At 33.5% G+C, this 57,671-nt stretch carries 47 protein-coding genes and 3 pseudogenes (2 of these 50 cut by a window edge); 21 read left to right on the top strand and 29 right to left on the bottom strand.

The features are described 5' to 3' along the window. Nucleotides 1-483: the final stretch of a phospholipase D-like domain-containing protein gene (locus D1867_RS06680; protein WP_162309158.1), read on the top strand. The gene continues 537 nt to the left of window position 1, outside the view; 483 of the gene's 1,020 nt are visible here — the last part of the coding sequence; its start codon lies beyond the left edge, outside the window; its stop codon occupies nucleotides 481-483. Between the two features lie 421 nt (nucleotides 484-904). Here the strand turns inward: D1867_RS06680 and D1867_RS12410 are convergent. Then, a pseudogene (locus tag D1867_RS12410) lies at nucleotides 905-958 on the bottom strand (AbrB/MazE/SpoVT family DNA-binding domain-containing protein); the annotation flags it as partial. A 254-nt stretch (nucleotides 959-1,212) separates the two neighbouring features. Here D1867_RS12410 and D1867_RS06670 point away from each other — a divergent pair. The 3 genes from D1867_RS06670 to D1867_RS12625 all read left to right on the top strand — a co-directional run bounded on the left by D1867_RS06670 (nucleotide 1,213) and on the right by D1867_RS12625 (nucleotide 4,072). Further along, nucleotides 1,213-2,463: an MFS transporter gene (locus D1867_RS06670; RefSeq protein WP_155863308.1), complete on the top strand. Its 1,251-nt coding sequence runs from the start codon at nucleotides 1,213-1,215 to the stop codon at nucleotides 2,461-2,463. A 171-nt stretch (nucleotides 2,464-2,634) separates the two neighbouring features. Continuing rightward, nucleotides 2,635-3,876 carry an ATP-binding protein gene (locus D1867_RS06665; protein ID WP_155863307.1) on the top strand — a complete coding sequence of 414 codons (1,242 nt, stop codon included), beginning with the start codon at nucleotides 2,635-2,637 and terminating at the stop codon, nucleotides 3,874-3,876. Nucleotides 3,877-3,940: 64 nt separating this feature from the next. Next, the gene (locus D1867_RS12625) at nucleotides 3,941-4,072 is read left to right on the top strand and encodes a hypothetical protein (RefSeq protein ID WP_276608433.1); all 132 of its coding nucleotides are present in this window, start codon (nucleotides 3,941-3,943) and stop codon (nucleotides 4,070-4,072) included. 194 nt (nucleotides 4,073-4,266) lie between these two features. On the opposite strand, the gene D1867_RS06660 is transcribed toward D1867_RS12625, so the two are convergent. From D1867_RS06660 to D1867_RS06655, 3 genes are read right to left on the bottom strand one after another with little or no spacing between them, the layout of a single operon-like run. Then, on the bottom strand, nucleotides 4,267-5,274 hold the full coding sequence (locus D1867_RS06660) for a M20/M25/M40 family metallo-hydrolase (protein WP_338078108.1): 1,008 nt from the start codon (nucleotides 5,272-5,274) through the stop codon (nucleotides 4,267-4,269). A gap of 9 nt (nucleotides 5,275-5,283) precedes the next feature. Then, nucleotides 5,284-5,580, bottom strand: coding sequence for a hypothetical protein (locus tag D1867_RS12405; RefSeq protein WP_240872181.1), 297 nt, complete (start codon nucleotides 5,578-5,580; stop codon nucleotides 5,284-5,286). 52 nt (nucleotides 5,581-5,632) lie between these two features. Further along, on the bottom strand, nucleotides 5,633-8,146 hold the full coding sequence (locus D1867_RS06655) for an ABC transporter transmembrane domain-containing protein (RefSeq protein WP_155863306.1): 2,514 nt from the start codon (nucleotides 8,144-8,146) through the stop codon (nucleotides 5,633-5,635). 265 nt (nucleotides 8,147-8,411) lie between these two features. On the opposite strand from D1867_RS06655, the gene D1867_RS06650 reads away from it, so the two are divergent. Further along, nucleotides 8,412-8,672 carry a hypothetical protein gene (locus tag D1867_RS06650; protein WP_205737139.1) on the top strand — a complete coding sequence of 87 codons (261 nt, stop codon included), beginning with the start codon at nucleotides 8,412-8,414 and terminating at the stop codon, nucleotides 8,670-8,672. 315 nt (nucleotides 8,673-8,987) lie between these two features. Next, on the top strand, nucleotides 8,988-10,232 hold the full coding sequence (locus D1867_RS06640) for an amidohydrolase family protein (RefSeq protein ID WP_155863305.1): 1,245 nt from the start codon (nucleotides 8,988-8,990) through the stop codon (nucleotides 10,230-10,232). Between the two features lie 152 nt (nucleotides 10,233-10,384). Here D1867_RS06640 and D1867_RS06635 read toward each other — a convergent pair whose 3' ends face one another. The 3 genes from D1867_RS06635 to D1867_RS06625 form a co-directional block, all read right to left on the bottom strand. Beyond that, nucleotides 10,385-10,534 carry a hypothetical protein gene (locus tag D1867_RS06635; protein ID WP_155863304.1) on the bottom strand — a complete coding sequence of 50 codons (150 nt, stop codon included), beginning with the start codon at nucleotides 10,532-10,534 and terminating at the stop codon, nucleotides 10,385-10,387. Between the two features lie 175 nt (nucleotides 10,535-10,709). Continuing rightward, entirely contained in the window at nucleotides 10,710-12,296 is a 1,587-nt protein-coding gene (locus D1867_RS06630; RefSeq protein ID WP_155863303.1) for an APC family permease, read from the bottom strand. A 299-nt stretch (nucleotides 12,297-12,595) separates the two neighbouring features. After that, complete coding sequence (locus tag D1867_RS06625) at nucleotides 12,596-13,507, bottom strand: Ldh family oxidoreductase (RefSeq protein ID WP_155863302.1); 912 nt, start codon at nucleotides 13,505-13,507, stop codon at nucleotides 12,596-12,598. Between the two features lie 483 nt (nucleotides 13,508-13,990). Here D1867_RS06625 and D1867_RS06620 point away from each other — a divergent pair, with 483 nt between their 5' ends. From D1867_RS06620 to D1867_RS06605, 4 genes are all read left to right on the top strand, one after another. Continuing rightward, nucleotides 13,991-14,212 carry a hypothetical protein gene (locus tag D1867_RS06620; protein ID WP_155863301.1) on the top strand — a complete coding sequence of 74 codons (222 nt, stop codon included), beginning with the start codon at nucleotides 13,991-13,993 and terminating at the stop codon, nucleotides 14,210-14,212. Nucleotides 14,213-14,300: 88 nt separating this feature from the next. Continuing rightward, entirely contained in the window at nucleotides 14,301-14,579 is a 279-nt protein-coding gene (locus tag D1867_RS06615; RefSeq protein ID WP_155863300.1) for a hypothetical protein, read from the top strand. 18 nt (nucleotides 14,580-14,597) lie between these two features. After that, nucleotides 14,598-15,806 (top strand): metal-dependent hydrolase family protein, encoded by a 1,209-nt coding sequence (locus tag D1867_RS06610; protein ID WP_155863299.1) that lies wholly within the window; start codon nucleotides 14,598-14,600, stop codon nucleotides 15,804-15,806. An 89-nt stretch (nucleotides 15,807-15,895) separates the two neighbouring features. After that, entirely contained in the window at nucleotides 15,896-17,482 is a 1,587-nt protein-coding gene (locus D1867_RS06605) for an APC family permease (protein WP_155863298.1), read from the top strand. A 35-nt stretch (nucleotides 17,483-17,517) separates the two neighbouring features. Here D1867_RS06605 and D1867_RS06600 read toward each other — a convergent pair whose 3' ends face one another. The 5 genes from D1867_RS06600 to cynS all read right to left on the bottom strand — a co-directional run bounded on the left by D1867_RS06600 (nucleotide 17,518) and on the right by cynS (nucleotide 24,267). Continuing rightward, on the bottom strand, nucleotides 17,518-18,849 hold the full coding sequence (locus D1867_RS06600) for an MFS transporter (protein WP_155863297.1): 1,332 nt from the start codon (nucleotides 18,847-18,849) through the stop codon (nucleotides 17,518-17,520). A 9-nt stretch (nucleotides 18,850-18,858) separates the two neighbouring features. Next, the gene (locus D1867_RS06595; RefSeq protein ID WP_155863296.1) at nucleotides 18,859-20,295 is read right to left on the bottom strand and encodes a nitrite/sulfite reductase; all 1,437 of its coding nucleotides are present in this window, start codon (nucleotides 20,293-20,295) and stop codon (nucleotides 18,859-18,861) included. Between the two features lie 254 nt (nucleotides 20,296-20,549). Further along, on the bottom strand, nucleotides 20,550-22,469 hold the full coding sequence (locus D1867_RS06590; protein ID WP_155863295.1) for a molybdopterin oxidoreductase family protein: 1,920 nt from the start codon (nucleotides 22,467-22,469) through the stop codon (nucleotides 20,550-20,552). 282 nt (nucleotides 22,470-22,751) lie between these two features. Then, on the bottom strand, nucleotides 22,752-23,810 hold the full coding sequence (locus tag D1867_RS06585) for an aminotransferase-like domain-containing protein (protein ID WP_155863294.1): 1,059 nt from the start codon (nucleotides 23,808-23,810) through the stop codon (nucleotides 22,752-22,754). A gap of 7 nt (nucleotides 23,811-23,817) precedes the next feature. After that, nucleotides 23,818-24,267, bottom strand: a complete 450-nt coding sequence (cynS, locus tag D1867_RS06580) for a cyanase (RefSeq protein ID WP_155863293.1) — start codon at nucleotides 24,265-24,267, stop codon at nucleotides 23,818-23,820. Nucleotides 24,268-24,478: 211 nt separating this feature from the next. Here cynS and D1867_RS06575 point away from each other — a divergent pair. Continuing rightward, nucleotides 24,479-26,344 (top strand): annotated as a pseudogene (locus tag D1867_RS06575) (APC family permease). A gap of 97 nt (nucleotides 26,345-26,441) precedes the next feature. Here D1867_RS06575 and D1867_RS06570 read toward each other — a convergent pair. Next, nucleotides 26,442-27,791 carry an MFS transporter gene (locus D1867_RS06570; RefSeq protein ID WP_155863292.1) on the bottom strand — a complete coding sequence of 450 codons (1,350 nt, stop codon included), beginning with the start codon at nucleotides 27,789-27,791 and terminating at the stop codon, nucleotides 26,442-26,444. Nucleotides 27,792-27,838: 47 nt separating this feature from the next. Further along, on the bottom strand, nucleotides 27,839-29,044 hold the full coding sequence (locus D1867_RS06565; RefSeq protein ID WP_155863291.1) for a M24 family metallopeptidase: 1,206 nt from the start codon (nucleotides 29,042-29,044) through the stop codon (nucleotides 27,839-27,841). A gap of 89 nt (nucleotides 29,045-29,133) precedes the next feature. Between D1867_RS06565 and D1867_RS06560 the strand changes: the two genes are divergently transcribed. Further along, entirely contained in the window at nucleotides 29,134-29,304 is a 171-nt protein-coding gene (locus tag D1867_RS06560) for a hypothetical protein (RefSeq protein ID WP_155863290.1), read from the top strand. A 351-nt stretch (nucleotides 29,305-29,655) separates the two neighbouring features. On the opposite strand, the gene D1867_RS06555 is transcribed toward D1867_RS06560, so the two are convergent. Continuing rightward, nucleotides 29,656-31,650 (bottom strand): ABC transporter substrate-binding protein, encoded by a 1,995-nt coding sequence (locus D1867_RS06555; protein WP_155863289.1) that lies wholly within the window; start codon nucleotides 31,648-31,650, stop codon nucleotides 29,656-29,658. 352 nt (nucleotides 31,651-32,002) lie between these two features. On the opposite strand from D1867_RS06555, the gene D1867_RS06550 reads away from it, so the two are divergent. The 3 genes from D1867_RS06550 to D1867_RS06540 are packed head-to-tail and all read left to right on the top strand — an operon-like array spanning nucleotide 32,003 to nucleotide 34,221. After that, the gene (locus tag D1867_RS06550; protein WP_240872180.1) at nucleotides 32,003-32,836 is read left to right on the top strand and encodes a hypothetical protein; all 834 of its coding nucleotides are present in this window, start codon (nucleotides 32,003-32,005) and stop codon (nucleotides 32,834-32,836) included. Beyond that, the gene (locus D1867_RS06545) at nucleotides 32,830-33,141 is read left to right on the top strand and encodes a hypothetical protein (RefSeq protein ID WP_155863288.1); all 312 of its coding nucleotides are present in this window, start codon (nucleotides 32,830-32,832) and stop codon (nucleotides 33,139-33,141) included. The genes D1867_RS06550 and D1867_RS06545 overlap by 7 nt, the downstream gene beginning before the upstream one ends. Nucleotides 33,142-33,180: 39 nt before the next feature. Next, on the top strand, nucleotides 33,181-34,221 hold the full coding sequence (locus D1867_RS06540) for a hypothetical protein (protein ID WP_155863287.1): 1,041 nt from the start codon (nucleotides 33,181-33,183) through the stop codon (nucleotides 34,219-34,221). A 171-nt stretch (nucleotides 34,222-34,392) separates the two neighbouring features. On the opposite strand, the gene D1867_RS06535 is transcribed toward D1867_RS06540, so the two are convergent. Beyond that, on the bottom strand, nucleotides 34,393-35,169 hold the full coding sequence (locus D1867_RS06535) for an ATP-binding cassette domain-containing protein (protein ID WP_162309157.1): 777 nt from the start codon (nucleotides 35,167-35,169) through the stop codon (nucleotides 34,393-34,395). Continuing rightward, nucleotides 35,156-36,139 (bottom strand): oligopeptide/dipeptide ABC transporter ATP-binding protein, encoded by a 984-nt coding sequence (locus D1867_RS06530; RefSeq protein WP_155863285.1) that lies wholly within the window; start codon nucleotides 36,137-36,139, stop codon nucleotides 35,156-35,158. Before D1867_RS06530 ends, D1867_RS06535 begins: the two co-directional genes overlap by 14 nt. A 158-nt stretch (nucleotides 36,140-36,297) precedes the next feature. Here D1867_RS06530 and D1867_RS06525 point away from each other — a divergent pair, with 158 nt between their 5' ends. Together D1867_RS06525 and D1867_RS12395 are read left to right on the top strand one after the other, a co-directional pair. Then, nucleotides 36,298-37,299, top strand: a complete 1,002-nt coding sequence (locus D1867_RS06525; protein ID WP_162309156.1) for an ABC transporter permease — start codon at nucleotides 36,298-36,300, stop codon at nucleotides 37,297-37,299. Continuing rightward, nucleotides 37,289-38,173, top strand: a complete 885-nt coding sequence (locus tag D1867_RS12395; protein ID WP_155863283.1) for an ABC transporter permease subunit — start codon at nucleotides 37,289-37,291, stop codon at nucleotides 38,171-38,173. The genes D1867_RS06525 and D1867_RS12395 overlap by 11 nt, the downstream gene beginning before the upstream one ends. Here the strand turns inward: D1867_RS12395 and D1867_RS06515 are convergent. From D1867_RS06515 to D1867_RS06505, 3 genes are read right to left on the bottom strand one after another with little or no spacing between them, the layout of a single operon-like run. Next, entirely contained in the window at nucleotides 38,170-38,715 is a 546-nt protein-coding gene (locus tag D1867_RS06515) for a hypothetical protein (RefSeq protein ID WP_155863282.1), read from the bottom strand. The genes D1867_RS12395 and D1867_RS06515 overlap by 4 nt on opposite strands. After that, nucleotides 38,699-39,340: a hypothetical protein gene (locus D1867_RS06510; protein ID WP_155863281.1), complete on the bottom strand. Its 642-nt coding sequence runs from the start codon at nucleotides 39,338-39,340 to the stop codon at nucleotides 38,699-38,701. Before D1867_RS06510 ends, D1867_RS06515 begins: the two co-directional genes overlap by 17 nt. A gap of 36 nt (nucleotides 39,341-39,376) precedes the next feature. Further along, on the bottom strand, nucleotides 39,377-42,175 hold the full coding sequence (locus tag D1867_RS06505; RefSeq protein ID WP_155863280.1) for an alpha-mannosidase: 2,799 nt from the start codon (nucleotides 42,173-42,175) through the stop codon (nucleotides 39,377-39,379). 125 nt (nucleotides 42,176-42,300) lie between these two features. Here D1867_RS06505 and D1867_RS06500 point away from each other — a divergent pair, with 125 nt between their 5' ends. Next, nucleotides 42,301-42,477: a hypothetical protein gene (locus D1867_RS06500; RefSeq protein ID WP_155863279.1), complete on the top strand. Its 177-nt coding sequence runs from the start codon at nucleotides 42,301-42,303 to the stop codon at nucleotides 42,475-42,477. Nucleotides 42,478-42,484: 7 nt separating this feature from the next. Here D1867_RS06500 and D1867_RS06495 read toward each other — a convergent pair whose 3' ends face one another. Together D1867_RS06495 and D1867_RS06490 are read right to left on the bottom strand one after the other, a co-directional pair. Beyond that, nucleotides 42,485-43,684: an amidohydrolase family protein gene (locus tag D1867_RS06495; RefSeq protein ID WP_155863278.1), complete on the bottom strand. Its 1,200-nt coding sequence runs from the start codon at nucleotides 43,682-43,684 to the stop codon at nucleotides 42,485-42,487. Between the two features lie 141 nt (nucleotides 43,685-43,825). Next, the gene (locus D1867_RS06490) at nucleotides 43,826-45,064 is read right to left on the bottom strand and encodes a metal-dependent hydrolase family protein (RefSeq protein ID WP_155863277.1); all 1,239 of its coding nucleotides are present in this window, start codon (nucleotides 45,062-45,064) and stop codon (nucleotides 43,826-43,828) included. 171 nt (nucleotides 45,065-45,235) lie between these two features. On the opposite strand from D1867_RS06490, the gene D1867_RS06485 reads away from it, so the two are divergent. Further along, a complete protein-coding gene (locus tag D1867_RS06485; protein WP_162309155.1) occupies nucleotides 45,236-46,369 on the top strand; it encodes an MFS transporter in 1,134 nt (377 codons plus the stop codon). Between the two features lie 66 nt (nucleotides 46,370-46,435). On the opposite strand, the pseudogene D1867_RS06475 reads toward D1867_RS06485, so the two are convergent. From D1867_RS06475 to D1867_RS06465, 3 genes and pseudogenes are all read right to left on the bottom strand, one after another. Then, nucleotides 46,436-47,266 (bottom strand): annotated as a pseudogene (locus D1867_RS06475) (cytosine permease). Between the two features lie 282 nt (nucleotides 47,267-47,548). Then, nucleotides 47,549-47,842, bottom strand: coding sequence for a cytosine permease (locus D1867_RS06470; protein WP_155863274.1), 294 nt, complete (start codon nucleotides 47,840-47,842; stop codon nucleotides 47,549-47,551). A 33-nt stretch (nucleotides 47,843-47,875) separates the two neighbouring features. Next, nucleotides 47,876-49,261, bottom strand: a complete 1,386-nt coding sequence (locus D1867_RS06465) for an MFS transporter (RefSeq protein ID WP_155863273.1) — start codon at nucleotides 49,259-49,261, stop codon at nucleotides 47,876-47,878. Nucleotides 49,262-49,419: 158 nt separating this feature from the next. Here D1867_RS06465 and D1867_RS06460 point away from each other — a divergent pair, with 158 nt between their 5' ends. Further along, nucleotides 49,420-50,688: a M20 family metallopeptidase gene (locus tag D1867_RS06460; RefSeq protein WP_155863272.1), complete on the top strand. Its 1,269-nt coding sequence runs from the start codon at nucleotides 49,420-49,422 to the stop codon at nucleotides 50,686-50,688. A gap of 189 nt (nucleotides 50,689-50,877) precedes the next feature. Beyond that, entirely contained in the window at nucleotides 50,878-51,960 is a 1,083-nt protein-coding gene (locus tag D1867_RS06455) for a DUF917 domain-containing protein (RefSeq protein ID WP_155863271.1), read from the top strand. Here D1867_RS06455 and speB read toward each other — a convergent pair. The 4 genes from speB to D1867_RS06435 all read right to left on the bottom strand — a co-directional run. Beyond that, entirely contained in the window at nucleotides 51,949-52,902 is a 954-nt protein-coding gene (speB, locus tag D1867_RS06450; RefSeq protein ID WP_155863270.1) for an agmatinase, read from the bottom strand. The two genes, D1867_RS06455 and speB, sit on opposite strands and share 12 nt — an antisense overlap. A gap of 9 nt (nucleotides 52,903-52,911) precedes the next feature. After that, nucleotides 52,912-54,543, bottom strand: coding sequence for an APC family permease (locus D1867_RS06445; protein WP_155863269.1), 1,632 nt, complete (start codon nucleotides 54,541-54,543; stop codon nucleotides 52,912-52,914). A 144-nt stretch (nucleotides 54,544-54,687) separates the two neighbouring features. After that, nucleotides 54,688-56,373, bottom strand: coding sequence for a hydantoinase B/oxoprolinase family protein (locus D1867_RS06440; RefSeq protein WP_155863268.1), 1,686 nt, complete (start codon nucleotides 56,371-56,373; stop codon nucleotides 54,688-54,690). Nucleotides 56,374-56,378: 5 nt separating this feature from the next. After that, on the bottom strand, nucleotides 56,379-57,671 hold the 3' portion of the coding sequence (locus tag D1867_RS06435) for a hydantoinase/oxoprolinase family protein (RefSeq protein WP_338077991.1). Its footprint extends 744 nt past the window's final position; 1,293 of the gene's 2,037 nt are visible here — the last part of the coding sequence; its start codon lies beyond the right edge, outside the window; the stop codon is at nucleotides 56,379-56,381.

The following is a 57,671-nucleotide window of genomic DNA, read 5'->3' as shown; positions in this document are numbered from 1 at the left end:
GATTATCCCGGAATTGTAGTTTCACCAATAAATAGTGAATGTGAACTATCTAACATACTTTCTCAGCCAGGGCATTTATATATAGCAATGGAGGAGCTTTATCCTTCAAGCGGATTTTATCCAGAAATAGAACAGCATGAGAGAACAGTTGTTACTTCTACCTATAGTGAAGATAACTGTGCAGTAAGTCAGCTAGGTGCTGTAGAAATTAATGATATGACCGCAAAGATAATAGTAGTTGGGAACTACGTCTATGTAGGGAGTGTAAATTTAGATTATACCTCTATTCACTGTAATAGAGAACTGGGAATAATAATTTGCAATCCCGCAATTGCTCACTCGCTAGAGTCATTAATTTGTAACTGGGCACAAGGAAAGTCTGTCGAAGGAAATTATGCATATCAATTAAGTAATCCATTATTTCTATTATTTATAATTATAATCTCAATTATAGTAGTAATACTATTAAAGAAGAAGATATGAAAGTAAATCATCATTTTATTATATTAAATTTTCTTCTTACCTTATATTATTCTACCAAATTAGCACTTTATTTAAGTAAGTTCTTCTTCATAAAGAAAATGGGTATTATAAAGGCTGTTCTCTTCCTTCAATATCTATTACGAAATTTCCTTACCTTCCTCTTATAAAGAAAATTTGATAAAATGAACCACAAACCTCGCCCCTTCTAGGGACGGGGTAAAGCTTTTTAAAACTCCAACGGTTGGTATTGAGTAGCACCCACAAAGGTGTGTAACCCCTAAGACCCCAGCGAACCCTCGCTAGCGGGGAGGAGGTCAGATCTGTTTTGCATGCTAAGAAACTGCTGGTGCTGAGGAAATATATAGATTCCCTCATCATTGACGACAACGTTAACCTCGTCACCTTCTTTCAAGTTGAATTTTTATCTTATCTCCTTTGGTATTACAATAATACCTTTCTTATGAACCTTCAGTGTAAAAGGATATTCTCACGAACTGCTTTAATTTTACTTATCATTAAGTTAAACTAATGCTGAATTTTAACTGCATAAAAGTTTAAATGAATAATTCGTTCTTCTCTCTATGATAATTTATAAGCAACAGAGAAAATTCTAATCATTGTAAAAATTCTCCTCATTTTATTTATACTTTGTAAAAGGGAATATAAGGTCGAAATTGTTTATAAGATTACAATAAGTCTTTTAAACGAGATTGTAAGTTTAAAGCAAGGATGATAAAGTATAGCACCAAGTGGATGTATCTAGTAATACCGTTTAACATGGCAATAGGACCAATTTCCACTTTAGTCACTTTACAAATTTTAACCCTTGGTGGTAATGCCATAGATGTAGCTTACGTAATTTCTCTAGGTAATGCAGTATTAATTCCTGCATCAATAATGTGGGGCTTCTTAGCTGATAGAATGGACAGGAAAAAGCAGATATTATTAAGCTTTGCAGGAACTGCACTACCCTTACTATTAATGCCTTTCTTTAATTCAATTTCTTTCGTTGCTATTAATTATTCCTTGTTAGTTTTCATGAGCACAGCATCAACTACACCTTTCAACCTTCTAGTTATGGAATCTGCAGAGAAAAAACATTGGGGGTCTCTGTTTTCCAAGTTCTCTTTCTTCTCCTCTATTGGTATGTTATTAGGTTTGCTTGCCTCAACTTTTCTAGTTATTTTTCTAAAACTTTACGAAGTAGAGGAAATTCTAGGCATATTAACTCTGGGAACTTTAATTGCTGGATTCAAGCTGGTTCCTAGGCCAGTAATAACCTTTGAGCGGACTGCAATGGTACAACATAAAGAGTCTTTCATGATTAGGATAAGACATTTGCCACTCTTCTTCCTTCATTTACCTAATATTCACAGCTTTAAAGTATTTTCTATCAGTAGGCTTACTAAAAAGCCAATAAATTATATTCCTCTCCTTTATCTGGGACTGATCATTTTTTATATAAGTAGCGGGATATTTAATACAGTTTACCCTGCAGGGCTTTACGTTAAAGGATTAGAGAAATCTGAAGTATTACTAGTTATAACTGTCGGGATGATATTCCAAATATTAGGCTTTAGAATTTCCTCAAGTTTACTTGAAGCAGAGGAAGAGAGTAAGATAGCTCACCTTTCATTAATTTTAAGGGGTTCTTCATACGTCGTACTTGGTGCGTTTTCCATTTTCTTTTTAGGTTATCCAATACTAATCTCTGGGCTAATTTTCTATCCTCTAGCTGCAGGAATAGCTTACTCCCTCTTTTACTCTTCCTCTACTGCAATGATTTTTAAAATCGTAGGAGAAAGGCAACAAGGTAGAGGGTTAGGAGTTTACAGTACGGTAGTAGGTATTTCGCTCTTTTTAGGCTCTTTAGTTTCAGGCTATATTACGCATTACCTAGGCTATGGAATAGATTTCATAATTGCTGGTTTACTCTTGCTTGCAGACTCTTACTTATTCCGCTACCTAGAAGAGGGATAAAAAGGAGACTTTTTTGTTTTAAATTAAAACAAAAAGCCAAAATTAATATTTAATGCAAATATCTTGGAATATATAAAATCTAGTTAATGAAATTAAACTGGTCTCTAAGAGACCAGTTATTACGCAAAACTGGTCGGAAAAAGACTTAAACATATAATCGCCATTATTCTTATGGAAGAAGGAATAAAGAGCTTCATAGCAGAATGGCTTACTTCACCATTGCCTAATATAATAGAAAGAGACTTATCCCTACCTCTGGATAAGGATTACATAATTACAGTAACGGGTGGAAGAAGGAGCGGTAAAACTTTCCTCCTCTATCAGACAATAAAGAAAATAATTGAAGGAGGCTTAGCTTCTCGTGAAGAAATCCTGTACGTCGACTTCGATGATTATAGGTTAAAAAACGTGACTGTAAACGATCTGGATAAGATAATTTTATCCTTTGAAGAACTTACCGGAAAAACTCCTAAGTATATTTTCTTTGATGAGATTCAAGATGTAAAGAATTACGGTAGTTGGTTTAGGAAGAGGTTAAACGCTAGGATATTTCTCTCAGGCTCGTCATCACAGTTAACACCTTTAAATATAGCTAATGAACTTAGGGGAAGAAGCGTCAATTACGAAGTTTATCCTTTATCTTTTAAGGAGTTCCTTAGGTTTAAAGGGTTCATTTATAATCCCTTAATGGACTATACTCTGCAAAGAGGAAAAATACTTTCCCTCCTAAGGGAATATTTACAGTTCGGTTCTTATCCAGCAGTTGTACTTGAGGAAGATAAAGTTAGACTCTTGAGGTCATATTTCGATTCAGTGATTGTTAGAGACCTTTCAATAGTAAAGCCTAGTGTTGCTGAAACTTTCGCAAGTTTCCTTATAGCAAATTATTCTAATCCTATTACCGTGAATAGGGTTTATAATTACATAAAAGGGTTAGGAATTAAGATAGGTAAAGATACTATCCTTGAACTGTTCTCGAAGGCTAAAGAAACTTACTTTTCATTCTTAGTTGAGGAATTTGAAAAGAGCGAAAGCAAAAGGAGAGCTAATCCTAAAAAGCTCTATATAATTGATACTGGTTATCCGACCGCCTTAGGTTACGAATTCTCAATTTCTAGGGCAATGGAGAACGTAGTGTACATTGAGCTATTGCGAAGGGGATGCAAGGAAGTATTTTACTGGAAAGGCAAAAAGAGGGAAGTTGACTTCGTTGTATCTAAAAATTTTGAGCCTAAGATTTTAATTCAGGTAACCTACGCTACAGATAAAATAGAGGAAAGGGAGATAGAAGGTCTTAAAGAGGCAAGCTCGTCTTTGAAAGCCGAGGAGGGAATAATAATAACTTGGGATTATGAAGGAAAGGTGAACGGATTTAAAGCGATTCCTTTATGGAAGTGGTTATTGCATAGGTAGGTGATAGTAGCTGTACACTATAAATTCCATCTAGATTAAGTGCTCTTGAAGAAAGTTATTTTAATTGGCTATCTCCCCAGTAACTGGACCCTTGTTATTTGATCCAAAACCTAAGGAAGACCATAAAGATCTCTTTGATAGAGAGAAAGAAATAGAAAAACTTAAGTTTGAAAAATTACAAAAAAGGGAAGGATAGCCCAAGAAAGTTTTTAGTTACATTAATGACTCTCCTCTCCAACTCAAGCGAGGCGTAACAGCATTTATAGATGAAAGTCCATCACTCTTCCAATGCTCTGAGCTACCCGAATTGATGAGCCCCTTGGGAGGGAACCCTTCCAGGAGGAAGTCAGATAGCACTGCTTTTCTATCAGTTCTAAGTTACCTCTCTTTTTATCCTAAACTCTCATAATCCTGGTAAAAATATAAAGAATGTTCTATAGCCTTATAGAAGTTCTCCAATCTTACGTTCTCATTTGGAGCATGCGCATTAGATGAAGGTGTGCCAACTCCTATTGCGCTAACTATCTCCTTAATCCCTAGATCGTAAAATAAACCCATCGGCTGAGTGCCTGCAGCATTAGGTAAAATTGCTGGGTCTTTTGAATAAGCTTTTATCGCAGAGGATATCATAGCCTTAACTACTGTAGTATTTGGACTAGTTCTAACCGGTTTCTCAAGGCCCATTTCTACAATTTCTCCGCCCATAGCCTTGACTATTTTCTCTAGTTCTTTGTAAATCTTTTCTGGATCCTGTTTAGGTACTAGCCTGAAGTCCATTTTTGCCATTGCGTAAGAAGGAACAATAGTTTTACTGCCTTGTCCTATATAGCCTGCAAATATTCCATCTATGTTACACGACGGGCAAGTATATAAAGCCTTAACTACTTCTTTCCTATCTTTGTAATTTAAGTAATAAACGCCTAGAGATTTTCTATACTCTTCAACGTCAAGTTCTATTTTATCTAAGAGCTCCTCAACTTCTTTACTTAAAGGTTCAATATCTTCGTAGAATCCCTTAATTTTTACTTTTTCACCGTCGTAAATTGTGTTAAGTATCTTTATTAGTTCCCATACCGGATTTTTAATCAGCGGTGCAACTGAGGAGTGAACGTCCCTTTCTCCAATCCTCACCGTTATTTGAACGTAGACTAAACCTTTAACTCCTAGAACTATCATTGGTCTTCCTTTTGTATCTAACCCTGCACCCTCCATTATTACTGCAGAAGATTTACTCAGTTCCTCCTTTCTAGATTGAATGAATTCGTTAAGGTGTATACTACCTATTTCTTCCTCCCCTTCAAAAACAAAATTAAAGTTAAGTTTTCCCTTGTACTTAGAGAAAGCTAAAAGCCTTGCTATAAGGGTTCCTTTATTATCTGATGCACCTCTAGCAAAAATATAGCCATCCTAAATAGTTGCGGAAAATGGTGGATATTTCCATTCGTTTATAGGATCCACCGGTTGAACGTCGTAATGATTATAAACTAATAGAGTCTTACTTCCTCCGTTATTAACTTTTCCGTAAACAACTGGATGGCCTTTAGTTTCAACTATTTCAGTTTTTATACCTAATTCTTCCATAAATTCCTTAAGCCAGCTAGACGCATCTCTTATACCTTCTCCGGTAGCTGAAATTGAGGGTATCTTTAGGAATTCCTGATATTTACTTAAGAAGAATTCTAACTCTTCCTTTGAGAATTCCATAAAAATGATAGGCTGAAGAAGTATTTAAATGATCAAGGACAATGTTCGTGTTTTATAATATTGCATCTATCATTTTAGCACTCCTTTTATCAATTGCATTTAATTCTATTTCAAAAACGTCGTCCTCGGTATCTATTATGAAGACTTTACCGTCTACTTTAAATAAGCTATTCCTTCCCCTAGTTTTAAAACTAGTATTTCCTTTATTAGTAATTACCTTCCATATGAACTCGTCTCCAGTAGTATCTATCTTTATTATCCTCTCTATCTTAGGTATGAAGTACTTCCTCTCAAGTTCTTTCTCTATAATTTCACTCCCTTTTAATTTCCTAAAATCGTCCACGGCGAAATACCTACCCTCATTAGTCTCTATTAAGAGGAAATAAGGTCTCGTTATGGGAAATGGTTTATAATAAGACTTAACCTCGTAAACTGTCCCTTCGTAGACTACCTTATCTTTAGATAAAATTTCCAAATTCACTGGTTTTAACATTTCTAAATAGTAAGAAAACCCTTTTCCTTCAATTCTAGGTTTAGTTTCCTCCATGTATGGGATTTGTGTTTGAAAAATTTGGTAAAATTTACTATCCTTCCTTTTGAGCAATTCCTCTAAAGTTCCTTCCTCAACTATTCTTCCTTCTTCCATTACGATTATTCTATCTGCGTAGTAAAGCGTAGAAATCCTGTGAGCTATCATGATAATTGTAGAATCCTTAAATTGTGAGATGACAGTGTCCATTATTTTCCTCTCACTATAACTATCAACGGAAGATGTAGCCTCATCAAGTACTAACATTTTAGGATTTTTAAGAAAAAGTCTAGCAATTTCTATCATTTGCTTTTGCCCGCTGGAAATCTTATTCCCTCTCTCTCCTAAGTGAGTATCGTAAGCAAAGGGCATTTCCATGATAAAGTCGTGTGATCCGCTTGCCATTGCCGCAGCAACTATTTCCTCCGGCTTAGCATCTATTTTTCCATACCTTATGTTGTACTCAACCGTACCGTAGAAGATTGTAGGTTCAGCTTTTATTAACCCTAATTGCTCTCTATAATTCTTAAGGTCTAATTCCTTTAAAGGAATGCCGTCTATCAATATTTCACCGCTCTGAGGGTCGTAAAGCCTCAGAAGTAGCTTTACAACGGTTGACTTACCGGAGCCCGATTTGCCTACTATTGCAATTTTTTCCCCTTTCTTAACCTTCAAGCTAAAGTCCTTAATTACAGGCTTTACTTGATCGTAACTAAAAGTGACGTTCTTGAACTCAACGTCACCTTTTACTTCTATCTTCTTAGGATTATCAGCAATTTTTACATCATTTTCTGCGTTAAATACTTCAATTAATCTGTCCATTGAAGTTAAGGATTGCTGAGTAAAAGGAATAACGTTGTTGATTAAGTTTTGTACTGGTTGATAAAACATTGTAGTATAAGTTACGAAAGCTACTAAGCTTCCTAGCTCTATTTTTCCAACAAGTACTTCCTCACCGCCAACGTACCATATTAGGACAGAAATTATGGAAATTGAAGCACTTACTAAAGGAAACCAGGTCAAGTTCGTTTTTATTACGTTCATTTGTGCACTTATTACTTCACTGTTTAGCCTCGATAACCTCTCACTTTCAAAGTCCTCTTTAACGTATGACTTTATTGAATCTATGTTGGGGACCGTGTCAGTTAGTAGGGAAGATATATCTGCGGTTCTCCTCCACAGCTTATGGTAAGCTATTTTACTCCTTCTCCTATACATTATTGTTCCTAATACTATAATTGGGAATGGAATCAACGCGTAAAGGCCCAGCGAAGGAGTTATTAAAAAGATAGCTATTCCTACACCTACTATCGTTCCCACGTTTGTTATAATTGAAGGAATTCCCCATGTTACGAACCATAAAGTGTTACTAATGTCAGTAGTAAGTCTGGATAAAATTCTCCCAGTATTATATCTATCAATGAAACTAGATGACATTTCCATTACATGTTTATATAATTTTAATCTAAGTTCGTTAACTATCCTTTGACCGTTCAAATTTAGGATAAAGTTTTGCAACGCCGAGAGAATAACGTTGAGGACGTTAACTGAAATCAGTGAAGCAATGAGGATAGGGAATAAGTAGATCTCCCTCTCTTGAAATACGTTATTTATTAAAATTTTCAGTAAATAAGGTGGAATTAAGCTAAGTATTACAAGAATAGATGAAAGTATTGTCCCTAATATTACCTTATATTTATAAGGAGAAATCAAAGAGACGATAAAATGCCCAGTATCCTTTTTTCTTCTTCTCCTCTCTTCTTCTTCCTTTTCTTTCTGTTTTTCTTCATATCTATTTTTGAGCGCATAATATAGTGTTAGGAGTTCCTCCTTTTTCCTGTTAGTAAACTCTGCAATTAACACTTTCTTTCCTTTATAAGTGATAAAAATTCTGTTAATTCCCAAACCTTCCTCTAGGCTTACGTCCTCAATATCCGATAAATTGTAAGAATTTCCGTCAACTTCCAATTTACCATCATGAAGAGAAATCTTAACGTTGGAAAACTTTCCGTCATTAACGTCGGCCTCAAAATCCATAGTAGGAGTATATAAATATTGATTAAAAATTTGATTGCAAGCTAATTGAGTGTGTCTAACTATTTTGTTAAATGACTATTTACAAAATAAATGAGTAAAACTTCCATAACGTGGAATTTTTGTTAGCTTGATAACACTCTTAAGAGTTATTAAATACGTCGAATTTAATGTTTATCTATGAATAGGTTTCAAATGATTTAAATTGTTGGACACACTCAGCAACTTAGTGCGTAATATTTAAAAATCAAATAATATAATTTACTCCATGGTTCTTGGAGCATTAGTTAAATTTGCTATAAAGAGATTGATAGATGGCATAATAACGCTTTTCTTGCTAGTATTATTTGTTTTTATTTTAATTCACGCTGCTGCTCCAAATCCTGCAGCCCTTGCAAGAATATATGCTGGTAATCCTCATGCTCCTCCTTCTGAAATCCAGCAAATAATAAACGAATACGTATTAAATAAACCTACATTACTAATACGACACTACAAGAGGAAATGGTGGCGAAGGCATATAGTATAATTTACAACTGTGCAGCATATGTGTGGCTATCAGTGCCAGACACGTACTTCTTCGTGCAACCATATGTGCAAGGATTTGTATACAATCCCTTTGTAGGATACTTCTATAACATGATGTACTATAATGGAACGTACACGTATACAACGTAATAAGAAATTTTATTTTTCTTCCTTCTTCTCTTCTATTATATATTTATTTGAACATTTGAAACGAAATAATGCCATATATGCAAATGATTTCCTTTAATTTGAATAACCTTTATGCTCAGTTCATAACAACGTAAATGCCTTTAATTTCCTTTTACATAAAGATTGTATGCTTATAAAAAACGTAAAATTCCAAGAAGATGATAATAAGAGTCATTCCATATATATTAACGATGAGGGAATAATAGAGTGCATAGACTGCGATAAGAAAGATGGAGAAGTAATAGACGCTAAAGGTAGACTAATTTCTAAACCTTTTGTAAATCCACATGCTCATTTAGGTTATGCATTAACTTTAAACTATGCAAGACATAACTTAAGCGGTACACTAATAGAAGGAGTAGAAATAATAAGGGAAGAAGTGTCTCAAAAAATAACTCAGGATGATTTGGAGAAAAGATTAGGAAAAATAATAAAAATGCATTTCATCAACGGTGTATTTTATGTTAGGTCGCATGACCCGGTTTGGAACGACGTTGTATTTAAAATGCTTAAGGCTAGGGCTAATCCTTTAGTAGATATTCAAGTTGTTGCATTCCCTTCCCCTGGATTCTTTTTTGATGAAAACCTTGAAAAGATTAGGAAAGCTTTAGAGGAAGGTGCAGAAGTTGTTGGTTTAATTCCTCACAGTGAACGTTCTTATGATGATGGTGTTAAATCTGTTAAGATTGCTTTTGATCTCGCTGTTGAGTATAATAAATTGATTGATGGTCACGTTGATGAGACTGACGATCCTAATTCTAGGTTTTCTGAGGTCGTTGCTAGGGAGGCTTTATCTAGGGGTATTGGTTATAGAACTTCAATTAGTCATATGACTGCTTCTCATTCTTATGATAATTGGTATTTTCATAAATTAACACTCTTGTTGAGGGAGTCAGGAGTTTCAATAATTTCTAACCCAATTGTTAGTATGCATTTGCAGGGTCGTTATGATAATTATCCTAAGAGGAGGGGCGTTGCCAGAATTAGGGAATTAATTAATTCAGGAATTAACGTAGCTTTAGGGAGTGATAATGTTGCAGACCCAATTTACCCCCTAGGAGATTATAACATGCTAAGAGTAGCACAAGAAGCATTCTTAGTAGACCACTTCACATCAAACGAAGTTGAAAAACTACTAAACTTAATAACTACTAACGCTTATAAAGCAATGCAATTGAAAGAACCGGAAGTAAAGCCAGGAAATAAGGCAGAATTCCTAATCCTACAAACTAAGACAATTTACGACGCAATAAGGACTGCGTTACCACCATTCTTAGTAGTAAGAGGAAAACACTACGCAATGAATGAAATAAAAATAAGGATAGACGAAATTGAAGAAACGGATAAAATAATAAACATAATAGATAAATAAGCCAAAATATGAGCTATTGAAGTAGTCGAATGAATCCCGGACAAACTATAACGTAAGGACCTTTACTCGTCCAAGTTAATGTCCGTTTAAATTAAGAAAATAAGCCTTAGTAAGTTCTGATAATACAGATTATCTAGGCATCGGAGTTAACACTATATGTCTGCACAAGAGGGTTGTGTGATAATAGTGTCATTTATGCATGCCTCGTATTTTACTACTTTATATCTCCTAATACTAAATATTACTGACCTAGGTATGCATATTAGCACTTGATGCCCATTCTCTTCATAAGTATTTTCCATACTAGGTTATTCCCTTTATAAAGACAGGCTACTAATTTTCCGAACATTACGTTTAAAGTAACCGGATTTTCAACAGGAGTACAACAATAGGTAGCACAATGAAAGCTCACATCAACGCTAAATATAATACTAAGACAACAATATCGTGAATTAGAATTTCTGATACCTATAACCGCTATTCTGGAGGAATTTCCTTGAAAGTTAAGGATAAATCTATTCCCTGCTTCTCCCTAATTTTTCTCACTACTTCATAAAGTGCAATAGAAACTATGGGAACCCCAACTATTATCCCTATATTTAAAGGTAAGTTAACGAAAACCACGGAGCTGAAAGCTTTACATATTACGGCATATGTAATCATTAATATCGCAGGGAACACTACTGCAAAGGCTGAAATACCGCCTAGAATCGCAAGTTTATTATCTTTTACTCCGTACAATTTCTTCTTGCTGATTACTATAGCAGAAATTGCGGCAGTAAAGTATTGATATAGCATGAAAACTATTATAGTAGTCATTGCACTCTCACTAAAGCCTAAGTATATTTCTAAGACGTCAAATACTACTGCTAAAGCAACAATGAATAGGGTAGAATATATTGGAGTTCTAAACTTCTCACTTACCTTTGTAAAGAAAGATGGAGCTAGCCAATCAAAGGCTATTGCAAATAAAGTCCTACTAGGTATTGCTAAGTCTATTATTGAATAAGGCAAATACCAAGTTATTGCACCGGCTACAATTAGTACAATAAGTGGAACATTATTTAAGAAAGGTACCGCAACGTATGCTAGCAAGGAAGTAGTTGCTATGGGAATACCTCCACTTGAAGAAGACCATCCCATTGAGGAAGTGTAATCGTAAAACCCTTCTCCTACAAAGTATTGTAATTCATATATAAGTATTACTGATAATATTGCAGTTATAATGTAAGAAATTATTATCCCAGAGAATAGGCTTTTTTCAGCCTTCTTAATTTCGCCTCCAAAGTAAGTTGGAGCGTTATTATATAGGAATAAAAAGGCAGCTATCGCTGACATCAAAACTAACGTCTGAACAGGATTAATGGTATACGTAGCTGACGGAGATAATGAAGAGTAACCTGGTCCTCCAAAGCTTTCCGAGACCTTTGTGAAAATTGCAGGATAAGAAGATCCTACAAGTGCTAAGCCTACTATCATTCCTAACGTACCAATAATTTGTACTGCAGTTAAAGTGGTAATTATCCTAGCAAAAATCTTAGTCCTTACTATTGTAACTAATGTTACTAATCCTATTATTAATAATGTAGTCCCAAAAAATATTGGAGAACTCTCAGAGCAAAAAGCAAAGTTACTTGCAAAGGAAATAAGCGAAGGGTCGTGGAAAGTTATTCCCAAAATTTGTAATGAAGGCTCTAAAACTAATGGAAGTTCTAGTTGTGCCAATATAGGAACACCGCTTGCGAAAATGAAAATGTTTGATATCGCTTGTATAAATCCAATCCTAGGTCCCAAAGTTCTTGATATATAAATATAATCTCCGGCAGATCTAGGTATTATCTTCGAAAGATAATAATACATTATAGCCACAGGTAGCATTAATAAAGCTGCTATGACGCCAGAAATTATCCAACTAGCCCCGGCTAACGCTACCGCAAAGGTTAATGGATAAGCCACTCCCGCTGCAGGGCCTAAATATGAGAAGTTCATGGAGAATGCATCCTTAGCATCAATTTCCCTAATTAGTCCAGATGATTCTCTAACAAAAGTTTTCTTACCTTGCATAGAGGACGTTAATAAAAATTATAAATAAATTTTCTTATACATTACTTTAAACAGAGTTTACTTTATAGCTCAGTTTACTTTCCATTTATTAAAAATGTCTTGCATTGCATCTCTACCATCTTAAATAGATTTCATGAATAATGTATAAGAAAAAATAATATTATCTCATAAAACCTTGGCTAGATAAAAAGTTTTTATAAATTAAGGGTTATATATTATTAATTTTTTAACAAAAGTGATGCATCGAAAGCAATTAACTGAAAAGTTTTAAGAAAGCTAAGCCCTTTACTACAAAATTATCATTGTGCTAGATTGACTAAGGTTTTCCATAAATTATCCGGAATTTCTAAATCTTTTATATTTTTTAGTTTACTCTCTTTATTTAGTAAATAATAATTATTTGGCAATCTTAATAATACATTCTTGAAATTATCGTTAGCTCTTAAAACCAACGCTATGAAAGGATTAACGTCCTCTTCATCCGAGAACATTGTAGTAAAAAGTTCTATTCCTAAGGATATATTAAATCCCTTGTAATCACCTATTGGTAATAAAGCGCCACCTTCTAAAAGGTCCTTCGGATTGTCACTCAGTTCGCCTTCCTTATTAACAATTACTTTTGATTCTAACTTTTCTCCTTTAATATACTTTTCTAAGACTTTGCCGAAGGATGTGACGCTTAACGCGGTATCTATTATTATTCCTGGAAAACCAAAGCTTATAGGATTATTGCCCAAAATCCTTCCTTTCATACCTTTTAACGAAATTAATGGCGGAGATCTTGCCATGATTAGGCTTGCATAATTGCCTTTAGATAGTCCCTTAGTAAAAGTGGAAAGCCTACCTAAATGCGAGATATTTTTCCCTATAACTACGTAATAATCCAGTTTCTTTTCTAAGAGATAATTAACGAGCCTTCTTAAAACTACTTGGCCGAAAGTCATATTTCCATTAACGATAACAAAGTTTTCTCCACTTATCTCTACTTTTCCCTTAGGGTTAATTGGAGGAATTTTCTGTCCTCCTATATCTACTTCTTCTCCATTTGCTAATTTTATATAATAAGGAATTAGTTGTAGACCGTGGTCTGAATGTCCTTCAATTTCAGCCTCTACAAGTTCTTCGGATAAATATTTAGCGTATTCATCATAAGTTACCTTAGAGAAGATCTTGTAAACCAATTCCTTTGCTTCCTCGACACTTATCTTCATAATTAAAATGAGGCTCCTATATTTTTAAAATTTCATAAACAAGTGGAGAGATATAATTAACCACGGTGTATTTATTCAATCCTGGGAAAGTAAGCATAAATTAATACCTTAATTTACCTCTATTCAATATATCTTTAGGATCGACTTCTCTTTTAACTCAATTATCTCCTTTCTGACCCCCTTCCCGCCCTGAAAGAGCAAGATTTGTCGTTTTTCTATCAAGTTAGTAAGGATCAAATAATGTTGTTATTGCATTAAACAAAATTAACTATAAAATCGTTATTAATGACTAATTTTTAGTAATCTACGCTAATATTAGTTAGTTTTTTTATAAACCATGATAGATTACTGAGTTTATATGAAAAAATTAAGAAGGCATAACCCTTCAATTATCTTAGTAAAACACTCATGAATGATAATTTTAAGAAATGGACCATATTTTAATATTAATTTATAATAAAAAATTAATTTTCGTTTCAACATATGATAATTTTTGTTATATTAAACTTAGGAGTATTTACGAGTATAGTATCTTATTATATTCAATATAAGAGGGCGATAAAATATGCAGACTTTTACATTTTTAAGAAAAAGTATAAGATAGACGCATTTGTAACGTCGTTTAATGAGGATCCAGAAATAGTTAAAACTACGCTAATTTCAGTCCTAATTGCTGCAAAAAGTAATTGTGATGTTTTCTTTTAGATGATTCTACAAAAAATGAAATTTCAGAAGAATTAAAGTCGTTTTGTGAAATAAGGGGAATAACTTACCTCCGTAGGGTAAGATAAGTATGCAAATATATTTAATTCTACCCTATTTAATCATCCTATCAATTTTAGTATTCACATTCATCAATGGAATAGTAAAAATTATTTTAAATATTGCAAATACATTATTGGTCTATGGAATAATAATTAATATGATCTGGAGCTTATCCTATGTACCTTACTTAATTTACGGTATAAAGATATCCTTAGAAAAGCCCAAAGACGTCAATAGGAATCTAATAGTGCAAATACCTCTAATAATACCAGCCAGAATACTACTTGTGAGTAAATTTTATAAATAGAGAAAAACTGCATATCACATGCTAGCAATAAAGGGCAAGTTGTTTAACGGAGAAAAAATAATCGATGAAGGGGTAGTACTAATCGAAGAAGGGAAAATAGTCAAAGTTGGGAAAGATGTAGATACTTCGGGCGTAAAGGTTATAGAAGGTGAGTTCATAACCCCGGGGTTAATTGATGCACACGTTCACTTCTTCGGTGTAAGCAACGATAATGTACTGGAGTGGAATATAACCTCAGAAGGGTTGTCAACTGCGAGAAGCGTAAGCGATATGATAAGGCTTTTATCAGCAGGATTTACTACCGTAAGGGATTTAGGAAGTAAATCTGCAGTTTATTTAAGTAAGGCAGAGAAGGAAGGGACAATTATAGGGCCTAGAGTTATAGCCTCAGGTTACTCAATAGCTGAAACCGGTGGTAATGACGACCCAAAGGACTTGCCTCTGGAAATGGCACAACGCCTTTCTTACTCTTTTTACTGCGATTCACCTTGGGAATGTAGAAAAGCTGTAAGGCTAGCAATAAGGCAGGGAGCAGGAGTAATAAAAGTTTATGCCTCTGGAGCATTTTCGCAAGGAGGAAAGGTCAAAGTAGCGTTAACTGTTGACGATTTAAAGGCAGTAGTTGATGAAGCTCATAAAGCAGGCTTAAAAGTTGCATCCCACGCCTACGGAGAAGAGGCAATAGCTAACAGCATTGAGGCAGGAGTTGACACAATAGAGCACGGATTAGGTCTGACAGAAAGCTTGGCAAAGGAGATAAAAAGGAAGGGAATTTGTTATATTCCAACGTTAGCAGCTTACGACGTTAATCCTAAGATATCTAAGCTTGATGAGGAAATAAGGGAAAAGAGGGAAGAACTAATAAGGAGGCATTTTACAGACGATATGAAGATTGCGGTAGAATATGAACTTAAGATAGCCGCAGGCACGGATTACGTGGGCTCGGCAGAGAGACCTCACGGTATGAATTATAAGGAGATTGTTTTGTTAAGTAAGTATATGCCATTGGAGAAGGCGTTATCTTCAGCTACTTCTATAGCAGGAGAATGCTTAGGTATAAATGCAGGGAAATTAAAAGAGGCTTACATAGCCGACATTGCCATATTCGGTAAAGTTAATTCTGCGGAGGATTTGAATCCTTTCAACGTTAAATATACTATCAGAAAGGGGAGGCTGTACGACTCTAAGGTACTTAGAGATTTATTCTGGGATACTATAAAGAGATAAAAAGTTGTCATAATCTCTGTTTATAAATTAAAAATATTTTTCTATTAATATGAGAAAGAATTAAATACTATTTAAAGGTAGATCTTAATATGTCAAAGGGGCTCTTCATTAGGGAGTCTTCTGGCTTAGTAAGGCAAATGGACGCTAGACACTCATTTTCTAAAGTATTTGTTTTTATAAACCCCTTATCGGTTTATTACACACTACTTTACGCTCCAGCTCTCCCTTCAGCAAGTTGGAGTATAGGCATAATTCTCCCTGTAATACTTGCATTACCCGTTTTTCTGGTTTATTTATTCCTATCAGAATACGTACCAAGGTCTTCTGGAGAATATATTTACATTTCGAGAATATTAGGTCCGATTCCTGCATCAATACAAGCTTATGCTACAATAATCTTTAACGTCCTAATAGCAGCAATTGCCTCACAGTTAGAAGTAACTGCAGGCATTTCTCCGGCTTTACAGATAATAGGACTTTCCCTTCACGATAGCTCATTATTTAATCTAGGTACAAGTTTGTCTACTACTTATTTCTTTCCCTTAACTACAGCGTTAATCGTAATCTTTTGGCTCATAAGCCTTCTTTCACCTAAATATTTTTCAACATATATATACGTTGTAGCTATTATGGATACTTTAGGTTCAATACTAATATCTTACCTCTTGTTGTCCTCTGGGATTGAAGTATATAGTAATGTTTTTAATCACTTTTCTTCATTATTCTCTGGTCCTACATATCAAAGTCTTTATTCGCAAGGGCTTAATTATTATTCCACAAACATAAGTCCTTTACAAACGTTAGTTTTCTCAGTTTTAATGCTAATGTGGGTTTATGTTTGGTTCTTTGGGCCATCCTATTTCGCAGGAGAATATAAGCAGGCAACTAGGACTTTAAAACTAGGTATGATATCTGGGTATCTAATAGCGTCAGTTATAACTATTTTACTGGTCTTAGGAGTAAGTTATACAATTAGTATACCGTTCTTTAACTTTGTAGCATTGCAGGGTTGGGGAAATATTCCAATTTCTCCATCAGAAGGATTTTTAGCTTGGACTGGAATTTTAACTCTTCCTCATCCTTTCTTTGCCATTATTACTATGGCATTGAGCGCTTCAATCTTTATGGCAATTCCGTTAAATTTTGCGTTACCTTCTAGGGTTATCCTCGCAATGGCTTTTGATAGATTATTACCAGAAAAATTAGCTTACGTAAGTCCAAGACTTAAAACGCCCATTATAGCTAGTGCAGTTTTACTTCCAATTTCAATATTCTTTAATTATGCTACAATTTACCTTAACTTATCAGTATCTTTAATTGGATTGGTTATTCTAATCTTCATTTATCAATTTTTGTTAGCTACAATATCTGCTGCTATTGCAGGATTTAAAGGAATAAAAGGAGTGAGCTTAACTAGTAATGAGAAACTGAAATTAATGATAAGCGGGTTTTTAGCCTCAATTATTTTGGGGCTTTCGATAGTAGTAACGCTTTGGTACGGATACATTAATAGCTTATTTGGAAGTATGGTTTTTGCTGGAAACGAGCTAGGCACTTTAATCTTAATAGCTATTGATCCATTGTTAGGAATTCTAACTTATATTCTGGCAAAATGGTATAGGAATAGACAAGGTATTGATGTTAACTTAGTATTTAATGAGATACCACCAGATTAGTAATAATTTAGAAATTAATACAATATTTTTAGATTTTATGTTAACTTTTTATCACTAGATTGCGTAGTTGCCTCAATTACTCTTATCTTATCTTTGAATTTATGATATTTGTTCCATAAAACTACTGAGAATGCTAGCGAAATTAATCCAAGAGTCATATAAACACTGAACCCCAAGGAATATCCTATCTTTCCTAATGTTAGTACAAAGTACGCTAGCACCGGAGGCAATATTAAGCCACCTGCAGAACCTAATCCGCCCACTAGGCCCGAAGCTCCACCTATAGCGTCTGGCTCGTATTTTGGTACTAACTTATACACTGCAGCATTGGCAATACCCATTCCTATTGCCATTACTATTTCGCCTATAATAGCGAAGGGGAGGGAATGAGCTGATATCATTATTGAACTGCCAACTATAAGTATGGTATAAGACATTATAGATATTCTCTCACCTCCGAATTTATCAGATAAAAAGCCTCCTAAGACTCTAATTAATGCTGCCAGTAATGAATATACAATACCAGTTAATATTCCAGCCTCAAGTAGCGATATGCCTATGTATTTAGTCCAGTAAGTAGGAAACCATTCTGTTAAAGCTTCAAAACCACCAAAACTTGTAAAATACATCGTTACTAACAGCCATGTTTGCCATTTCCTTATAGCATATTTTAGAGTAGCTTTTGCATTAGTAGGAAATACCTCTTGACCTAATGCTGAAGCCTTACTTTTAGCCTCGTCTGGTTTATAGCCTTTCTTTAATAATTGTTGGTAATAATTATCATAACCAATAAGGACAAATAGTATAGTCATAGCGACTAAAAACGCTAACCATCCTTCGTATGCTCCTATTAAACCTAAAGACAATAATGCATAGGGAATGATAGCTGTAAATATTCCAGGCGCAGTATTTCCTAAGCCTGCATATATTCCTAATGCAGTACCTTGCTTCTTCTCAGGATACCAATAGGAGACATAAGTAATTCCAGAGGAGAAAATTGAGATTCCTGTCCCTGCTAATGCTCCAAATAATAGTAGTAACCAGTATGCCTCTAAATCTGATAGATATCTAAGCTTGTAAAGTGTAGAAATTATTCCTAATACCCCTATAATAGAGATTATTAACTGTAAAAATATTACTCTCCTACCTCCCCAAGTGTCAACTAAGGCTGAGAAAGGTATTCTAAGAAAAGCGCCAGTTACCAGTGGAATTGCTACTAACCAAGCTACTTCAACAATGTTTAAGTGGAGTATCGGTTCTATCTTATGAACGGTAGTTCCATATAAGGCTACGGCAGCGAAGCCTGCAAAAAACGCTATTGTTCCCGCTACAAGACCTACTTGCCTATTACCTTTAACTTCAGTCATATGCGCACCTTAAGGGGTCTTAACTTGAATTTTTTGCTTTTCTTCAAATTCTTCAAATCCTTGAACTTTCTCCATTAATCTCTCTTTTATCAATTCAGCGTCTAATTCATTTTCATTAATCTCATCTTTTTTAATCATATCTACTATAACTTCTGTAACTTCCATATATTTATTAGCCGGAACAGAGCCAATTAGTTTACCTAGATTTTTATTTCCTCCACCTATTACTATGTTAAGTCTTACATTTCCCATATTAGCTACAGCTCCGAATCCTATGTCCATAATCCAATGCCTACCACATGAATGAGTACATCCGCTGAATGATATGCGTAGTTTTATATTTTCCTGCTTTAATCTTTCATAAACCTTTGTGGCCATTTCTGTAGTTTGAACTAGAGCAGGAGGACAATAATCATTGCCTATACAAGAATTAACATTAAACGTTTTTTCCCATATTTTATTTGATAATTGATATGGAGATAATATGTCTACCTTTTCTTTTATATCATTTTTTGTAATTGGAATATATAACTCTTGGGTGTTGAATAAATATCCGTAACCCTCATTTTCCTCCATAATTCTCACTAATTCTGGAACATCTGTTGTTGGTAACCATCCGCCAATAGGTTTAATTGTAAGAATTTTATCAAACTCAACTTTTTCTGGCGTTAAATCCTCATTAAATATTGGTAAAGAGCTTGCTATAGAATTTGCCTCTTGAATAATCATTTCTTTAATCTTCTCTTCTCCGTATTTTTCTACCACGTGCTTAAAACCTCTTTTTTCTTTCTCTCTTTTTAAGATATTTGCTACAGCAACACAAATTGGTAATAATTTACTGGCAGGCACGTCGGTAAAGAGTGTTTTTCCTTCAAAAGCTTGATCACCAATTCCTCCACCTATCATTACATCAAACTTATCTTTATCCTTAGCTATAATACCTACATCCATAATAACTGGAGTTGCACAGCCGGTCTCGCATGCAGAAACGGATATTTTAACTCTCTTAGGTAACGCAGGATATTCATAATCTTTATTATGTCTGAAAAAGTTTGCAATAAATAGTGCTAATTTTTCTGCATTGACTTTAGCCTTTTGGCATAGCTGGGAAGGACAAGGTATTACGTTCCTAACAGATGCCCCACAAGAGTCCCTAGGATCTAAACCTACCGACTCTAGATCTTGTAATACTATTTCTAAGTTTTTCATATCTATCCCATAAAGTTCTACATCACCCCTTGTAGTCAATTGTATCTTTTTATTCCCGTAGTTGTTAGCGATTTCAGCCAGTTTCTCCCATTGATTGGCATACCATTTTGCAGGATCTCTTCCAATGCCTTGCCTTATTCTTATTGATACTAATGGATTATCTCCTCTACTTGTATAGATTCCTTCATATCTTTTTGGGTAAAACTGTTTAAACTTGTCCCTAAAGGTTATGCTCATAAGTGTACAAGCAGTTGAAAAAGTATAAAGGTATTATGGTCATAAAAGTAAATTATTTTTAAATATAATGATAGATTCGTTTAAAGTAGATAAATGAATTTCATACTTTATCCAGCTTTAAGGAAAGTTCATCTCCTCTGAACTTATTACCGTTTTCTAGCTGTCCCTTATTATTAAATAGGCAGGAAGAACAAGAAATAATAAAATCTATAAAGATTAATATAAAAATTATTTTGAAATAAAGAAATAAATGTTTAGCTCCTAACTACTTTAATCGAGCTTACTATAATTTCCTTAAATGCAGGTTCCTTACTAATTTTATCGATTTTCCAATCCATTAAAGAGTTCGCTTTTCCCCAATGAAAAGGTACAAAGATAATACCCTTAGATAATCTATTAGAGGTCTTAGCTCTAAATATTAACGAATTCTCCCTTGTACTTATTTCTACAATATCCCCAGTCTTTATTCCTAATTCTTTCGCATCTTCTTCAGAAATTAACATTTCATCTTCTTCTATATCATTTATAATAATTAATTTGAGATTATTCCTATATTTAGTGTTCCACAATGCCAATAATCTCCCAGTTATTAATATAAATCCTTCCTGTAAACTATAATTAGGTTCAACAGCTTTAGTCCTTAATACTATTGGCTTATATTTGCTTTGCTTGTAACCGCTAAATTCACCATATTTTATCCCCTTATAGTCTACTGGTGTATTTTCAGTAATTTTAACCAATTCATTAAATATATCCTTAAGATCTCTATTCATATTAAAGTTTAATTTTTCTCCAACTATCCTAGCAATTTCATAGTCAGCCTTAAGATTTGACTCACGTATCTTAGGCATATAAGATACAGTTCTATCTCCCGTAGTATGAATTCCAGCTCTCTCGCTCCAAGTGGCAACTGGAATAACCATATCCGAAGAACTTGCGGTTTCAGTTTCATAAGCGTCTTGAGTTACTACTAAATCAACATAAGATAATAATTCCTTGAACTTATTTGACCTGGGCAAAGATATTACTGGATTTGTACCTATGATCCAGAGGACTTTTATTTTTCTCTCCTCCATTAATTCGTAAAACTCTGTTATTGTATAATAATTTCTAGATATAGTGTAACGTGGAATCTGCCAGAAATCTTCAACTTCCCTAACTTGATCCTCGTTATTTACATATCTTAACCCCGGCAACATTCCAGCTAATGCTCCTATTTCCCTTGCGCCCATAGAATTATGCTGTCCAGTCAACGGCAATACTCCTTTACCTTCCCCGTAAACGTTATCCGTTAGCATAGCCATCGTAGCTATAAGTATTCCTAAATCTGTACCGTAACTTCTCTGGTTTATTCCCATGCCCCACATAAATACTGTATTTGTATTAATTATTCTCTCAGCAACGTCTCTAATAGCTTTCTCGTCTATGGACAAAAGTTGTGAAACCTTTGACGGATACCATGTCATAGCAATATTCTTTAGGTCTTCAATATTCTCTATTTGATCTATGTTTCTAGATTTAAATATTAAATAATAAATTAATCCATATAATAAAATTATATCTCCCCCGGGAGGTATTTTAATGAAATAATCAGCGTGTTCGGCAGTTTCTGTTAATATTGGATCAATTACGATAATTTTCTTATCCTTATCAGAATTTTTTGCATGTAACATCCTATTCCACAGTACTGGGTATGAAGAAGCAGGATTCGCACCTATTATAAATAGGGTTTTAGCTTTATCTATATCGTCATAATTAGCTGTAGGCAACGGATATCCGAAAGAATACTTTAATGCATAAGCAGCACTTGCCATGCAAAGCCTTACATTGGAGTCAAATACTCCAGTACCTATAAATCCTTTTCCAAGCTTCACAAAAAGATATTGATCCTCAGTAGGTATTTGAGCACCCATGTAAAAAGCGATAGAATTTTTACTAAATTTCTTTATATTTCTCCTAATATATGTGGAGAGTATACTTAACGCTTTGTCCAAATCAATTTCCTTACCGTCCAATGTAGGGTTAATAAGTCTTTTAGATTTCAGAGTATCAGGAAGCAAAGCAGCCTTAATACACATCATTCCTTTATTAGTTGTATATTTAGTAGGAGTTATCCTATCTTTTTCAAACTCTACTCCGCAACCAATTCCACAATAAGGGCAAATTGTTTTCATTTAGCTTTAGTGTTTCATTAGTTAGATTTAAGAATTTTGCTCATAAAAATAAAAAATGATTAATCTTCATTATAATTATAATTAAGAAGATCTTTCTTTTCTCTTCGTAAGTTCCTCTGCTAAATAATTTAGACTCACGTTAAAAACAATTCATGAGTATCTTATAATTATAAAGAAAGACTGAAAATCATGATTAAAAGATAGTGCAGAAAGCCTTACCTTTTAGTGTACGTGGAGAAATTCCATATATAATAACCAATGAGTTTCACATCAATTAATCTATTAATTCTTCCTAATTTCCTTTAGAATAGTTGCAAATTCCAGTAAATCCTTCTCTAATTCCTCTTTATTTAGACTACTGAAGCTTATTCTGAAAGAGTCTTCTCCTAACCCTTTTTCGAAGTAGAACTTATCACCGCCCACTACTTGCACTCCCTGCAAACGTTTATAATTAAGTCCACTACAGAAAGTAAAGAAACCCCCTCTTGGGAATGTGCATTGTACGGACTCTGGGAATTCTTCGCTAATTATCTTCATTGCTAAATCCCTTTTCTCCTTGTACGCTTTCTTAGCCTTATCCAAATTATCTAGGAATCTTGGATCCCTTATTACATTTTTAACTATTAATTGATCTAATGAAGATATTTGGTGGTTTACCTCCATCTTAATTTTTATTAGTTTATTAAGCAAGTCCTCATCATTAACTAAAATAAAGCCTACACGTAAACCTGGAGAAAGTATCTTACTAAAACTAGATACGTAGATTACTGGGTCACTAAAGGATCTAAACGTCTTTACGTCTTCTTCATACGAAAAGAATCCGTAAATATCATCTTCAATTATCCTAAATCCGTATTTTTCAGGCAATTCTATTATCTCCTTCTTAGTATAATCCGTTGTAACGTATCCTGTTGGATTATTTATAGTTACTGTATAGAAGAACTGAAATTTATGATTTCTAACAATTTTTTCTAAGCTTTCGACGTTTATCCCATCTTCGCTTATGGGTACAGAATAAACGTTAGTAAGCCCTTTAAATTTCAATATGCTTATAAAACCTTGATACGTAGGGGATTCTATTGAAACATCATTAAACAAATAAGAAAGCAAGAAAAGTGCCTCTTTAGCACCAGCTGTTAATATTATATTTTCCGGTTTAGCCCTCACTCCCCTTAACTTTAGGAAATCTGCTATAGCCTCTCTAACTTCATATATTCCCTGAGCATCGACGTATTGCAATGCTTTATCGTATTCTTCATTAAGTACTCTAGCGGAGGCTTCCTTGATAATCTCTATAGGCAATAATTTAAGCTCAGGTATTCCGTAAGCTAGATTTATCATTTTTTAATTACCATTTTGCATATTTTAACCATTTTCCGTTGAATTTTAGTATCATTCTTTCGTTTCCTTTTTCGTCTTTTGTTTTATCCACGTCTATCATTACGTCTATCATGCTCATTATTCCGTCTCCGAACATTTCGTGTGCTACGTCCTTTATTACAGGGCCGTATAATAGTACTGCCTCATAAAGTCTGTAAATAAATGGATCTGTTGGTGGCCAAGGTTGGGCAGGAGTTCTCATTGGTACTTCCATTAATATATCCTTATATTCAAGGGGTAGCTCCAAGAGTTTCACAAGTTTTTCAGCCTCTTCTTCAGTTGCTTGACCGTAACCGTATAATAACATTGCCGCATAAACCGGACTACGACCAATAGCCTTACCAATCTCCTCCCAAGATAACTTCTTCTCCCTCTTCCTCTCCAACATAAACTCCCTAGCCTTAGACTTATCCAACATGTAAATTACCTATTATTAAAACTTTTATATAGTCTATATTCTTTTACCTTAATTTTTTAAAAACTATTTTATATCAGTTGAGAACGTATTAACACTTTCTAAAAGCAATCGTTCTATAACAATCTCAAAAATAAAATTCTTTTAATTTATCTCTATTTATAGAATTATATTAATATTTAAATTTTACCATTCAAAGTTATTAAAGATCTTAATGAGTCTTAAGAGAGATAAAAAAGCAGTTTCCGTTCCAGATTTAGGGGCAGTAACAGATCTTCAAATGAGAAAATCACTAAATAAACTTGAGTTACTGTTCCTTTCACTTCAAGGAGTGATTGGCTCAGGTTGGCTATTCGCATCTCTCTATACTGCAGCATATACTGGGGGATCGGCAATAATAGCTTGGATAATAGGTGGTTTAATGCTACTTCCAATAGCGTTAACTTATTCCGAAATAGCTTCGATAATACCAAAATCAGGAGGCGTAATAAGATAACCTCATTATACTCACGGCGGTTTTTTAGGTTATATAATCTCCTGGAGTTACTTCGCGGCAGGAGCAACTGTACCTGCAATAGAAGCTACTGCTGTAGTTACTTATCTTTCAAGTCTATTTCCTCAGCTTACAGTTAATGGCTATTTAACTACTTATGGAATTTTATTGGCTTACGGCTTAATATTTCTATTCTTTATAATAAATTACCTAGGAGTCAGTATATTGGGTAAAGTAGCCCACGGAGTAGGTTGGTGGAAGTTAATAATCCCCTCAATAGCTGTAATTCTGCTACTGTCTTTTTATTATAACCCTTCTAACTTTACTGCAGGTGGTGGGCTATTTCCATCTCCTTCAAATTTAGCTACTTCTTACTATGGAATGGCTGCAGTATTATATTCAATCCCAGCCACTGGAATTTTATTTGCATATACCGGATTTAGGCAGGCAATAGAGTACGGTAGCGAAGCTAAAAATCCTAAAAAAGATATTCCGTTTGCGGTAGTCGGCGCAGTATTAATTTCAATCGTCTTATATACCTTACTTCAAGTGGCATTTATAGGGGCAATAAACTGGAGTGCAATAAACGTGAAAGTAGGAGACTGGGGAGGAATTCAAAATAGTATATTATCCTATGGGCCTTTCTACGAAATTTTTAGCACCGCAGACGTGAGCGGACTAGTAAGGCTAATATTCATTTCATTTGCGTTCCTGTTGTTAATAGATGCTGTAGTATCTCCATCCGGGACAACGTTAGTAGGTATGGGTAGCGGTACGAGAGTGCTGTATGGCTTAGCGTCCAATGGCTACTTTCCAGAAATATTCTTAAAATTGGGAAAAACCAGAGTACCCGTAGTGTCTTTAATAACTGTTACAGTTTTAGGGTCTATATTCCTACTACCTTTCCCGGCGTGGATAGCGTTGGTAGGAATAGTATCCTCGGCCGCAGTGTTTACATATATAATGGGAGGCGTAAGCTTAGAGGTATTAAGGAAGAAGGCCCCAGATGTAAATAGGCAATTTAAAGTGCCTTTTAGTAAGGTTATAGCACCTCTATCCACAATCTCAGCCTTGCTGATAGTATACTGGTCCGGATTTATTACATTGTTTGAAGTAGTAACGATAATATTTTCTGGAATACCAATATTTATAGGTTATTATGCTAGAAAGTTCTGGAACATTAAGAAGAGCATTTTAATACCTTCCCTTGCGGTTAATATTTCCGGAATAGTGATAGGTACTGCATTATTTTATATCCTTACTTCGGGTTTAAGTACAACAAACAATCTAGGATTCGCAATTTACATCGCTACACTCTCTGCCGTAGCATTATTTGATTTTGTGGTGGCATATAAATATGGGAACAGTGGTGAGGCTAAGGCCGGAGGATTAATGCTTTTCTTAATCTTAGCCAGTCTAGTTTTATCCTATTTCAGTTTCGGTAGGTATCCTATAATACCGTTCCCAGAAGATCTAATACCCGTCACAGCTCTAGGGCTTGCATTTCATTACTCAGCTATTAAAAATAGTCTTGGAGAAGAGGAAATAAGAGAAATAATAAAAAGGACAACTGAAGGATTAATATAAAAATATTTCAAGGTTTAGATTATGTTCTTCTTAAAGTTTATACCAAATATGAAAGGGAAGCCTTTACTAGAAGGGCTAGAAACACCAGAGTAACATTTTATTTACTAGTCTCATCTAGCGATTTGCCTGTAGTGGCTTTAGTAAATAGTAATAATATTCCGCCAACTATCATCATCACAGCTAATATAAGCATGGTATTGAAGAATCCATACTTAGCTGAAACCGTTAGGATTATTATTGGCATAAATGCTAATAACAAGTGTGCTATTCCGTCAGTAAAAGCAAACGCAGTTGCCCTGACTTCCGTAGGGAAGTGCTCTACTGTAAGCAGGTACGTATAAGGAAATATGAATGCACCCAGTGAAGATAATGATGCTAAAGAGACATAAATTAAAATAGCATTATATAACGTGCCTAAAAGAGCCATGAAAATACCAGTTAATAACGCTGCAAGAGTCGCTAGGTACTTTCTTTGAGTTTTTTCCGCAGTAAGTGCTGAAATGACATAGAATACAAATGCTACACTACCAGAAACTACAAAGAACCTTAATGTTGAAGCCAATGTGTAGCCGTGTTCTGTCAATATTGTAGGTACCGTTATTCCTTCACCATCAAAGGCAGAATAGAACATGATCCATGATATTAAAAATATAAGAAAATATTTTAGATGACTCTTATCTACTAAAATCTTTAAATTAGCTAAAGGTGATGATTTGTGAGAATTATTATAATTAGAAGGTATTAAAGGTATTAATGGTTCTTGAATATTTATATGAAGTTTTTCTAGAGTTAACTTAGCTTTGTCTAATTTTCCTTTTTTCTCTAGCCATCTAGGAGACTCTGGTAAATCTTTTCTTAAAACCGCAAAAGTTATGCCAACGATGCCTCCTAGTATAAATACTAAACGCCAGCCTATATTTGGGATTGGAGCAAGCAAGTAAGATACGACAGTAACTACTAATGCTCCTAGTGCTATACCTATCGATGACGAGTAAGAAATTATTTTGCCTCTAGAATGTTTAGGTGACATTTCTGCCAAATAAGTTATAACTGAATTAAAATCTACGTAAGTCCCCCAACCTACAAAGAACCTTGTTATAATTAGCATAAGGATATTTACTGACAATGCTGATAAAATCGTTGATATTGAATATGTAACTAATCCTATGATTAACATAAACTTTCTGCCAAAATTATCCGATAGATATCCACCGCTTAGCTCACCTATAACACCACCTATAAATGTACTAGTTAAAGCTAGTGATGCCAATGTTGAGGATATCTTAAAAGTACTAATTATTGCTGGAAGTACGTAACTTAAATCAAATAGATCGTACTCAACAAAAAAGTAACTTGCACTAATTACCATAAATAACCATGTCGAAATAGGCATTTTTTGTAAATTATCCATGATTTCAGAGACGGACCTATTAGCATTATTATTCATAAATAATAATATTTCTTCACATTTTTAAACTTTTCTATTTATCACATTTATTTTATCGTTAATTCTTCTAAATTATCTGGAAATTTAGTAAGCAATTCTATTCCATTTTCTCTTACTAAGACTGTATCAGAATGTCTGTACCCTCCTAAGCCTGGAACGTATATTCCTGGCTCTACAGAGAATACCATGCCCGGTAGGAATTTACCATCATATCCTATGTCAATAAATGGTCTTTCGTGAACTTCTATACCTAATCCATGGCCTACGTGATGGCGTAAGTACTCTTGAACCCCTAGTTCTTTTGCTTTTTCTCTAACAGCTTTATCTACATCTTTTATATTACCATAAGGTTCAATAGCATTTAGAGCAGTTTCTCTTAATTTCATCATTTTCTCGTACATACTTTTATGAGCATCATTAGCATATTTTACAAATAGAGTCCTTTCTAATTCTGCAGAATATCCTCCTATATCTGGTCCAGATCCTATGCCTAAAATGTCACCTTCCTTTATTCTCCTATAAGTTGATAATACGTGAGGAAATGCGGAGTACTCACCTACTTGGCCTCTGAAACCTACTACTAATGGATAAATAGACTTAATTGGTTTATAATCTTCTCCAAAGTATTCTTTAATTTTCTTACTAGCTTCTAAGCTGGCCTCAAAAGAGATCTCCCAATCATATTTCCCAGGTTTAATGTAATTCATTGCAATTTCAATTGCCTTAGAAGCCCAATAACCACTCATTTTAATTAAATTAATTTCCTCTTCTCCTTTTATAATTCTCATTTCTTCAATAAGGTCTTTAATTGAAGTAATTTCTATTCCATTTTTACTCAGTATTTCTGACAATAATGGACCATAGTATCCCCAATAAGACGGAGCCCCAGCTAAATTATCCATTCCGAGCCTCTTTATATTGTATTCTTTAGCTAAGTCTAAAATTGTATCTCTAATAAATAATATAACGTGAGGCTCTCCTGGAAAATCGAAATAGAAGTATTTTCTTCCTATAATTTTATTCATTGTCTCAATATGATCTTTTTCAAGTAATGGTGATATAAGAGTGATTTCACCATCTTTTGGTATAACTAATACAAATGGCCTTTCTGTAGATAAAATGTATAGATTCGTTAAATAAAATATATTTGATAAATTAGTTAGATAAATAGCATCTAAATTTAGTTCTGTCATTTTCTTTCTGAGATTATTGAGCCTATTCCATAATTCGTTTTCACTAATTCTAGGTATCATGAAAATTGATCTAATTGGAAGTATATAAATTTTTATACCTTACCTATTAATTTTGGTATAACATGTATTTAGGCTAGCGTATAATAATATTGTCAATAAATATCATTTTATGTATTATAATAAAGATTTTTATTATAGAAAATAGGAAAAATATTAACGCGATAAGGAAGGCAGTGAAGGAATTAAACTATACATACATGGAAATACCTAGTAAGGCAGTATATGACTCTCAAATAATGCCTAAAATAACTAAAAAATAGGGATATTTGTACCCAGCAAAGTAGGAATTAGTCATCCGCCAGAAGCGTGGACTGACTTTAAAGACGCTTATAGAGGTATGCAAGTACTAAAGCAGAGCGTTGTTAATTTAGATCAATATATATCCTCTTCAACTCATTAATTTCAAGCTCAAAAGTTCAAACTCTTAGTTAAGTAAATTAATAACCCTATGATAACTCTGCCATCTTTAACTTTCGGGAAATTGAATTACTCTATTATTTTATGTTATTACTATCATTTCTAAGTGTCAATAGTTAGAATCCGTATTAAAATTTATATAATATATAGATTTATATATAAAAAATATTATACTTTAGTTTATGTTATTTTTATTACTCTGGTTTGCCTCTTCTTCTAATTATGGTGAATACAACTGCTACTGCTATTATTACTACCAAAATTCCTCCAACTATTGGTATTATACTAGATTTAGTTGCAACTGGCGGAGGAACGGTAGTCGTAGAAGGAGTTGGCTTTACATATGTAGGCAAGTGTGGAGTAACGCCTGGCGGTACTATATATCCCATTAGCAAACCTATTACTGGCCCCATATATTCAAAGTCATATGCTATAAATGGGAATAAGATCGTAGATATAAAGGTTTGATTATGAGTAGATAATATAGCATTCCAGTTTGCTTCATAAGGATTAAGCTCTACTGGTTCTACTTTTTGTACATCAGCAATAGCTGGTAACCAGTAGTTGTACCATGCCATAAGCTTTTCTGTATCATTTATATACTGAGGAGAACCATATTGTAGAGTATGCATTTGAATGACTATTTGTGATACATTTATTGTATAATTTTCACCATTATAGATATACCATGTTGGTTTTGATAAATTAAACGGAGGTTGTGGTATTATGCTGGCTATTCTCCACGCATCTATAGTATCTGTAAATGGTGTAAAGAACGGTGCTGCTTCAAAATCTCCACTGAAGAACTCTGAATAAAAGTCGGACGTAGATAATTCATAAACCTGCGCTTTTATACCGAAAGCGTTTAACTGCGTAGCAAATTCTTGTGATAGTGCTACAAAATCTGTAAATCCTGATGGTGCTATAATACTTATTGTTAACTGAGATCCGTTTGGTAGGACCCAATAACCATTTACTTTTTTAAATCCCGCTTCTTCTAGCAACTGGGTAGCCTTTTGTAAATTATATGAATAATTATTAAGACCTTGGAAAAACGATGAGGGAAGCATTTTCTGGAACTCTGGTAAGAAACCTGATGGAATTCCAGCAAAATTAGTTGGACCAGATATGTAATCTGGTGCATATGCCTCAGCAAGCTCAGTAGTGTTTATGGCATAATATAAAGCTTGTCTTACTATTGGATTATTAAATGGATATATTTGAGGATTAAGATAAAATCCTACGCCACCATAGGTACATGCCATGTATATTATATATCCCTCAGATTTTATTGTTTCATATATGCTATATGGTATTGCAGTAACACAGTAGCCTAATATACCGTCTTCTAAAAAGTTATAAGTTTGAGTATTACCGCTTGACCAGTAAGTTATCATTTTAGGATAGTATTTTATAGATGAGTTAGGAAATGCCTGCTCAAAATATGGATTTGCTACCCAGCACATTAGTTCGTCGTTAATACTAGACACGTTAGGGAAGTAAAATCCATTACTTGTAGGAGTTACATTTAGAGATTGTATATAGCTGGTTAGGTTGCTTAGATAACTGCTTAATGCTAAATTTGACGTATTTAGAGTTGCCAGTATTTTAGCATATTTACCAAATTGAAAATATGGAGCTCCTATATAAGATGCTAAGACTACAGCTGCCGTTCTATCCAAGTTTTTCCAATAAATTCCTTTAAACCAAAACGCTACAGTATAGTTATTTATTACAGTCACATTATATAATCCATAGTTTGAGTACCATCCGAATAATCTTATTCCTATCATATAAGTAGTCCATACGTCCCAAGCAGTAAATGGTTTTGGTCCGTTTACTGTATCCCAGTAATATGGATGTCTAAGTGTTACTATTAGTTCATTTCCATTCCACGTCCAGTTAGTTGCTAAGATGGGTATGAACTGATGATCATTATGCACATAAACAGCCAATGGTAAGTATTGGAAGAATCCTAAAACTAAATTAGTAGGTGACCAGAAATTCCAATATACTCCCCCAGGAGTCGGAGGAGCTTCGGGTGCCCAAACCCACGTGCCATTAGATATCTTATCCGTAAGTGCGGAATGCGTTACTATATTAAACCCATTAGTAGTAGGTAGATAAAATCCCAGTAGCATTATAATTACTAAAATCGAGGCATATAATCTACTTTTTTTATATAACATTTTCACTTCTCACGAGTTAATGCTCTATAAATTTATTTTTAAAAGTTATTTTAAAAGGTCATTATATAGTACTTATATTTTTGTATTTTATTCTTTAGTGATATATTTGTATTAATACTATCTATACTATAGTTTTGAGATATAATTGATGTCTATACCGTCTTTTCCATAAAATACTCATAAATTTTAAGAGGAAGTCACTTTAATCTCTAAGCTTATTTATTAGATAAGTTTATATAGTATCAATTATTAAACTTTATTTTATATAATTAAAATATAATATATTTCTATAGCATTTCAGACATATTTCTTTACGAAAAGGTTTTATATTAAATTTATTTTACCATTATCTATGAAAGTTAAGAGAAGGGATTTTATAAAATTGCTAGGATCTAGTATTGTATCTGTTGCATTATTAGATAAATTGCCCTCCTCTATTATTTCTAGGTCACAAGTAATATGTACACCTTGCTCATGGCAGTACGGAATTGAGAGCCCGCAACCCAATAAGACTATTTATGGCGGATTTATAATAATCAAAACTCCGAAAAAATTAGAGGACTTAGATTGCTTAATTGTTATATGGCCTTCATTAACTACTTCTACTGGATATTTTTATCAAGTATCTTTAGGATATCATCCAGAATGGGGCTGGCATGTTTCCGCTGGTTCAACTAATCCACAGTTATTCTGTGGATTAAGTTGCGGGCCTTTTGCTGTAAATAACGAGCTTTTCAGACCAAAACCAGATAGCTTATATGAACTAGGAATAAGATTAATTCCTAAAGAAGATACAAATGAAGTTTGGCTATATGTAGTTGATTGGCAAACCAAAATATTATATACAATATTTAAATTAACTGATCCAGGTACAGTTGCTACACCGATTGGAGGCATTTTAGAAGGTTTTACAAAAAGTGAAGAAGCTTTATCCAATATAAGTGGAGATAACGCATTTGAAATCATTACAGCAAATTGGTTAATAACTCCTTGGAGTTCCGAACTATGGCCTCATGGATACGTTTACGGTCCTACTCCTCAAACATGCACTCCTACTAATAACGGGTTTAGCGGGTACGAGAGTGTACCATCATCGATTCAAATAAAGCCTCTGAAACCTGGTAAAATAGTAATAGGAGCCAATGTTGGAGGCCAGCAATATGGAAGTGGTTATCAGCTATGGTAAAATATAAGCTCGTTTTGATCTCTTTAATTTTAATGATATTAGCCATATTCCCTTACTTGCCTACATCCATTATTAAAGCTCAGCAACCATATAATATAACAACAATAACAGTCACTGTAACTATAATATCTACTACTACCATAACAGAGTACGTGACTTCGTATATAACTTCGATTCATACTGTGTTATCTACATCTATTATAACTAAGACTATAGTTCATACAGTGCCATACAATTTGCCCGAGACTGTTATAATAATAATTCTCGTAACAATAATAATATATCTGCTAATACGTAGGAAATAGTAGTTAGGTTAAAATAATATGATATCAAGATAGGAATACGTGGCAAGAATATCCAATATCATAAAACTGATTATATTTCTTACTTTAGCAAAGCTTCTGGTATTTCTTCCAATATATTTTATTTCTGGTTCAAATTTCTTTTACTTGATAACTACTAAATGGGATTCTATACTTTTTGAAACAATAGCAGAATATGGTTATATAAAACCTTGCTTATTTGCGTTTCCACCTATATACCCTTTGCTTATCAAGCTGATGTATAATATTTTCAATAGCTACTGCATTAGTGCTTTTTTAGTTACAAATATATTCGGATATTTGTTTCCAATAATAGTATATAAAACATTCAATTATAAAACTTCATTACTTTTAGAGCTATTTCCGGTTTATATAATCTATTCTACACTTCCTTATTCGGATGTTATCTATTTAACTGCGGTTTCATTGACTTTTTACTTTTTAAAGAAGGAGAAGATCTTGCCGGCATCAATTGCAATGGGCTTTGCCATAGCAACATTTTATAGTATAGCTTGGACTCTACCCTCATTTATTATTAAACTTAAAAAATCATTCTTAAAATTTATTATTATTCCGTTATTATCTGGATTTTCTATATTTGTGTGGTATTATTTATCTACTGGTGATCCATTCTATTATTTTAAACTAGAAAAAATAATTTGGGGAGTGAAATTAGTTACACCACTATGTCAAATTAATTGGCTACTTAATGGCTGGTTTACTACTCAAAACTGGACTATACTCTCCTTAAGCTTAAGCCCAATTGACTGGCTAGTTAGAAATTTAGGTTTTGAAATTTTCTTTATTATATTAACTATAAATATAATAAGGCTTCGCGATGATAATAAGTGGTTATACTTCACTTATTCCATTTTAGCAATATCTCCATTACTTTTTATAATCGGTACACCTGCCATTTCGATACCAAGAATATTACTTTCAGCTTTTCCATCATTTTATTCATTAAAAATTGAAGGTATTTGGCTAATATTATATATAATAATTTCAATAATACTGACACCACTATTTGTATTATGGCAAATTTATGCCTTTTTCTCTTAATCTCTTCTTCTATCTTTATATTCTAAATAAATAAAAAAAACTAATGCAGGAATTATGATTAATAGATCTAATATATCTATACCATAAAAACCAGCAAATACGATTGAAAATAAGGTCATCAGAAGGAGAATAATTAATAAAGTTATTACTAAAGAGATAATGCCCATGTAATCACCTAAATGGGTCAAGGTACGACTCTAGTAATAATTTAGTATACTCATTTTTTGGCGATTTTATTATCTCTTCTGCATACCCTTCTTCAATAATTTTTCCATCATACATAACTATTATTCTACCTCTATCTTCAGAAAAATATTTAGCTATTCCTATATCGTGGGTAATGAGAATTATAGAAATGTTATAAGTTTCCCTTATTTCCTTAAGTAGATTAATTATGTCTATTCTGAGACTAGCATCAAGCATAGAAACTACTTCATCAGCGAACAATATTTTAGGCTTTAATAGGAGTGCTCTAGCTAGTGCAGCCCTTTGCAATTGACCTCCACTTAACTGGTGAGGATATTTAGTTTTAATAGACTCGTCTAGTCCTACCATTTGCAGATATTTATCTATTAAATTATCTGCCTCGTTACCCTTAGCTAGCTTATATTCCGATATTACTGTTTTGAAAGAATCACTCACTTTCCTAAATGGATTAAATGCTGAGTATGGATTCTGCATTATGTATTGTACACTTCTTCTAAATTCCTTATACTCTTTTCCTTTCAACTTGTATACATTTTTACCGTTATAAAGTACATTACCTTTATTGGGTTTTTGAACTCCTGCTAGGACTAAACTTAATGTAGTTTTTCCAGAGCCGCTTTCACCTATAATAGATATATTTTCATTATTAGATATATTAACTGATACATTATTTAATGCAATTTTTTCTCCTTTTTTAGTCTTAAAAATTACAGTAATATCTTTTCCTTCAAGTATATACACTTTTCTCAACCTCAAAAGGCTTGTTGCACAGAACTTCGTGATCATTAATTCTCATATTAGGTGGGAATTCTTCACTACATATGGTAGTAGCAAAAGGACATCTTGAATAGAAAGGACAACCATGATTCCTATTAATATTATGCTTAACCATGAATTTTTCTCTAATCTTTATAAGTTTATTTTTACTACTTAAGCTGATGACGCTACTTAATAGATATAACGTGTACGGATGAAGGGGATGATTTATTATCACTTCTTTACTACCACGTTCTACTATGTGCCCATTATATAACACAATTATCTCATCAGCAACGTAACTTGCAACAGAGATATCGTGAGTAGAAACCAGAAAAGTTATATTTAGCTCATTATTGATCTTTTTTAACAAGTCTAAAATTTTCTTCTGTGTTATTACATCTAATGCTGAAGTAGGTTCGTCTGCAACTGTAAGTAAAGGCCTTAAAAATATCGCGAGTGCTATTACAACTCTTTGCTTCATGCCTCCTGAGAGTTCAAAGGGATAGTAGTTTAGAATTTTTTCATCCAATCCTATTTGAGGCAAAATTTCTTTAGCACTATTTAACGCAACCTCTTTAGGTATATTATAAGCCGCCGCTGTATCAATAAAGTGAGACCTTATCTTCCGCAGAGGCGATAATACGCTCATTGCATTTTGAGGAATATAGGAAATAAGTCTCCATCTATTAGTTCTAAATTTTTTGCTATATTTTCCGTTTTCCATAATTTTCTCGTTATTAAATATTATTTTACCACTTGTTCTAGCGTTCTGAGGTAAGAAGCCTAATATTGCAGACAATAATGTAGTTTTTCCAGAGCCGCTTTCACCTATAATTGCTGTTATACTAGATCTTTTAATTCCAAAGCTAACGTTTTCTATACCTTTTACTATACTATCTTCAAGTCTATAATTTACTGTCAAGTTTTGAACTTGTAAAATTTCATCTTCCACATAATTAAATCTAGTAAGCTTATATATAAACTATAATATGCACTACATATGGAATTGAAAAGATAAAGTTTCATATTAATTAATATTGTTCTCATAATTATGAATACATGAATCTTCAAAAAGTTTATATAAACGTAACATGGAGAATTATATTAGATATGAATGACTTCTTTAAGTGGATAATAAAAAGAATATTATTAGCTATAATTACAATATATGTTGTAATAACCGCAACATATATATTATTATATATATCTCCTGGAAATCCAGTGCAAATATATATAGATTCTCTATTGGCTAGAGGTTATTCTAAGGAATATGCTCTAATGAAAGCAAGGGAAGTTTTTGGAAATTATGTTAATCAAACCGCATTTCAAGCATATTTAAGTTATATAAATGGCTTGCTCCATGGAGATCTTGGGAGGTCATTAATATATCATGAGCCAGTAATTAAATTAATAGCATTGGAGGCGCCATATACGGTATTTCTTGTTTCGTCGTCATTAATTTTATCTTATGTAATTGGAGTATTAATAGGACTATTAACTGCAAAGTATTCTGGTGGAAAAATAGATAGTTTAATAACCATATTGTCGGCAGCATTTAATTCAATACCTAACTATATTGTTGCAATTATCCTTTTATTGTTCTTTGCTATATATAATAATTATTTCCCAATAAGTGGTTCATACGGAATAGGAGTTCACCCTGGTTTTAATTTACCTTTTATTATTAATATGCTAGATCATTATACACTTCCTATTTTATCTTTTTCAATACCAATGATACCTGGTTGGATATTAAGTATTAGATCTGCTGCTTTCTCAATTTCACAAGAAGATTATGTAAGATACGCTAAACTTAGGGGAGTTAAGAGCAGAACGATACTTCTAAGCTATATAGGTAAAACTGCAGTGATTCCATCGTTTACTAGATTGATGTATTCTTTTGGATTATTGCTAGGTTCAGCTACTTTCATAGAATCAATTTTCGGACTTTATGGAATAGGAAGTTTATATGCTACTGCGCTGACTAGTAAGGATTACCCACTTGCTATAGGGGTTCTATTAGTAATAGTCATAATTAGTATACTTGGTAATATATTAGCCGACATAATTTATGGAATATTAGATCCGAGGGTGAGGGTCGGTGAAGAATAAGTTCTTAATATCATTATACAGACTATTTAAATTAATTTATAGAAATAAGATTTTCTTTGTCGGTTTTTTAATATTTGTATTTTATATCCTAATGGGCACAGTAGGGTTATTGATAATACCCTACCCTTCTCCATCACTAGCTAACCCATTTAACGCCTTTCAACCCCCTTCCTTAAATCATTTCCCACTATATATATTTGGCACAGATTATGAAGGCGAACCGTTATTACCAGAGATTGTGTGGGGCACACCTTTTATACTAGAAGTTACTAGTATTGCATCTGTAATAACTATAGGTGTAGGTCTAATCTTAGGATTATTGGCTGGCTTTATGGGAAGATTCGTAGATTTAGCGTTAAATGCTCTTTTTGAAATAGTACTAACACTTCCTGGATTTCCAATAACGTTAATTTTAGCCACAATAATTCATACTAGTAATCCATTAATATTAGCAGGCATTTTAAGTATGTTTTCCTGGGCTGGTCTTGCTAAGGCTATAAGAGGTTTTACATATTCTCTAAAGAAGCAAGAATACATTACCATGGCAAAAATTCTTGGGCTGAGCAAGATTAGGATATTGAAAGAGATTATTTATCCAATGAGTTCATATATTTTAGTACATCTATTTCAAGATATGATGTTTTACGTATTTGGTTTAGTAGCACTTTATACTTTTGGCTTTCTACCGTTATCTAATAACAATTGGGGTGTAATATTAAATTTTGCAATAAGCATAGGAGGCGCGATATATTCGCCTTTAGGTTTTTGGAATTTAATAATACCTGTGATAATTATAATAATTTATGAAATAGGCTTAATGATGATGTCAATAGGCTTAGGAAAACTTGTGGACCCAAGACTTAGAGAGTACTAATAAGTTCCTAAGAGATATACACCAGATTGAACCTTTAAAATTCTTATAAACGGTTTGTTAATTATTCTATCTGGAGACGATAATAATGTTTGATAGTTATTTATATCGGATGTTCTTGAGAAATAGAATTTTAAACCTTTAAGCTTACAGCTCATTGTAAAAATATATGTAGGGTATTTAATCCAAATTCCTGAATATAAAATTTTATTGGTAATATTAATATTGGAGGCATAAACTTTTTTTCTGATATTAAAAAATTGGCCATCTATTGTTATTTTTACGCCTTCTTCAACTATTTTACTTCTTGACACTACACCCATTGGTGGAATTAACTCTATCTCTACTTCATTTTTAGACATTATTATTCCTTTTAGTCTTAACTCGACATAATTTTGATTTTCTATCATGGATGCACTATAAAATATTACCGGATACTTATCATAAATTGTAATATACCTTAGAGAAGTTCTCTTTGCTACTCCAGTATCTAAAAGAAATCTAACAAACTTCTTATCCAATTGCCTATCAGTAAGAATAATCATATTCTTTTCCCTTAATTATAAAGAAATACCCTACTTTTGGTTCTAAACTAGTCTTAATCATAATACTATTCAAATTACATATCTTTATATAATCCTTGACAACGATAAACTCCTTAGGTAATTCACCTGGGGTGTAATTTTTACTTTTTATCAAATCGACATCCAAGTTAATGATAGGTAATTGAAATGTGGCCATATATTTCTCTACTGGATAATTTGAATTTTCAATAAAATACAATTTTCTGTTTTTTATAAGTTCTGCCAGATTTCTGAGCCCGTTGTCGTAAATAATAAGTTCTACATCTGTTGTAATTTTGCTCTTTGGTTTAAACGGTTTCTCCATTTCCGAGTATATATAAAAATGAAGTTTATTACCGAATTTTCTTACTTCTATATTGCTTGAAACAACATTATTATCTGTTGATCTGACTTTAATTTTATAGTATATAATGCTTGCATCATCAGAAAATATGAGCCTTGTATCAGAATATCCGGTAATATTAGATGAGCCAACATTTTTATAATGAGTGAATGTATGCCTTTCATATAAGTATGAGCCTCGAATCTCGTAATGATTCTTCATAGAAGTTATTATTCCAGCATAATCTTTCTCACCTAATAGCATAAGAAAGAGTTAGCTTATCTACTATAAAAACATTATTCAACTGGTTTTAAGCGTTATAATTTCATAGTTATTATATTCTATCTCAATCTCATTTCTGGATATTTTTATTTTCCTTTTAATTTTATCTGATTCTAATAAATCTGTGGAAATCACATACTTGGGCTCATACCAAAGCCTTATTTTTGCCTTACCTTTTTCATTATAAATATTATAAAGTCTAATTATTATACCATCTCTATCTTCAGCCGGTTTTATTGCCTCTACTATTAAATCAGAAGCTAAGAAGCTCATTGAACCGCCTTTACCCTTTGTTACCCAGATTGGATAGGTTAATTCATAAGCCCTCTTAAATGTCTGGGCTTTTTTCCAATCACCTAAATGCGGATAAATATATATTTTAAAGCTATTTTCTTCTAGATCAGATTCATAATCCGGATATAATGGTGTTTTGATAAGAGAAATTCCTACACTACTAAATTCTACTGTAGAGCCCTGTTTAGTATCAGAAATTATTGTAACTCCATAATTATCTTCAGATAAATCTAACCATTTATTAAATGGCACCTCAAACTTTGCTTTATCTAAGCTAGTATTTCTTAACGTGCTTCTATTTATTACTCCATAGGGTATCTCAAAAGTTGCATTATCTGTATTTAAATTGAAATAAAACCATTCCTTAATTAATAACTCTCTATCATAAGCTTTCATATTATATCTTAACTCTATTCTACGATCCTTAGCATAAAGGCAAACACGTTTAGAAAAATCTGTATTTCTAAACTTATAATTAAATTTTATACAAGCTCTTAACGGGCCATCCTCTACTATCTCATGCGAATTAGCTTTGATTTTAAAACTTGTATTCTTAAAGGAAGGTTCAATATCCCACGCGTCCCAAACCGGTATATTCTCATATGCAGTTATTTCACTAGGTTTGCTTAATAGTTCTCTTTCAACTTCCTTATCATAAATTGATATAATATCGCCATCATTATTTAAAGAAACCTTTAGAATACTATTTTCTAACGTTAGGTCATTTATTCTTACTTTATCATCAACTCTCTCTGGATTACATTCTGAATAGCCAATAGAAGGTATTTTAATCCTAGCTAAATAGCCTTCGTCCGTTTTTTGACTATTGGGTAATTCAAAAGGTGATATTACATAATCTTCTCTATCCCAAGAAAGAGAATTAAAAGCTATTATTTTATCTCCTCCACCAGATATTTTCCTTAAAGAATTTAATATTATTTCCTCACATTTTTGAATTATATTCTCTAGTTCTTTATAAACCTCATTGTAAACTTCTTTTATTGCTGAACCTGGTAAAATATCATGAAATTCGGACTTCAACAAATTTAACCATAAAGGTTTTAAATCAACTTTTTCTCCAGCTATAGTACTCCATAATTCTGCTTCTCTTAAATATATTTCCGCCTTTCTATGTAAATACTTCATTTTAGAATGAGAAGTATAAACTCCTCTATGTGCTTCTAAATATATTTCTCCCTTCCAGATTTCCTTTGGCTCGTACTTTGGAATTTCCTTTAAGTTTACCTTTGGTAATATAGGTAGGTAATTTATCGCCTCTGCTCTAATTAGCATTTCCTCTGTCGGCCCTCCACCCCCATCACCGTAACCATACGAGTATAACATTGGTTGATCTTTATCTTTCCAGTTATTCCACTGCTCATAAATTGAATCTATACTAAAGTCTGAATTATAACCACCCTTGCCATTACCAAATGCTATCGCAGTAACAGAAGATCCGTCAATGCCAACCCAGTTAAAAACTGAGTAAGGAAACTTATTTGTGTCATTCCAAAAAACCTTATGAGTAGCAAAATATTTGATACCAGATAATCTCATTATCTGAGGTAATTGGGCAGAAAATCCGAAAGAATCAGGCAACCACAAAACTTCGGCAAATCTACCAAAATTCTCAAAAAAGAACCTTTGGGAATACAAAAGCTGCCTAACTAAAGACTCCCCAGAAGGTAGATTTGTATCAAACTCTACCCAACCAGCACCTAAAATCCATTTACCTTCAGCAACTTTTCTCTTGATATAATTGAACAATTCGGGAAAATTATCCTTTATCCAGGAATAATACAAGGCTGAACTCTGAATAAATTGAAAATCATACTTTGACATAAGTGTAAGTACAGTAGAAAAACTCCTTAATATTTTCCTTTTAGTTTCATCAAACGTCCATAACCATGCGGCATCGATATGAGCGTGGGCGATACCGTAAATTTTACCAAATTTTCCTAGGCCTAGATTAGATAGTTCGTTCCTTAAATACTCTAAAGCATATAGGTATTTACTATCATTAAATCCTCCCTCTTCATATTTCATATCATTAGAAAAATATAGGAAATGCCTAGGAAAATCCTTCCAAACAGCAGAAGCTACAAGTAGTTGAGATCTAGATACAGAAGTGAAAGGAACTAGTGATAAAGTATTGCTCAAGATTTCCAAAAGCTTGTCTCTATAAATATATTTACTTGCTTCTAAAACAGTAACGCAATAAGTCCATAATTTATACGCGTTATATAATTTGTTTACAAATGCTATTTTCCCTTTATACTCAGAATCTAATGTAAGTTCGTTAATACCAGATGGAATAGGAACTTCCTTATGTGCACTGTCTACTTCGAAGTATGGCTGATTATTTATTAGCACTTGAATAGCTTCATTATTATCAAGAAATACTATGTAATTTCCACTAAGGACATGAATCGCTTTGCCATTAATTTCAGTTATCTTAATATTTCTATATGAATTTGCCAATAAAAAACCTAGTCTTAGACGTATTTCTATCTCATTTAACATAAATTAAAAGATAATTCAAGGTATATAACTTTTATATTTAAAGGAATTTTTGGTATGTTCTAATTCAGTAATCTCATTAGATATTCTATTATAATAATATTATATTATATTCTTTATAATATTCTATGCTCTCTTTTGCATATTTAGATTACCAAGCTTCCACAAATCCGCTGTTCGGCTTTATGCAGAGTAATGGATCAATTAATGTCATAACGCTAATGTTTGCAATTATACTCATTATAGGTGGCATTTTAACATATATGATAACATATTTAAGAAATAAAAAAGAGAAATGGATATAAACATGGTTTATAAAGAAATTCCTCCAGAATGAACCAGCTTACCATTACTTATAACTAAGCGAGCAGGAGATGATTTTCTTACAGCATCAATAGGGGATTTAGCATCCAGAATAACCAAGTTAGCTGGCATATTTTCTGCCATTCCATATTTTTCCAATTGTAATGCTTTTGCTCCATTATATGTAGCCATATAAAATAATTTCTCAATTTGAGTTGGAAAGAACATGTAATCTGATATTGCAAGAGTAAATATCGCGTGTAGCATGTCTCCTATTCCCAGCGGGTTAAAGTGATTTTGAATGTCGTTATGGCCTATTGCTACGTTTATCCCGTGTTCAAGTAATTCGTTAACCCTTGGTAATCCTCTCTTTTTGGGATAATTCTCAAAAGAGCCGGACTCCTCTAATTCAGTTATTGGTGCTACTATAACGTTTACATCCGCGTTCTTCATCCATTTCATTAATCTTTCAGCGTAGTCTTGATTATAGGAGTGAAGTGAAACTAAATGGCTTAGGGAAACTCCTTTGATTCCTCTTTTTAAAGCTTCTGATACTATTATTTCGCTAACTCTCGAATTAGGATCATCAGAGTAATCTGCGTGGAAATCCAGTTTTAATTTATTTTCTATAGCAGCATCAAATAGGAATTTTATTAATCTTTTTCTATCCTCTAATGATGGTTGCAAATGCGGTTCCGCTCCCAATCCGTCAACGCTTACTTCAATTGCTTTATATATAAGCTCCTTACTATCCTCATCAAAGTAATTTTCACTCTCAAAGAACCCTATTATTTGGAGATGGATTAGATTGTTGTATTCCTTCTTTAATTTATTAGCTATTTTAAGCCTTTCCAAACCTTTTTTACCATTAATTCTTATGTGCGTTCTCACAAATAATGATCCATTTAATAAATAATATTCAATTGATTTCTTTGACAGACTATAAATCTGATCTACCGATAAATTCTCTTTACATTCTACTAGCCTCTCTAATACCTCGATGAATTTTGTACTTTCAACTGGTTCACATACGTCTAATAAAAAATTGCTATCAATGTGTGCATGAGAATCAACAAAACCTGGAATTACTAATCTACCTTCTAAATCTTTCCCTAGCTTTTTATCATAGTATACCTTTGATATTATATTCTCATTAATTTCAATTGATATAGTCCTACCATCAATAGTCTTTAGGTTACCTAATATCATTAAAATATTAAATTCAAGAACACATTAAAACTTAACTTTTAGACTAAATATCTTGCGATATCAAAAATTTATCCTTATTACTGCGGTCAAGAGCTTGTCAATATACATGGATGAAAATAAGATAGAAACTAAATGTAAATTTTAATAATTATTAATTATTTTACTATCTAAAACTTCTAATTTACCTTGTTTTATCACGTGAGTCACTTTAGCTACATCCTTAATATTTTCTAAAGGATTCCCGTCTATAACTATTATGTCAGCATCTTTTCCTTCATCAATTAAACCAGAATTTAATCCCAATGCTTCAGCAGAGTTATACGTTGCAGCTCTTAAGGCTTCCTCATTAGATAAACCGCCCACTTCAGTTAGAAGTAATATCTCAGTCCAATTTTTACCTATATCGTAATCTTCCAAACCGGTCTCAAAGCCCATGTCAGTACCGGTTATAATAGTTATTCCTAGCTCTTTTGCCTTTCTCAATACTTTGTGCAAATTCTCTCTAACCTCAATAATTTTTTCCAATCCCCATTCGTCAACCCCTATTGTTTTGCCATATTTATATATAATTTCGGTAATGGTCAGCGTAGGCGTTAAGCTGATGTTTTTCTCTAGCATTAGCTTTAATGTGTCTTCTTTAAGTAAACTTCCGTGTTCCAATGTCTTTATTCCAGCCTCTATAGCAATTCTTGCTCCTTTATCTCCGTGAGCGTGAGCTGCAACGTAAGTTCCAGCTTTTTCTGCCTCATTAACTATTGCTCTTATTTCGTCAAAAGATAATTGTGGCATATCTGGTCGGTCTCTTTGAGACAATACTCCTCCAGTCGCAAATATTTTAATAAAATCGGACCCATCCCTTAATACTTTTCTGGCTGCATGAATACACGACTCGGTCCCATCACATATTTCTGAAAATCCTAGAGAAATCGAAAATTCTAAAGGTATATCATGGCTGAACTCTCCGTGACCGAAGGTTTGAGTTATTGGCTTCCCTGATGCTATAATTTTAGGTCCTTTTATATATCCTTCATTGACAGCTCTTTTTAAAGAGATACTTATAGGTTCTCCGCAATCCCTCACCGTGGTGAATCCAGCCAATAGTAGTTTCTCTAACCATTTAGTAGCTCTTAGTGCCCTATATTCTGGTTTTTCAAACATAATTTTTAATAAACTACCACCCTTAAGCCCCGATATGTGCATATGCGCATCTATTAAACCTGGCATTACTAACATATCTTTAGCATCTATTTCTTGTTTTGCATTAAGATCCTCTTTAGAAACTTTAGATATCTTACCATTAGTTATATAAATATTCATTTTACCTATGAGCTCTGTACCGGTAAATACGTTCCCGTTTTTTATTGCAATGTCATATTGCATAATTATAACCACTTTTACATGCTTATATATATTTTTTATATTTTAAGTAATTGGTAAGGAATTGATGATAAATATTTAAATTTAGGTCAATTTTATATTATACGATCTGTTATGAGGAATGGCGAATCGGTTAAGAATTTAGTTCGAAAAAATAGAAAATTTTATATATTAATGATAATTCTTGCATTAATACCTTGGTTTCTTGAAGCCTATGATTCGGAATTATACTTTTTCGCTTCTCCGTACATAATAAATACGCTTAAGATAAGCCAGTCATATATAGGCATAACTGCCTCAGTATTTGCAATAGGTATAGCAGTTTTTAGCATGGTAGGAGGATATTTGTTTGATAAAATATCACCCAAATACGTTATAGTATCTGCAGTAGGGCTTTTTACAATATTTACTATATTAACTGGATACGTCTCAAATGGGATAGAACTAGTAATTTATAGGTTTTTAGTAGGCGTAGGAGTCGGAATCTTTCAACCAGCAACTGCGGCTTTTGCAGGAGATTTGCTAAATACTACAAGAGCTTTAAGAATTGGAGCTAATAGTGTTGCCTTTGGAATAGGGCTATTTGTAGCACCTTACGTAATATCGCCTTTCTTACCTAATTTTAGCTTGCCATTTTTAATCTCTGGAATTATGTCAATAATAAGCTTGGCACTGTTCTTTTATTTCGTTCCAGTTAACTATAGGGAAGAGGTAAGAGAAAGGATAGATATTAGGAAAATTATAAATTTAAATACAATAATTCTAAGTATAATTATATTATCTTTTGGTATAGCTTTATTTGCATTCTTAGGGTATTATTCTGACTACTTATTATACGGCATAAATTTGAGCAAGTCTGAAGCTACAATAATAGCTTCAATGAACGGATTGGGAGAATTAGCTTTTCTACTTCCAATAGCTCTTCTAAGCGACAAGGTAAGTAGAAAAATAAGTTTAATCTTAAGTAGTGCAATATTGACTTTAGCGTCAATAGGATTATTTATAGGTTATACAGGATATTTACAAATGGTTTTACTTACTATCGCTTGGGGAGCAGGATACGGCGGTTTAATAGTCAGCGTAATATCCTTCTCACAAGATATAGTTCCAGACGAGGTAGTAGGCTCCGTTACCGGCTTCATGTTTCTCACTTTTAATATTGGAGCTATATTCGGCGCACCTTTAATGGGATTGCTTGTACAGAGCTATGGTTTTGAAAGAGCTGGCCTATTAGCTATAGCTCTTCCTAGTTTTATTTCTCTCCTATTAGCAGTAATTATTAGACATAAAAATGGTAAAAAAGATTAGTTTCTTTTTATTTTATTATTTTTCTATCCATTATCTTGCATAGTAATAAGTATGTTCCCAATAATATTAAAAACCCGGAAATCCATGAGGCTCTTTCATCAACTCAAGAATTAGTATTTTAGGTCCATAAAGTGGTTCGAACACTATTAAAAATGATATAAATATAATAAGAGTAATAATGGCGTTTATATTGAAACCTTTGTAGTAAGTGTATTCTCCAAGCTTTTTATATACATCTTCTACTTTTATGTTAAATTTTTTCAATATGGCGTAATCAGCTACTATTATTCCTGATATTGGGCCTAATAAGCCTGAAATATCATCTATCTACGTGCTAAAATAAACGTATGCTCCTTTCAAGTATAATGACCAAGCACCTATCATTATTCCAAGTAAAGTAACTATTATAGTTCCCTTATACCAGCTAAGCTTTGAAGGGAATGTATTGTTCAAATCATAAACTGGTGGAACCACGTTACTGAAAATATTAGTATTAAGCATCGTAAATGAATAAGCTAAGAGTATTAAAATTGCTATTAATGGCTCAGTAATGAATCTTACCACCAATAGGCTCGGGTCATATGTCACGCTGTTTGTTACTACCTTAGTTATTGCAGACATTATCGCGCCGTAAGCTACTACGAGAGTATAAAATATCGGTAAGCCTACTTGCCCTACTAACATATGCTTGAAAGATTTTCCGAACCTCATTATATCGGGCCAACTAATAATTTGTGTGGCGTGAATATTAGAAGTAAGAAATATGAGAAATATTGGAAGATCATTGAAGTTTATAGGTTTAAAAGATTGGTTAAAAGCTATACTTAACGCCTTAGGATAAAGGGAAACGAAATACAAAAAGGTTGCTGTTAGGGATATTATCGAAACTATCGGCATTGCATAACCTAACACTCTTAATGAAGGTGAAGCTTTAATTGGTTTAGATTTTTTGTTGCAATGGGCTTCTTCTGAGTTCAAACTTTCCTAATTACTGAGGCAACTGTAGGAATAGCACTAGAGATTGAAGGTAAAACTTATTTATTATCTAAGTATTCAGCGGTTACCCCTGAAATTCTAGTCTCAAATTTTCCTTGTCTATTCTGGGGAACGTTTATTATTATCATCGTGGTGCAAACCATAATTCTATTATTAGCTAATCCATGAAGGTATATAAGTACCCTATATTCCAAACCTTGTTCTGTCAAGCTGAGGCTCTGCTAATCCATATTTTACTGCACCGTGACTTTGTATAATTAATGGAATGAGAGTTATTAAATCACCTAAAAGAGAAATTAGTATCACTTGGATTATATTAAATCCGAAAAGAATCCCTACACTTCCTACCAACATTGAATTAGGTGCTGCTATACTAGCCCAAACTCCGAGTAAAGGTAAATATCCCCAGTTTTTAACTTTTGCTGGAGCTATATCTGGATTCCACAGTAATCTATCAAACTCGTTTTTCTTCTCCATATTTCATCTCACTTAAGAAAGTAATTTTCGTTTTTATATTTTATTTTCATTAACTTCTTCAAGTCTAAATCCAGTAGTCTTAGGAGTAAAAATTAACGTAAGTCCACCCATGATGAGTGCAGGAATCCATAAAATTCCCCAGACACTTATATTACCTAAACTGTTGGCTAATGGTAAAAGTGATAATAAGCCTAAAGCTCCTCCTAAATGTCCTATTCCGTCGGTTAGAGAATATCCAGTTGCTCTAGCAATTGTTGGAAAGTTATCAACGTCTAGGAGGTAGTACACGTTAAACCAGCCTACTCCTATAGTTTCAGCAACGAATGAACCTATAAAGAAGGTAGTGAAATTATGGCCTACAGCGCCTATTGACATTATTATTGCACCTATCATATAAAATAACGCATCTACTATTGCGAGCTTCCTTCTATCGTATCTATCTATAAAAAATCTCAGAATAATTGAACCTAATATTACTCCTAATCCAGATAATCCAAATAAGAATATTGCATAACTTAGCTGAGAAGACGAATAGCCTAAATTTGCTTTCAACCATGTAGGAGTTAATACTAGGAAAGGATAATCTATAAAGTAAAACCAGAAGGATAAAAGAAACAGCACTATAAGCCTTTTTAAATATATTGGTTTCAATAATATTTTTAAAGGGTTTTCTTTTGGTGGCTTATAATTCATTATAATTGGATCGGGTAATTTGTCAATTTTGTATCTTTTCATTGAAATTTCCTCCATAGTAGAGATAAGTTTTTCAGCTTCTTCAAGTTTTCCGTGAAATGCTAAAAATCTCAAACTTTCTGGTGCATATGCCCTTATTAGCAGTGCTCCTACTGCTAATATACCGCCTATCATGAAAACTATTCTCCAACCTATATTAGGTATAGTAGTTACTACTTCGGCTGCTATATATGGGCCTATACCGAGTCCAGCATAACCTGCTATAAACGCAATATTGGAATATATACCTCTCTTCTTTGCAGGCGACATCTCAGCTATGTATGTCATTACTAGAACTAGATCTGCACCTATTGCCATTCCAGTTATAAATCTAAATAATGACAACATAGGAAAATTAACAGAGAAAGCGTCACCAAAGCTTCCTATAGCTATGAGGAAAGAAGTAAAGACCATTGCTGGTTTCCTTCCTATTCTATCCGAAAGAAAGGAAAATATTGGAGCTCCAACAACGTATCCGAAAAGTCCTAAAGATGCAACTAATGACGCTTCTGAGTTAGAAGTTATAAATGGTATATAAGGTAATGCAAATCCCACATTTATTACGTCGTATAAAGTAATGAAGAAACTAAATCCCAAAGCCCAAAATATTATGTAACTTAATCCCCAGCCTGGTAACCTATCTAATCTAGCTATATATATTTCAAGGTTACCTTTAACAGATGCCATATAGTTTAGACATCTTATACTGTATTTAAATATTGAGATCGATCGAGTTGTACATTATACAAGAAATTTAAACAGAATAAGAGCACATTCTAAGACTAACAAAACTACGAAAACATTAACTTTAATATTCAATAGTCTCTTTCTTTCTTTGATTTAGAATGATATTGGATAAAATAGATAAAATTGTAAATGAATATAAGGAAGAAATTATAGATAACCTTAGGCAGCTAATTAAAATTCCAACAGAAAATCCTCCTGGTCTAAACTATAATGAATTTGTAACATATGCAAGTAAATGGTTAAGTTCGTTAGGTTATTCAACAGAAGTTATAAAAGTTCCAAATGCAGAGCTTCCAAAGTTAGCTAAACTAGGCTATGGCGATAGACCTAATTTAATAGCAACCACCGGTAAAGGTAAACTATCCATTGCATTTAATGGGCATTATGATGTAGTACCTGCAGGAGAAGGATGGTCAGTAAATCCTTATGATGCGGTAGTAATTAATGACAGAATATACGGAAGAGGAGCCTCTGACATGAAATCCGGGATAGTTGCACAAATATATTCTGTAGAAGTCCTAAAGAAGATAGTAAATGTCGATCAAGCTTTTAAAATAAGGCATTTTTTAGTTCCCGATGAAGAAACAGTAGGCAACGAAAACGCCGGAACATACTTTGTTATAAGGGAAGGATATTTATCAAAATCTAACACGGACTACGTAATTTTTACTGAACCCAGCGGCGTAGAGAACATATGTAATGGACATAGGGGATCTCTATGGGGGTTTATAAAAATCTTGGGAAAGAAGGCTCACGGAGGATCTCCCCAATTAGGTATAGACGCGATTAGAAAATCCACAGAAGTACTTACTCAGCTTTATTCCTTGCAAGATAAGTTATCTAACAAGAGGACTAAGTACAACATTATTCCTTCTAATGTGAAGAGCCCAAGTTTAATAGTAGGCCAAATTAAATGCGGTGACTGGGTTAACATGGTAGCAGACGAATGCACGTTCGGTTTCGTAAGGCGTCTAATTCCTGAGGAAAAATTGGAGAATGCAAGAAAGGAGATAATAAACATTCTAGAGAGTAAGAAGGCAAGAGACCCTGAATTTAAATATGAATACGACGAGTATTACGCCGTAGATACGATAGTTGAGGACACTAAAAACCCCTTGTACGAAAGTCTTAGTGAGGCTATAACTTCAGTTCTAAACGTTAAGCCTAAAATTGGACTACTTGCTGCGACTTTTGATATGAGGTTTACTCATTATGAGGGTATACCAGCGGTAAATTACGGTCCCGGAAAAATAGAACTTGCTCACGCTACAGATGAATATGTTAATATCGCAGACCTATTAAATTCAATTAAAGTCCTATCACTTACGTTATATTTGCTAGGTAAGAAATACGGAATGCTGAATTGAGGCATGTTAGTTGCTAGATAAACGTTTATAGCGGATTTTGCCGACTTAAATATATTTAATACTTACCGAAAATTCTATCATTACTTTTTATGTCATGCGTAAAAAACTTACGTGTAAAATTAAACTCTTTAATAATTGTTTGAAAAGAAAAACACATAAAATTTTTTATAAAGCATCAAAGAACTACATATGGAGACTTATAGGCTAAAGATAGGCGATATCAATAATTTAGCAATTGGATCTTCTTTACTTGGATCTGGAGGCGGAGGAGATCCTTATATTGGAGTTTCCATGCTAAAAAATGAACTTGAAAAAAGGAAGACCAATGTAGAAATAATAATTGGAATCAATGAGTTGAGTAAAAATGAGTATCTAGTATCTACTGCAATGATGGGGGCAACCACAATATCAATAGAAAAACCTCCAAACGGTAACGAAGTTTTAAGGGCGATAAGAACGTATATTAGCGTAACGGGCAAAAATATAAGTTATATAACTCCAGTAGAGGTAGGAGGAGAGAACTCCATTACTCCTTTAATTTCCTCTCTAAAGACTGGAATACCAGTACTAGATGGAGACGGAATGGGAAGGGCATTTCCAGAGTTACAAATGACTACGTTTTACATTTATGGTATAAGTCCTTCACCATTAGTGCTTGTTGACGAAAGAGATAATGTGTCCGTAATTTATGGAATAGATGGGTTATGGTCGGAAAGAATAGCTAGAGCTGTTACATTAAGGTATGGTGGAAGTTCATATGTAATATCTTACGGTATGAGCTTAAGGGACTACGCAACCTCATATATTCCCAATACTCTTAGTTTATCAATTAAAATAGGAGAACTACTTAACGAACATAAACTAGATGAGGTGCTAGATAAGCTTCACGGAGTAATATTGTTCAAGGGTAAGATAGCTGACGTATGGAAGGGGTTAGATAAAGGATTCAGTAAAGGTTATGTATTAATAGAGGGATTAGACGAGTATAAAAATATGAATTTACGTATACATTTTCAGAATGAATTTATTATTGCAATTATTAATGAGAGCGTTGTTACTTCTGCTCCGGATATAATAAGCTTACTTGACTTATTTAGTCTAAAGCCTATTACTACTGATAGAGTAAAGTACGGACAAAAAGTTATTGTAGTTGGCATTCCAGCACACGAAAAGCTCAAGACTGAAAAAGCATTAAAATATGTAGGACCTAAGGCATTTGGCTACGATATAGATTACTCTCCTTTGGCAAGTAAAAAGAAATTATTTCTTTAAGTTTTTAGATATTATGCTAAGTCCCTCAAAAACTATTGATGCTGCTAAAGTTGACGTTATCTCTGCTACATCATATGGAGGTGAAACTTCAACTACATCCATGCCTATAATATTTAATCCATATAATTTTCTTACAAATTCTAGAATCTCTCTACTTGTTAATCCTCCTGGATCTGGATAACCAGTTCCTGGTGCATATGCTGGATCCATCACGTCTATATCTATTGACAAATAAACTGGCTGGTCTCCTACCTTTCTTTTTAGCTGCTCTACAGTTTTAGATAGACCTTCTTCATCTATTATCTTCATTGTTAATAAGTCATACCCTAGTGCCCTCACGCTTTCCATGTCTTCTTTACTTGAAAAAACTCTAACACCGTAATGTACTGAAGATTCTCCAATTATTACTCCTTCTTCTACGCCTCTCCTAAATATCGTTCCGTGATCATATTTTTTACCGTATAGGATATCCAAACTATCATGATGGGCATCTACATGAACTACTGCTACTTTCTTGTACTTGGAACTTAAACCCCTAATTACTGGTAATGAGATTGAATGATCTCCTCCTAGAACAACAGGGATTACACTAGAATTTTTCTTTAACATCTCCTTTACTTCTTTTTCAACCTCATTAAACATGTCTTCTATGTATCCTGCATGTACTTCAACGTCTCCGTAATCCACTATTTTGGCTACTTCAAAAGGATTAATATCAAGTACATAATTATATTTCCTATTTGGCAATATGAAACTACTTGCATTCCTAATGCCTTGTGGACCATATCTTGTGCCAGGCCTACTTGTCGCTAAGTCATCCCATGGTACTCCAATTATTGCAATGGTTGCATTACTAATGTCTTTAGTGTATTCTAGTCTTGCATAAGTGTTTAAACCAGTTGATGCGTATAATCCAGATTTAGGTAAATATTGAATACTCATCGTATCTCACTAGTCTGGAGGAATTTCTTTGAATAACAGACTTAAATCTATGTTATCTTTACGCTCTCTTATTAACTTGGCAAGGAAATAGTATATTGCACCACCTACTGTAACTAGGGATACAGTAACTAAAGAAGGTATTCCGTTAACTCCGAAGCTTGCATTGGTTAAGTATAAGTAAGCTATTAAACCTAAAGTTGCTAGCCATCCTATGCTAGCGATAGAGAAGACTGGAAGATCGCCTATTTTCCACTTTTCGATGATTGTTCCTTCAATTAACATATTAGACTTACGTAGGAATGGTAAAAATATGAAAACTAATGCTTCTATTATCCATGCTAATATGTTTCCAAAAACCGCATTAAGTGAGAGTAAAGAGCTACCTACGGTCGAATATACTATAATCATAACTATCATAAGCGATCCGTTAATAATGTGACTAGCATATGGAGTATGCCAATTCTCCTTCACTGAGCCGAAAAAGCCTGGTAAAAGTCTGTCCATGCTTAATGCCAGGACTACTCTTGAGCCGATCAAAAAGTTAAATGGTATTAGGGCGAAATTCCATGTTATGAATCCTATTCCAATTAATATAGATAAAGCAGGATTAATATAATTAGCAATTATAGAAGCTAGATAGAAATACGATGGAGATACAGGTAATGAATAAGCCGAGGGATCGGTATTTGCTAGATAATCGATGCTGTTGATGAATGTGAGTCCAACTTTATCTATAAAGAGAACTATTGTCAAAATTGATATTATACCAGATATGGCTAACGGTATTAGAGTACCGTAAAGGCTTATTTTTGTCCTTCCTTTAATTTCTGCGGCCACATATTGTTGGACAGAAACGTATAGGAAAGTCCATGCGGCAAGACCAACTATCCCTAAAGTACAATAGAAAGAGAAGGAAGTAGAGGAATAACCCAGTTTTTGAGCTTCTGAGATAATATACGAGTAATAATTGGTGTTAGAAACAAAATGAGCCGCGTAGGAATTGAAAATATTAACAAACTGAGAATGAGAGACCATAAGTAGGGATATTATTACTATAATATTAGCAAGCGTACCTAAGCCTATAGATATTGTTACAATGTTCATTAAAGCTTTATTACTTCTTACTGCTATAAAAATAAACGCTACTATCGTTAATATTCCTAGACCTAGAATATATGGTGTGGTCGTTAGTTGGGTTGATATATTTATTAAACTTGGTATCCCTAAAAAGTATCCTATTTCTGTTAACGTTATTGGTAATGCGTAAGTAATAAAGAAGTAAACAAATGTTGCAGCCCATAGCCATGCCCAAAATAATGTAGAAATAGCTATAGCAGTACCTAATGCTGGATGCGAACTTCTCGCTACCGTTACATAGTCGCTATACGTTTTACCTACTGCATGAGTCAGCATTCCGTAAACTATAGCTGGGAATATTCCTAGTAACGCCATAATAGCTGTACCTAATATCATTGAGCCATTAGGGAAAAGATATCCGTCATTTATAATGTATATTAACCCAATTCCAAAAAGTAGGTTAGATAAATTAAGCGATGCAATATCCTTTAATCCAAATTCTTTTACTAATCCCGAAGATTCCCTTAGAAACATATTTTTACTAATCCTATTTGTATCTACCATCTTATCTCAATATTAGGCTTTTAAAACAGCTTATAAAGATTTCCAATGTATCGTTTAAAAACTTTTTATTCTAACATAGTTAGTATTATCAAATAACTATAAGATTTATGTATTGATGTTAATAAAAATGGCGTTTATAACTTTTTATATATCTTTTAGTAAGTTTTTGTCAAATTTATATACTTTTTCTGCAGTATCTATGGAAATATATCCATTAATTATGTCATTTAATATAAGATTAAGGTCTCTCTCTGCAGGATTTCCCCAGCCTCCACCACCTGCACTGTGTAAGCTTATTTTATCGCCATACTCCAGTTTTAACGCAGCAGCTTTTCTTATAATTCTAGGTTTTTCTCCCTTCTTATATACTACGCAATAATTAGGAGGCCCATTCATACCTCCGTTTACACCCCAAGGAGTATATTTGTATCTTCCTATTGAAACTGTAAAGTAGGCCTCTTTACATAAGATAATATAGTCTTTAATTATTCCAAATCCTCCACGATACTTACCATGACCCACGCCGTCCTCTATGTTTAATTCTATTCTATCTACTAATATTGGCATTCTGTTTTCATAAACTTCAGCTGAAGCAATATATGTTTCTCCATCACCGCTGGCTACTAGTGCACTTTCACCATCAGAATTATAGCTAGCTCCCCAGCCACCGGGTTGAGGTTCAACTATAGCAAAAGGTTCTCCAGTCCTATCGTCAATTCCACCTATTATTGTAGCTAATATTGATAAGAAATGCCCAGCCGATAATTTTTCTGGAACATGTGGAGCTAAGGCTTTCCATACTAAATCAGTAGCATAAGACATTGATTCCCAATAGGTTGAAGTTGCGGCAGGTTTTTTAGGATTAAATATACTACCTTCTGGTGCTATAATTTTCAAAGGCTTAAAATATCCAGCATTAGGTAAAGCATGAGGATCTGTAACTGCCATATAAATCTCTCTTACTGCTGATACTGTAGCGGGTAAAGGAGAGTTTATTGAGCCGTTTACTTGGTTAGAACTCCCAGTAAAGTCAACTATGAACTCGTCATCTGTTATTGTTACCTTTACTCTCACATAAATTGGGTTATCGTTTATTCCGTCATCGTCAATATAATCTTCTGCCTCAAAGGTTCCTTTAGGTAATTCTTTAAGTCTTAATTTGCTTAATTTCTCGCCATCTTCTATTAATTTTTCCATTGCTTCCTTTATTGCTTTAATTCCATATTTTCTTACTAACTCGTCAATCCTCTTTTTTGCAACTTTCATAGAACCTATCTGAGCTTCCATATCACCTAAAGTTGCTTCTGGTAATCTAGAGTTAGCCTTAATGATATCTATTACGTCTCGATTAGGACGATCCTCTACATATATTTTAATACTGGGAAGTTGCAATCCCTCCTGGAAGATTTCATTTGCATCAGAAGTCCAACTACCGAAATGCATGCCCCCTATTTCACTCCAATGACCTTTATTTACAATGAAACCAAGTAACTCGTCTTTATAAAAAACTGGCATTACCAACGCCACGTCGTTTAAATGCGTACCGCCAGAATATGGTATATTAGTGGCTATTATATCTCCAGGGTTTAACTCATTCTTCCATTTATTCAGTACTTCCCTTATTGTGAAATCTAGAACACCCGAGAAGCCTGGAACTCCAGGGGACTGAGCTACTAAGCCTCTTCCTTCGTAATCAGTTATCCCTACTGCGTAATCTAATACTTCGTAAATTACGGGACTTTTAGCAGTTCTTTGGAAGGCATAAAACATTTCTTCCGATGCTGCGATTAGTCCATTTTTGATTATTTCTAAGGTAAATATATCTACCATACATATCACCATGTTATGATTAAATTACCGTATTCGTCAAGAACTCCTTTCTGGTCATCTAGTATTATAGCAGTAGACGTATCATCTTCAATTATTGCCGGGCCTTGAACTTCGTAGCTAAGTGGCAATAATTCTTTATCGTAAACTGGCCATTCGTCGAATTTTCCAAGATACGTCTTCCTCATTCCTTTAAATGCTTTATCAATTTGTCTGTTCTCCCTATTAATTTTGATTATTGGTAATTTATTTAACTTAGCTATACCAGATACATGGAAGTTGACTATTTCAATCGGACTATCTAAAGTAAAGGAATAAATAGCCTTATGAACTTCGTTAAATCTTCTCTTTATTTCTTCAATCTCTATATCTCTAATTATCCCGCCCATTATTGGTACTTTAACTGTGTGCTCTTGACCATAATACCTCATTTCAGCATATCTTACTATTATTATATTACTAAATCCCTCATTCGCTAAGATGCTTTTAACTCTATTTTCCAATTCATAGAATTTATCATTTATTATTTTAATAGAATCCTCCTTATCAATCCTTAATGGAAAGCTCATAACTAAATCGTGCCTAATATCTGTAGCTAACATACCCCAAGCCGAAAATACACCTGCAGGGATATAAGGTATTACGATTTTCCTTATCTCTAATTCTTTTGCGACAAATGGAGCAAACATTGGACCAGAACCTCCGTACGCAAATAATGTAAAGTCTCTGGGATCGTAACCCCTCTGCACTGAGATAAGTCTTATTACGTTCGAGGCATTATAATTAGCAATTTTTATAATTCCGTATGAGGCTTCTTCTATTGGAATTTTATAATAATTAGCAATTTTACTTATAGCCTCTTCAGCAAGCTTTCTATTAACTTTAATTTTACCACCCAGTAATTCTTCCTGATTTAATAACCCGCATATTATGTAAGCATCCGTTAATGTAGGATCTTTTCCTCCCCTTCCATAGGCGGCAGGTCCAGGCATAGATCCTGCTGCTCTTGGTCCAACATTAAGGTTATTGGTCTCATCAATCCAGGCTATACTAGTACCTCCATTGCCTGTTTCAATTATATCTACAGTAGGTACTTTAACCGGATATCCTGGATTGTATCTATTTCTATTTATATAATATTCTGTGGTAATATTTGGTTCAGAATTAAACACCAAACTAGCTTTAGTAGTTGTACTACCGCCATCAAATGTAATAATGTCTTTTATACCCATTACCTCACCTATCTTTATTGCTCCAACTATGCCTGCAACTGGACCGGATTCTAATGTATAAATTGGATA

Origin of the sequence: Acidianus infernus (genome assembly GCF_009729545.1) — an archaeon.
Classification (GTDB): Archaea; Thermoproteota; Thermoprotei_A; order Sulfolobales; family Sulfolobaceae; genus Acidianus; species Acidianus infernus.
Note: the sequence above shows the minus strand (reverse complement) of the source record. Positions and strands in the feature narration are given on the sequence as shown.

Coding starts and splice junctions, on each gene's coding strand:
- D1867_RS06670 (WP_155863308.1), top strand. CDS start 1,213: ATGATAAAGTATAGCACCAAGTGGATGTATCTAGTAATACCGTTTAAC.
- D1867_RS06665 (WP_155863307.1), top strand. CDS start 2,635: ATGGAAGAAGGAATAAAGAGCTTCATAGCAGAATGGCTTACTTCACCA.
- D1867_RS12405 (WP_240872181.1), bottom strand. CDS start 5,580: ATGGAATTCTCAAAGGAAGAGTTAGAATTCTTCTTAAGTAAATATCAG.
- D1867_RS06655 (WP_155863306.1), bottom strand. CDS start 8,146: ATGGATTTTGAGGCCGACGTTAATGACGGAAAGTTTTCCAACGTTAAG.
- D1867_RS06650 (WP_205737139.1), top strand. CDS start 8,412: ATGGTTCTTGGAGCATTAGTTAAATTTGCTATAAAGAGATTGATAGAT.
- D1867_RS06640 (WP_155863305.1), top strand. CDS start 8,988: ATGCTTATAAAAAACGTAAAATTCCAAGAAGATGATAATAAGAGTCAT.
- D1867_RS06635 (WP_155863304.1), bottom strand. CDS start 10,534: ATGGAAAATACTTATGAAGAGAATGGGCATCAAGTGCTAATATGCATA.
- D1867_RS06630 (WP_155863303.1), bottom strand. CDS start 12,296: ATGCAAGGTAAGAAAACTTTTGTTAGAGAATCATCTGGACTAATTAGG.
- D1867_RS06625 (WP_155863302.1), bottom strand. CDS start 13,507: ATGAAGATAAGTGTCGAGGAAGCAAAGGAATTGGTTTACAAGATCTTC.
- D1867_RS06620 (WP_155863301.1), top strand. CDS start 13,991: ATGATAATTTTTGTTATATTAAACTTAGGAGTATTTACGAGTATAGTA.
- D1867_RS06615 (WP_155863300.1), top strand. CDS start 14,301: ATGCAAATATATTTAATTCTACCCTATTTAATCATCCTATCAATTTTA.
- D1867_RS06610 (WP_155863299.1), top strand. CDS start 14,598: ATGCTAGCAATAAAGGGCAAGTTGTTTAACGGAGAAAAAATAATCGAT.
- D1867_RS06605 (WP_155863298.1), top strand. CDS start 15,896: ATGTCAAAGGGGCTCTTCATTAGGGAGTCTTCTGGCTTAGTAAGGCAA.
- D1867_RS06600 (WP_155863297.1), bottom strand. CDS start 18,849: ATGACTGAAGTTAAAGGTAATAGGCAAGTAGGTCTTGTAGCGGGAACA.
- D1867_RS06595 (WP_155863296.1), bottom strand. CDS start 20,295: ATGAGCATAACCTTTAGGGACAAGTTTAAACAGTTTTACCCAAAAAGA.
- D1867_RS06590 (WP_155863295.1), bottom strand. CDS start 22,469: ATGAAAACAATTTGCCCTTATTGTGGAATTGGTTGCGGAGTAGAGTTT.
- D1867_RS06585 (WP_155863294.1), bottom strand. CDS start 23,810: ATGATAAATCTAGCTTACGGAATACCTGAGCTTAAATTATTGCCTATA.
- cynS (WP_155863293.1), bottom strand. CDS start 24,267: ATGTTGGATAAGTCTAAGGCTAGGGAGTTTATGTTGGAGAGGAAGAGG.
- D1867_RS06570 (WP_155863292.1), bottom strand. CDS start 27,791: ATGAATAATAATGCTAATAGGTCCGTCTCTGAAATCATGGATAATTTA.
- D1867_RS06565 (WP_155863291.1), bottom strand. CDS start 29,044: ATGATACCTAGAATTAGTGAAAACGAATTATGGAATAGGCTCAATAAT.
- D1867_RS06555 (WP_155863289.1), bottom strand. CDS start 31,650: ATGTTATATAAAAAAAGTAGATTATATGCCTCGATTTTAGTAATTATA.
- D1867_RS06550 (WP_240872180.1), top strand. CDS start 32,003: ATGAAAGTTAAGAGAAGGGATTTTATAAAATTGCTAGGATCTAGTATT.
- D1867_RS06545 (WP_155863288.1), top strand. CDS start 32,830: ATGGTAAAATATAAGCTCGTTTTGATCTCTTTAATTTTAATGATATTA.
- D1867_RS06525 (WP_162309156.1), top strand. CDS start 36,298: ATGAATGACTTCTTTAAGTGGATAATAAAAAGAATATTATTAGCTATA.
- D1867_RS06515 (WP_155863282.1), bottom strand. CDS start 38,715: ATGATTATTCTTACTGATAGGCAATTGGATAAGAAGTTTGTTAGATTT.
- D1867_RS06510 (WP_155863281.1), bottom strand. CDS start 39,340: ATGCTATTAGGTGAGAAAGATTATGCTGGAATAATAACTTCTATGAAG.
- D1867_RS06505 (WP_155863280.1), bottom strand. CDS start 42,175: ATGTTAAATGAGATAGAAATACGTCTAAGACTAGGTTTTTTATTGGCA.
- D1867_RS06500 (WP_155863279.1), top strand. CDS start 42,301: ATGCTCTCTTTTGCATATTTAGATTACCAAGCTTCCACAAATCCGCTG.
- D1867_RS06495 (WP_155863278.1), bottom strand. CDS start 43,684: ATGATATTAGGTAACCTAAAGACTATTGATGGTAGGACTATATCAATT.
- D1867_RS06490 (WP_155863277.1), bottom strand. CDS start 45,064: ATGCAATATGACATTGCAATAAAAAACGGGAACGTATTTACCGGTACA.
- D1867_RS06485 (WP_162309155.1), top strand. CDS start 45,236: ATGATAATTCTTGCATTAATACCTTGGTTTCTTGAAGCCTATGATTCG.
- D1867_RS06470 (WP_155863274.1), bottom strand. CDS start 47,842: ATGGAGAAGAAAAACGAGTTTGATAGATTACTGTGGAATCCAGATATA.
- D1867_RS06465 (WP_155863273.1), bottom strand. CDS start 49,261: ATGGCATCTGTTAAAGGTAACCTTGAAATATATATAGCTAGATTAGAT.
- D1867_RS06460 (WP_155863272.1), top strand. CDS start 49,420: ATGATATTGGATAAAATAGATAAAATTGTAAATGAATATAAGGAAGAA.
- D1867_RS06455 (WP_155863271.1), top strand. CDS start 50,878: ATGGAGACTTATAGGCTAAAGATAGGCGATATCAATAATTTAGCAATT.
- speB (WP_155863270.1), bottom strand. CDS start 52,902: ATGAGTATTCAATATTTACCTAAATCTGGATTATACGCATCAACTGGT.
- D1867_RS06445 (WP_155863269.1), bottom strand. CDS start 54,543: ATGGTAGATACAAATAGGATTAGTAAAAATATGTTTCTAAGGGAATCT.
- D1867_RS06440 (WP_155863268.1), bottom strand. CDS start 56,373: ATGGTAGATATATTTACCTTAGAAATAATCAAAAATGGACTAATCGCA.